General features: G+C 71.4%; 59 protein-coding genes, 1 tRNA gene and 1 pseudogene (1 of these 61 only partly in view). 45 read left to right on the top strand and 16 right to left on the bottom strand.

Annotated elements, in window-relative coordinates:
* Window positions 1-26: the 5' portion of a trans-aconitate 2-methyltransferase gene (locus AB0H75_RS39140; protein ID WP_367804919.1), read on the bottom strand. The gene continues 763 nt to the left of window position 1, outside the view; the window shows 26 of its 789 coding nt (coding positions 1-26); it begins with the start codon at window positions 24-26; its stop codon lies off the left edge, out of view.
* Between the two features lie 108 nt (window positions 27-134).
* Between AB0H75_RS39140 and AB0H75_RS39135 the strand changes: the two genes are divergently transcribed.
* Entirely contained in the window at window positions 135-665 is a 531-nt protein-coding gene (locus tag AB0H75_RS39135; RefSeq protein ID WP_367804917.1) for a CGNR zinc finger domain-containing protein, read from the top strand.
* Window positions 666-996: 331 nt separating this feature from the next.
* On the opposite strand, the pseudogene AB0H75_RS39130 reads toward AB0H75_RS39135, so the two are convergent.
* Window positions 997-1,161, bottom strand: a pseudogene (locus tag AB0H75_RS39130) (ClpX C4-type zinc finger protein); the annotation flags it as partial.
* An 18-nt stretch (window positions 1,162-1,179) separates the two neighbouring features.
* Entirely contained in the window at window positions 1,180-1,539 is a 360-nt protein-coding gene (locus AB0H75_RS39125; RefSeq protein ID WP_367804915.1) for a hypothetical protein, read from the bottom strand.
* A 327-nt stretch (window positions 1,540-1,866) separates the two neighbouring features.
* On the opposite strand from AB0H75_RS39125, the gene AB0H75_RS39120 reads away from it, so the two are divergent.
* The 8 genes from AB0H75_RS39120 (at window position 1,867) to AB0H75_RS39085 (ending at window position 9,069) form a co-directional block, all read left to right on the top strand.
* Entirely contained in the window at window positions 1,867-3,678 is a 1,812-nt protein-coding gene (locus AB0H75_RS39120) for a glycosyltransferase family 2 protein (protein WP_367804913.1), read from the top strand.
* A gap of 94 nt (window positions 3,679-3,772) precedes the next feature.
* Window positions 3,773-4,786, top strand: a complete 1,014-nt coding sequence (locus AB0H75_RS39115) for an energy-coupling factor ABC transporter permease (protein WP_367804911.1) — start codon at window positions 3,773-3,775, stop codon at window positions 4,784-4,786.
* 3 nt (window positions 4,787-4,789) lie between these two features.
* Window positions 4,790-5,557 carry a cobalt ECF transporter T component CbiQ gene (gene cbiQ, locus AB0H75_RS39110; RefSeq protein ID WP_367804908.1) on the top strand — a complete coding sequence of 256 codons (768 nt, stop codon included), beginning with the start codon at window positions 4,790-4,792 and terminating at the stop codon, window positions 5,555-5,557.
* The gene (locus AB0H75_RS39105) at window positions 5,554-6,288 is read left to right on the top strand and encodes an energy-coupling factor ABC transporter ATP-binding protein (protein WP_367804906.1); all 735 of its coding nucleotides are present in this window, start codon (window positions 5,554-5,556) and stop codon (window positions 6,286-6,288) included. Before cbiQ ends, AB0H75_RS39105 begins: the two co-directional genes overlap by 4 nt.
* Window positions 6,289-6,392: 104 nt before the next feature.
* Window positions 6,393-6,731: an anti-sigma factor antagonist gene (locus tag AB0H75_RS39100; protein ID WP_367804903.1), complete on the top strand. Its 339-nt coding sequence runs from the start codon at window positions 6,393-6,395 to the stop codon at window positions 6,729-6,731.
* A gap of 48 nt (window positions 6,732-6,779) precedes the next feature.
* On the top strand, window positions 6,780-7,553 hold the full coding sequence (locus AB0H75_RS39095) for an SDR family NAD(P)-dependent oxidoreductase (protein ID WP_367804901.1): 774 nt from the start codon (window positions 6,780-6,782) through the stop codon (window positions 7,551-7,553).
* Between the two features lie 13 nt (window positions 7,554-7,566).
* The gene (locus AB0H75_RS39090; RefSeq protein ID WP_367804899.1) at window positions 7,567-8,331 is read left to right on the top strand and encodes a crotonase/enoyl-CoA hydratase family protein; all 765 of its coding nucleotides are present in this window, start codon (window positions 7,567-7,569) and stop codon (window positions 8,329-8,331) included.
* A gap of 117 nt (window positions 8,332-8,448) precedes the next feature.
* Window positions 8,449-9,069 (top strand): rhomboid family intramembrane serine protease, encoded by a 621-nt coding sequence (locus AB0H75_RS39085; RefSeq protein ID WP_367804897.1) that lies wholly within the window; start codon window positions 8,449-8,451, stop codon window positions 9,067-9,069.
* Between the two features lie 28 nt (window positions 9,070-9,097).
* Here AB0H75_RS39085 and serC read toward each other — a convergent pair whose 3' ends face one another.
* Both serC and AB0H75_RS39075 read right to left on the bottom strand, forming a co-directional pair.
* Window positions 9,098-10,207 (bottom strand): phosphoserine transaminase, encoded by a 1,110-nt coding sequence (gene serC, locus AB0H75_RS39080; RefSeq protein ID WP_367804895.1) that lies wholly within the window; start codon window positions 10,205-10,207, stop codon window positions 9,098-9,100.
* Window positions 10,208-10,341: 134 nt separating this feature from the next.
* Window positions 10,342-11,448 (bottom strand): citrate synthase 2, encoded by a 1,107-nt coding sequence (locus tag AB0H75_RS39075; RefSeq protein WP_367804893.1) that lies wholly within the window; start codon window positions 11,446-11,448, stop codon window positions 10,342-10,344.
* Between the two features lie 181 nt (window positions 11,449-11,629).
* Between AB0H75_RS39075 and pdxH the strand changes: the two genes are divergently transcribed.
* Both pdxH and AB0H75_RS39065 read left to right on the top strand, forming a co-directional pair.
* Window positions 11,630-12,283 (top strand): pyridoxamine 5'-phosphate oxidase, encoded by a 654-nt coding sequence (gene pdxH, locus AB0H75_RS39070; RefSeq protein WP_367804891.1) that lies wholly within the window; start codon window positions 11,630-11,632, stop codon window positions 12,281-12,283.
* A 10-nt stretch (window positions 12,284-12,293) separates the two neighbouring features.
* The gene (locus AB0H75_RS39065; protein WP_367804889.1) at window positions 12,294-13,550 is read left to right on the top strand and encodes an MFS transporter; all 1,257 of its coding nucleotides are present in this window, start codon (window positions 12,294-12,296) and stop codon (window positions 13,548-13,550) included.
* Here AB0H75_RS39065 and AB0H75_RS39060 read toward each other — a convergent pair.
* Window positions 13,547-14,164 (bottom strand): UdgX family uracil-DNA binding protein, encoded by a 618-nt coding sequence (locus AB0H75_RS39060; RefSeq protein ID WP_367804887.1) that lies wholly within the window; start codon window positions 14,162-14,164, stop codon window positions 13,547-13,549. The genes AB0H75_RS39065 and AB0H75_RS39060 overlap by 4 nt on opposite strands.
* Window positions 14,165-14,269: 105 nt before the next feature.
* Between AB0H75_RS39060 and AB0H75_RS39055 the strand changes: the two genes are divergently transcribed.
* The 3 genes from AB0H75_RS39055 (at window position 14,270) to AB0H75_RS39045 (ending at window position 18,119) form a co-directional block, all read left to right on the top strand.
* The gene (locus AB0H75_RS39055) at window positions 14,270-14,974 is read left to right on the top strand and encodes a metal-dependent transcriptional regulator (RefSeq protein ID WP_367804885.1); all 705 of its coding nucleotides are present in this window, start codon (window positions 14,270-14,272) and stop codon (window positions 14,972-14,974) included.
* A 123-nt stretch (window positions 14,975-15,097) separates the two neighbouring features.
* Window positions 15,098-17,323 carry a SpoIIE family protein phosphatase gene (locus AB0H75_RS39050; RefSeq protein WP_367804883.1) on the top strand — a complete coding sequence of 742 codons (2,226 nt, stop codon included), beginning with the start codon at window positions 15,098-15,100 and terminating at the stop codon, window positions 17,321-17,323.
* Between the two features lie 16 nt (window positions 17,324-17,339).
* Window positions 17,340-18,119 carry an alpha/beta fold hydrolase gene (locus AB0H75_RS39045; RefSeq protein ID WP_367804881.1) on the top strand — a complete coding sequence of 260 codons (780 nt, stop codon included), beginning with the start codon at window positions 17,340-17,342 and terminating at the stop codon, window positions 18,117-18,119.
* On the opposite strand, the gene AB0H75_RS39040 is transcribed toward AB0H75_RS39045, so the two are convergent.
* On the bottom strand, window positions 18,116-18,277 hold the full coding sequence (locus AB0H75_RS39040; RefSeq protein ID WP_367804879.1) for a hypothetical protein: 162 nt from the start codon (window positions 18,275-18,277) through the stop codon (window positions 18,116-18,118). The genes AB0H75_RS39045 and AB0H75_RS39040 overlap by 4 nt on opposite strands.
* A gap of 96 nt (window positions 18,278-18,373) precedes the next feature.
* Entirely contained in the window at window positions 18,374-19,519 is a 1,146-nt protein-coding gene (locus AB0H75_RS39035) for an acyl-CoA dehydrogenase family protein (RefSeq protein ID WP_367804877.1), read from the bottom strand.
* A 184-nt stretch (window positions 19,520-19,703) separates the two neighbouring features.
* Here AB0H75_RS39035 and AB0H75_RS39030 point away from each other — a divergent pair, with 184 nt between their 5' ends.
* A complete protein-coding gene (locus tag AB0H75_RS39030) occupies window positions 19,704-21,086 on the top strand; it encodes a hypothetical protein (protein WP_367804875.1) in 1,383 nt (460 codons plus the stop codon).
* Entirely contained in the window at window positions 21,086-21,877 is a 792-nt protein-coding gene (locus AB0H75_RS39025) for a class F sortase (RefSeq protein ID WP_367804874.1), read from the top strand. The genes AB0H75_RS39030 and AB0H75_RS39025 overlap by 1 nt, the downstream gene beginning before the upstream one ends.
* Before the next feature lie 229 nt (window positions 21,878-22,106).
* Here AB0H75_RS39025 and AB0H75_RS39020 read toward each other — a convergent pair whose 3' ends face one another.
* Window positions 22,107-22,454: a hypothetical protein gene (locus tag AB0H75_RS39020; RefSeq protein WP_367804873.1), complete on the bottom strand. Its 348-nt coding sequence runs from the start codon at window positions 22,452-22,454 to the stop codon at window positions 22,107-22,109.
* Here AB0H75_RS39020 and AB0H75_RS39015 point away from each other — a divergent pair.
* From AB0H75_RS39015 to AB0H75_RS39000, 4 genes are all read left to right on the top strand, one after another.
* Window positions 22,429-22,878 (top strand): hypothetical protein, encoded by a 450-nt coding sequence (locus AB0H75_RS39015; protein WP_367804871.1) that lies wholly within the window; start codon window positions 22,429-22,431, stop codon window positions 22,876-22,878. The genes AB0H75_RS39020 and AB0H75_RS39015 overlap by 26 nt on opposite strands.
* A gap of 6 nt (window positions 22,879-22,884) precedes the next feature.
* Entirely contained in the window at window positions 22,885-23,649 is a 765-nt protein-coding gene (locus tag AB0H75_RS39010) for a class F sortase (protein ID WP_367804869.1), read from the top strand.
* 47 nt (window positions 23,650-23,696) lie between these two features.
* Window positions 23,697-24,350: a hypothetical protein gene (locus AB0H75_RS39005; RefSeq protein ID WP_367804867.1), complete on the top strand. Its 654-nt coding sequence runs from the start codon at window positions 23,697-23,699 to the stop codon at window positions 24,348-24,350.
* 72 nt (window positions 24,351-24,422) lie between these two features.
* Complete coding sequence (locus tag AB0H75_RS39000; protein ID WP_367804865.1) at window positions 24,423-25,568, top strand: acetyl-CoA C-acetyltransferase; 1,146 nt, start codon at window positions 24,423-24,425, stop codon at window positions 25,566-25,568.
* A 129-nt stretch (window positions 25,569-25,697) separates the two neighbouring features.
* On the opposite strand, the gene AB0H75_RS38995 is transcribed toward AB0H75_RS39000, so the two are convergent.
* Both AB0H75_RS38995 and AB0H75_RS38990 read right to left on the bottom strand, forming a co-directional pair.
* Complete coding sequence (locus AB0H75_RS38995) at window positions 25,698-27,176, bottom strand: serine hydrolase domain-containing protein (RefSeq protein WP_367804863.1); 1,479 nt, start codon at window positions 27,174-27,176, stop codon at window positions 25,698-25,700.
* A 70-nt stretch (window positions 27,177-27,246) separates the two neighbouring features.
* On the bottom strand, window positions 27,247-27,717 hold the full coding sequence (locus tag AB0H75_RS38990) for an Lrp/AsnC family transcriptional regulator (protein ID WP_367804861.1): 471 nt from the start codon (window positions 27,715-27,717) through the stop codon (window positions 27,247-27,249).
* Between the two features lie 81 nt (window positions 27,718-27,798).
* On the opposite strand from AB0H75_RS38990, the gene AB0H75_RS38985 reads away from it, so the two are divergent.
* The 5 genes from AB0H75_RS38985 to AB0H75_RS38965 all read left to right on the top strand — a co-directional run bounded on the left by AB0H75_RS38985 (window position 27,799) and on the right by AB0H75_RS38965 (window position 34,331).
* Entirely contained in the window at window positions 27,799-29,061 is a 1,263-nt protein-coding gene (locus tag AB0H75_RS38985) for an APC family permease (RefSeq protein ID WP_367804859.1), read from the top strand.
* A gap of 69 nt (window positions 29,062-29,130) precedes the next feature.
* Entirely contained in the window at window positions 29,131-31,002 is a 1,872-nt protein-coding gene (locus tag AB0H75_RS38980) for an acyl-CoA dehydrogenase family protein (RefSeq protein ID WP_367804857.1), read from the top strand.
* 209 nt (window positions 31,003-31,211) lie between these two features.
* A complete protein-coding gene (locus tag AB0H75_RS38975; protein WP_367804855.1) occupies window positions 31,212-32,483 on the top strand; it encodes an extracellular solute-binding protein in 1,272 nt (423 codons plus the stop codon).
* Between the two features lie 76 nt (window positions 32,484-32,559).
* On the top strand, window positions 32,560-33,444 hold the full coding sequence (locus tag AB0H75_RS38970) for a carbohydrate ABC transporter permease (protein WP_367804853.1): 885 nt from the start codon (window positions 32,560-32,562) through the stop codon (window positions 33,442-33,444).
* On the top strand, window positions 33,444-34,331 hold the full coding sequence (locus AB0H75_RS38965) for a carbohydrate ABC transporter permease (RefSeq protein WP_367805144.1): 888 nt from the start codon (window positions 33,444-33,446) through the stop codon (window positions 34,329-34,331). The genes AB0H75_RS38970 and AB0H75_RS38965 overlap by 1 nt, the downstream gene beginning before the upstream one ends.
* A 37-nt stretch (window positions 34,332-34,368) precedes the next feature.
* On the opposite strand, the gene AB0H75_RS38960 is transcribed toward AB0H75_RS38965, so the two are convergent.
* Window positions 34,369-35,112, bottom strand: coding sequence for a methyltransferase domain-containing protein (locus tag AB0H75_RS38960; RefSeq protein ID WP_367804851.1), 744 nt, complete (start codon window positions 35,110-35,112; stop codon window positions 34,369-34,371).
* 127 nt (window positions 35,113-35,239) lie between these two features.
* On the opposite strand from AB0H75_RS38960, the gene AB0H75_RS38955 reads away from it, so the two are divergent.
* Both AB0H75_RS38955 and AB0H75_RS38950 read left to right on the top strand, forming a co-directional pair.
* Window positions 35,240-35,779 (top strand): RNA polymerase sigma factor, encoded by a 540-nt coding sequence (locus AB0H75_RS38955; RefSeq protein ID WP_367804849.1) that lies wholly within the window; start codon window positions 35,240-35,242, stop codon window positions 35,777-35,779.
* The gene (locus AB0H75_RS38950; RefSeq protein ID WP_367804847.1) at window positions 35,766-36,659 is read left to right on the top strand and encodes a hypothetical protein; all 894 of its coding nucleotides are present in this window, start codon (window positions 35,766-35,768) and stop codon (window positions 36,657-36,659) included. The genes AB0H75_RS38955 and AB0H75_RS38950 overlap by 14 nt, the downstream gene beginning before the upstream one ends.
* Here the strand turns inward: AB0H75_RS38950 and AB0H75_RS38945 are convergent.
* Window positions 36,648-37,670 carry an adenosine deaminase gene (locus AB0H75_RS38945; RefSeq protein WP_367804845.1) on the bottom strand — a complete coding sequence of 341 codons (1,023 nt, stop codon included), beginning with the start codon at window positions 37,668-37,670 and terminating at the stop codon, window positions 36,648-36,650. The two genes, AB0H75_RS38950 and AB0H75_RS38945, sit on opposite strands and share 12 nt — an antisense overlap.
* 142 nt (window positions 37,671-37,812) lie before the next feature.
* On the opposite strand from AB0H75_RS38945, the gene AB0H75_RS38940 reads away from it, so the two are divergent.
* Window positions 37,813-38,418, top strand: coding sequence for a hypothetical protein (locus AB0H75_RS38940; protein ID WP_367804843.1), 606 nt, complete (start codon window positions 37,813-37,815; stop codon window positions 38,416-38,418).
* 53 nt (window positions 38,419-38,471) lie between these two features.
* Window positions 38,472-39,101, top strand: a complete 630-nt coding sequence (locus AB0H75_RS38935; RefSeq protein ID WP_367804841.1) for a hypothetical protein — start codon at window positions 38,472-38,474, stop codon at window positions 39,099-39,101.
* Here AB0H75_RS38935 and AB0H75_RS38930 read toward each other — a convergent pair.
* Complete coding sequence (locus AB0H75_RS38930; protein ID WP_367804839.1) at window positions 39,011-40,222, bottom strand: pyridoxal phosphate-dependent aminotransferase; 1,212 nt, start codon at window positions 40,220-40,222, stop codon at window positions 39,011-39,013. The genes AB0H75_RS38935 and AB0H75_RS38930 overlap by 91 nt on opposite strands.
* 157 nt (window positions 40,223-40,379) lie before the next feature.
* On the opposite strand from AB0H75_RS38930, the gene AB0H75_RS38925 reads away from it, so the two are divergent.
* From AB0H75_RS38925 to rplA, 5 genes are all read left to right on the top strand, one after another.
* Window positions 40,380-40,452: transfer RNA gene (locus tag AB0H75_RS38925), tRNA-Trp, on the top strand.
* A gap of 76 nt (window positions 40,453-40,528) precedes the next feature.
* Window positions 40,529-40,768 (top strand): preprotein translocase subunit SecE, encoded by a 240-nt coding sequence (secE, locus tag AB0H75_RS38920; protein ID WP_367804837.1) that lies wholly within the window; start codon window positions 40,529-40,531, stop codon window positions 40,766-40,768.
* A gap of 71 nt (window positions 40,769-40,839) precedes the next feature.
* On the top strand, window positions 40,840-41,604 hold the full coding sequence (gene nusG, locus AB0H75_RS38915) for a transcription termination/antitermination protein NusG (RefSeq protein WP_367804835.1): 765 nt from the start codon (window positions 40,840-40,842) through the stop codon (window positions 41,602-41,604).
* Between the two features lie 135 nt (window positions 41,605-41,739).
* Window positions 41,740-42,171 (top strand): 50S ribosomal protein L11, encoded by a 432-nt coding sequence (gene rplK / locus AB0H75_RS38910; protein ID WP_020544879.1) that lies wholly within the window; start codon window positions 41,740-41,742, stop codon window positions 42,169-42,171.
* Between the two features lie 68 nt (window positions 42,172-42,239).
* Window positions 42,240-42,959, top strand: coding sequence for a 50S ribosomal protein L1 (gene rplA, locus AB0H75_RS38905; protein WP_367804832.1), 720 nt, complete (start codon window positions 42,240-42,242; stop codon window positions 42,957-42,959).
* A 67-nt stretch (window positions 42,960-43,026) separates the two neighbouring features.
* Here the strand turns inward: rplA and AB0H75_RS38900 are convergent, their stop codons facing one another.
* Complete coding sequence (locus AB0H75_RS38900) at window positions 43,027-43,980, bottom strand: helix-turn-helix transcriptional regulator (RefSeq protein ID WP_367804830.1); 954 nt, start codon at window positions 43,978-43,980, stop codon at window positions 43,027-43,029.
* Between the two features lie 63 nt (window positions 43,981-44,043).
* Here AB0H75_RS38900 and AB0H75_RS38895 point away from each other — a divergent pair, with 63 nt between their 5' ends.
* The 7 genes from AB0H75_RS38895 to AB0H75_RS38865 all read left to right on the top strand — a co-directional run bounded on the left by AB0H75_RS38895 (window position 44,044) and on the right by AB0H75_RS38865 (window position 50,883).
* Window positions 44,044-45,189, top strand: coding sequence for an epoxide hydrolase family protein (locus tag AB0H75_RS38895; protein WP_367804828.1), 1,146 nt, complete (start codon window positions 44,044-44,046; stop codon window positions 45,187-45,189).
* 27 nt (window positions 45,190-45,216) lie between these two features.
* Window positions 45,217-46,059 (top strand): helix-turn-helix domain-containing protein, encoded by an 843-nt coding sequence (locus AB0H75_RS38890; RefSeq protein ID WP_367804826.1) that lies wholly within the window; start codon window positions 45,217-45,219, stop codon window positions 46,057-46,059.
* A gap of 137 nt (window positions 46,060-46,196) precedes the next feature.
* A complete protein-coding gene (locus AB0H75_RS38885; RefSeq protein ID WP_367804824.1) occupies window positions 46,197-46,622 on the top strand; it encodes a VOC family protein in 426 nt (141 codons plus the stop codon).
* Window positions 46,623-46,719: 97 nt separating this feature from the next.
* Window positions 46,720-47,541 carry an LppX_LprAFG lipoprotein gene (locus AB0H75_RS38880; RefSeq protein WP_367804822.1) on the top strand — a complete coding sequence of 274 codons (822 nt, stop codon included), beginning with the start codon at window positions 46,720-46,722 and terminating at the stop codon, window positions 47,539-47,541.
* Between the two features lie 250 nt (window positions 47,542-47,791).
* The gene (gene rplJ / locus AB0H75_RS38875; protein WP_367804820.1) at window positions 47,792-48,316 is read left to right on the top strand and encodes a 50S ribosomal protein L10; all 525 of its coding nucleotides are present in this window, start codon (window positions 47,792-47,794) and stop codon (window positions 48,314-48,316) included.
* A 72-nt stretch (window positions 48,317-48,388) separates the two neighbouring features.
* A complete protein-coding gene (gene rplL, locus AB0H75_RS38870) occupies window positions 48,389-48,784 on the top strand; it encodes a 50S ribosomal protein L7/L12 (RefSeq protein WP_367804818.1) in 396 nt (131 codons plus the stop codon).
* Between the two features lie 149 nt (window positions 48,785-48,933).
* Window positions 48,934-50,883: a glycosyltransferase family 39 protein gene (locus AB0H75_RS38865; RefSeq protein WP_367804816.1), complete on the top strand. Its 1,950-nt coding sequence runs from the start codon at window positions 48,934-48,936 to the stop codon at window positions 50,881-50,883.
* Window positions 50,884-50,887: 4 nt separating this feature from the next.
* Here the strand turns inward: AB0H75_RS38865 and AB0H75_RS38860 are convergent, their stop codons facing one another.
* Complete coding sequence (locus AB0H75_RS38860) at window positions 50,888-51,286, bottom strand: nuclear transport factor 2 family protein (protein ID WP_367804814.1); 399 nt, start codon at window positions 51,284-51,286, stop codon at window positions 50,888-50,890.
* A gap of 89 nt (window positions 51,287-51,375) precedes the next feature.
* Between AB0H75_RS38860 and AB0H75_RS38855 the strand changes: the two genes are divergently transcribed.
* The 4 genes from AB0H75_RS38855 to AB0H75_RS38840 all read left to right on the top strand — a co-directional run bounded on the left by AB0H75_RS38855 (window position 51,376) and on the right by AB0H75_RS38840 (window position 54,192).
* Complete coding sequence (locus AB0H75_RS38855) at window positions 51,376-51,942, top strand: TetR family transcriptional regulator (RefSeq protein ID WP_367804812.1); 567 nt, start codon at window positions 51,376-51,378, stop codon at window positions 51,940-51,942.
* A 64-nt stretch (window positions 51,943-52,006) separates the two neighbouring features.
* Complete coding sequence (locus AB0H75_RS38850; protein WP_367804810.1) at window positions 52,007-53,008, top strand: ABC transporter ATP-binding protein; 1,002 nt, start codon at window positions 52,007-52,009, stop codon at window positions 53,006-53,008.
* A gap of 189 nt (window positions 53,009-53,197) precedes the next feature.
* On the top strand, window positions 53,198-53,698 hold the full coding sequence (locus tag AB0H75_RS38845; protein WP_367804808.1) for a hypothetical protein: 501 nt from the start codon (window positions 53,198-53,200) through the stop codon (window positions 53,696-53,698).
* The gene (locus tag AB0H75_RS38840; protein ID WP_367804806.1) at window positions 53,695-54,192 is read left to right on the top strand and encodes a hypothetical protein; all 498 of its coding nucleotides are present in this window, start codon (window positions 53,695-53,697) and stop codon (window positions 54,190-54,192) included. Before AB0H75_RS38845 ends, AB0H75_RS38840 begins: the two co-directional genes overlap by 4 nt.
* The last annotated feature ends 546 nt before the right edge of the window (window positions 54,193-54,738 follow it).

The following is a 54,738-nucleotide window of genomic DNA, read 5'->3' as shown; positions in this document are numbered from 1 at the left end:
TGCAGTGCGGCATCGTGAGTGAGCACGAACGTCTCCTTGTGACCGTCGTTTAAGATTTTGGCAGTCACAACTTAGAACACGAAGGTGTAACCGGTCAATTGGACTTCAACAGTCACACTGATGGGGTGGTCCGGGTGACGGTGGCGTTGGTGAACGCCCTGACCCCCGGCGAGCGGCGCGGCCGTCCCGAACCCGGCCCCGCCGACGCCGGCGCGGCGGCCACCGAAGCCCTGCGGTCCGTCTACGGGTCGTACCGCGAGGTCACCGCGGCCGACGGCGCCGAGCTGGCCGCGGTCGCCGCCCGCCTCCGGGAGGTCTTCGCCGCCGTCGCCGCCGATGACCTCGACACCGCGGCCACCACGGTCAACGCGCTGCTCGCCGAGTTCCACGCCCGGCCCATGCTCGAACGCCACGACGGCGAGCCCTGGCACCTGCACTTCCACGGCCCGGGCGGCACGGTGGCCGGCGAATGGGCGGCGAGCTGCGCGACGGGCCTGGCCATCGTGCTGGGCAGCGAGTTCGCCGACCGGCTCGGCGTGTGCACGGCGCCGCACTGCGACCGCGTCTACGTGGACGTCTCCCGCAACGGCACCCGCCGGTTCTGCTCCACCGCCTGCCAGAACCGCGTCAAGACGGCCGCCTTCCGCGCCCGTGGCCGGGGCTGACCCCCTGCTCCAGCTCCCCGGTGCGGCCGGGGAGCTGGAGCCCGTTCTCATCCGGCCGCGCGTCTGCCGCGCCGAGCCGGCCTGCCCCCCGATGATGTGACGCCTCTGGCGTCCCATTGGTTCACCGCTCTCACGCCTCGGATCTGAAGCGTTCCCACGCCGACTGGCGGGTCATGCCGAGCGAGGCGCCGATGCGTTCCCAGCTGACGTTCCGGTGACGCAAATGTGCCACCCAGTCGTGCAGATTGTCATCGACCTGGGCCTGTACGGCGGCGATTTTCGGGAGATGTTCGAGTATTTGTTGATCCGACATGGTCTCCCAGGCGGGAAGCCGGGGTTCGGTGGAGGCGGCCAGGCGTTCGCTTTCCAGAATGTCGTTGCAGAGTCGCACGCATTCGTTGCAAATGTGAACGCCGGGACCCGCGATGAGTTTGTCCACTTCCGCACTTGGTTTGTGGCAGAACGAACAGCGGAGTTTGTCCTTCCAGTCAGGCATGCCCTGACAGTACGCCCGTCAGGCAGCGCCTGACAACCCCTCGTGCCGCTCCCGTTCGAACTGGGCCTGCAGGATGGCCTGGCGCTCCTCGGTGATCCTGTGGCAGATCGTCAGGTAGGCGCTCAGCACCCTGGCGTACGCCTCCCGTGCCTGCTCCACCTGCTCCCGCAGGTAGAGGACCCGATCGGCGTCGCCGGCCGGCTCGGCCTCGGCCAGCAGCGCGCGCGCCTCGCCGACGATCTCCTCGGCGCGCATCCTCGTCCGCCGCAGCAGCGCCGAGCACTCCTGCAACTCGGCGAGGCGCGCCGAGGAGACGATGAACTCTGCAGTGTGCACGGCCGCGCCGCCGGTCGTCCGCCTGCGGAGATCCGATCCCATTTCCCTGCCACCTTCCGCTCAAGGTTGCCTAACTGTAGACGCGCGACCCGCGCGCGGGGATCACGTCTTCAGCATGGGAGTACCCCAGTGCACCCGGCGGAGATGTTTCTACCACCGGGAGGGAAAACCTCTTTACGGAGTCCCGTTCGGTAGTGCGTGAATGTGATACTTGACAGCTCTGCCAGTGCTTATTGAAAGAATGCGCCGAATATCCGTTGTCGGCAAAAGCCGTGAAGGAAGAGGTCCGATCAGCCCCCCGAAGCCCGCGCGTTGGTCACATACTGAGGTCGGAAAACGACTGACAGTGAGCACGGAAGTGGTGGGGCGATGCCGGCGACTGGGAACGACGACGCGGTGGACGTCAGTGTCGTCATCCCCGCACACAACTGCCGCGACTACCTGGACAGATGCCTCACATCGGTGCTCGTGCAGCGGGTCAAGAAGGAGATCGTCGTGGTCGACGACGGCTCCACGGACGGCAGCGCCGGCCTGCTCGACCTGTACGCCACCTACCACAAGGACTGCGTACGCGTCATCCACATCCAGGGCAGCGGCGGCGCGGGCCGCCCGCGCAACGTCGGCATCGAGCACGCCACCGGCCGCTACGTGTTCTTCTGCGACGCCGACGACTACCTCGGCCCCGAGGCGCTGGAGCGCATGGTCGCGATGGGCGACCGCAACGGCTCCGACATCGTCCTGGGCAAGATCGTCGGTCACGGCCGCCGCGCCCCGGCGTCGATGTTCCAGCAGAACGCCGATCGCGTCGAGCTCGGCGACAGCACCGTCTACAACAGCCTGAGCTGCTTCAAGCTGTTCCGCAGGGACCTGCTGGAGCGCCACCGCATCCGCTTCGGCGAGGGCATGCTCGTCGGCGAGGACATCCTCTTCACCGTCCACGCCTACTGCCACGCCCAGGTGATCTCCGTGGTCGCCGACTACGACTGCTACCACCTGGTGTCCAGGCCCGACGGCACCAGCATCATGCAGCAGCCCGGCAGCCGCGACCCGATCGCCTGGCTGGCGATGATCCGCGAGCCGATCCGGCTCATGGCCCGGCACATCGCGCCCGGCCCGCTGCGCGACCACCTGCTGCGCCGGCACTTCAGGCTGGACGCCTTCGCCCAGCTCGGCTCGGTCTTCCTGGAGAGCGACGACATCCGGCGCAAGGACATCGCCCGCGAGGTCGCCGCGCTGTGCGAGGAGTGGTACACGCCGGGCGTGCACGAGCGGCTGGGCAGCATCGACCGGCAGCGGGCGGGCGCGCTCGACGACCTCGACCGGCTGGTGCGCCTGGCCCGCATCGAGAGCGCCACCGTACGCCGCCGGCTGACCGGGCTGCGCTGGGAGGGCGACCGCCTGGTGGTGACCGGCGCCGCCCGCCTGGACGGCATCAGCAGGGACGACGGGGTCGCGCTCGTCCTGCGCTCCCGCCACGACCCGTACGCCGAGCTGGTCGTGCCCGCCCAGCGCAAGGGCGGCGAGTTCGCCGCCCGCATCGACGTGTCCGCGCTCGACTCCGGCATCTGGGACCTGCGGGTCGCGGTCGAGCTGGAGGGCGTGGTGCGGCACGGCCGGCTCGGCGCCGAGCGCGAGGGCTGCGTGACGCGCCCGGTGCCCCGGCTGGTCGGCGAGATGGTGGTGCTGCCGTACTTCACCCGCGACAACGGCAACCTGAGCATCGACGTCGGCGGGCACGTGGTGGACGTGCCCGGCGTGGCCCGGCTGCTGCGTACGCGGTGGTCGCTCGGGCACCGGCTGCTGGTGGACGGCGAGGTGACCGTGGCCGGGGCGGTTCCGGCGGCCGGGGCGATCCGGCAGCTCGTCTGGCGCGAGCGGCGCACCGGGCGCGAGCGGGCCGAGCAGGTGACGGCGCTGCCCGGCGGCGCGTTCATGGCCCGGCCCGCGGTCGGGCGGCTCGCGCCCGGCACCTGGGACGCCTACCTGGAGCTCGACCTGGGCGGGCCGCCCGCGCGGTTCAGGATCGAGGCCGAGGCGGAGGCGGTGGCCGCGCCGCGCCGGTGGCGGGGGGCGGCCCTGCTGCGCAGCGTGCGGCCGTACGCGACGTCGGGCAAGGGCCGGCTGAGCACGGTGGTGAAGCGGATGACCGCCCGCAGCCTGGCAAGAAAGATCTTGAAGTAATTGCCATCTATGTGCAGGTGCAAGACGATGACCTAAAGTAGGAACGTTGTTCGTCCTCTTATGGGATGTCATCCCCTGTCCGGGAGGCAAGGTCGTGCACGTACCCGATGGGTTCTTCAATGCGGTGACGTCCGTTTCCGCCGGGGTGGTGGCGGCGGCCGGGGTCGCGGTCTGCCTGCGCGGAGCGCGGCGCGAGCTCGACGACCGCACCGCCCCCATGGCGGGTCTGGTGGCGGCGTTCATCTTCGCCGTGCAGATGCTCAACTTCCCGGTCGCGGCCGGCACCAGCGGGCACCTGCTGGGCGGCGCGCTGGCGGCGATACTCGTCGGCCCCTATACCGGCGTGTTGTGCATGGCCGTGGTCCTCCTCGTGCAGGGCGTTTTCTTCGCCGACGGCGGGCTGACCGCGCTGGGCATCAACATCACGATCATGGGGCTGGTCACCGTCCTCGTCGGATGGGCGGTCTTCCGGCTGGTCAGCGGGCTGGCGCGGGGCAGGGGCGGGGTGACGCTCGCGGCGTTCCTGGCCGCGCTGATCTCCGTGCCGGCCGCGGCGCTGGTGTTCACGCTGCTGTTCTGGATCGGCGGGACCGCGCCGATCGAGGTGTCGGCGGTGGCCGCCGCGATGGGCGGCGTGCACCTGCTCATCGGCATCGGCGAGGGCGCCATCACGGCGGCCACCGTCGGCGCGGTGCTGGCCGTGCGGCCCGACCTGGTCTACGGCGCCCGCGGCCTGGCCAAGCCCCTGGAGCTGCGCGGCGCCGGCGGCGGGAGCACGGCCGTGGGCGCGCCCGAGCCGGTGGCGGGCGAGCCCCGGGGCGGGTACCGGCCGTTCCTGCTCGGCGGCCTCGGGGTGACGCTGGTGCTGGCCGGGCTGGTGTCGTTCGTCGCCTCGCCGGACCCCGACGGCCTGGAGGCGGTGGCCGAGACCCACGGCTTCTCCGGCCGGGCGGCCCACCACTCGTTCGGCAGGTGGGCGCTGGCCGACTACGGTGAGGTCGGCGGGATCCCCGTCGGCATCGCCGGGGTCGTCGGCGTCGGGCTCGTGCTGCTCGTCGCCGGTGCCGTGGCCTATGCCGCCAGGAGACGGAACAAGATCAGGGTGTGACACGTGGGCGCGGGCCATCATCACCAGCTCTACCTGCCGGGCGTGTCCGTCGCGCACCGGCTGCCGCCGCAGTGCAAGCTGCTCGCGGTGCTGGCGTTCGCGATCGTGGTGGTGGCCACGCCGCGCGAGTGGTTCTGGGCGTTCGCCGCCTACGCCGTGCTGCTCGGCGCCGTCGCGGCGGCCGGGCGGGTGCCGGCGTCCCATGTGGCGCGGCGGATGGTGATCGAGGTGCCGTTCGTGCTGTTCGCGGTGCTCATCCCGGTCATCGGGATGGGGGAGCGGGTGAGCGTGCTCGGGCTCTCGCTGAGCCTGGAAGGGCTCTGGGCGGCCTGGAACATCCTGGCCAAGGCCACGCTCGGGGTGGTCGCCTCGATCCTGCTGGCCGCCACCACCGAGCCGCGGGTGATCCTGCTCGGGGCGCAGCGGCTGCGGCTGCCGTCCCTGCTGGTGCAGATCGCCATGTTCATGCTGCGCTACATGGACGTGATCCTCGACGAGATGCGGCGGATGCGGGTGGCGCGGGAGTCGCGGGGGTTCGAGGCCAGGAACGCCCGGCACATCCCGGTGATCGCCCGCTCGGCGGGGGCGCTGTTCATCCGCTCGTACGAGCGGGGCGAGCGGGTGCACCTGGCGATGCTGAGCCGCGGCTACACCGGCCAGATGCCGATAATGGCAGACATGTCGGCATCGGCAGCCCAATGGGGCACCGCTCTCGCCCTGCCCGCCGCGGCGCTCGCGGTGCTGGGCCTCTCGGCTTTGGGACTCACGTGAACTCTCTGGAAGTCAGGCAGCTCGCCTACGCCTACCCCGACGGCACGCAGGCGCTGTTCGGCGTGGACCTGTCGATCGCCCGCGGCGAGCGGGTGGCCCTGCTCGGCCCCAACGGCGCCGGCAAGACCACGCTGGTCATGCACCTCAACGGCATCCTCACCGCCGGGCACGGCACCGTCACCGTGGCGGGCACGCCGGTCGGCAAGGACACCCTCAAGGAGGTCAGGCAGCGCGTCGGGCTGGTCTTCCAGGACCCCGACGACCAGCTCTTCATGCCCACCGTCCGCGACGACGTGGCCTTCGGCCCGGCCAACGCCGGCCTGCGCGGCGCGGAGCTGGACCGGGTGGTCGAGGACGCGCTGGCCCGCGTGGGCATGCTGGAGGCCGCCGACCGGCCGCCGCACCACCTGTCCTTCGGCCAGCGGCGCCGGGTGGCGGTGGCGACCGTGCTGGCCATGCGGCCGGAGATCCTGGTGCTCGACGAGCCCTCGTCCAACCTCGACCCGGCCGCCAGGCGGGAGCTGGCCGAGATCCTGCGCTCGCTCGACGTGACCGTGCTCATGGTCACGCACGACCTGCCGTACGCGCTGGAGCTGTGCGAGCGCTCGCTCATCCTGTCCGGCGGGGTGATCGCCGCCGACGGCCCCACGCGGGAGCTGCTGGCCGACGCGGACCTGCTGGCCAGGCATCGCCTGGAGCTCCCGTACGGGTTCGCCATCCCGGCCGTGTGACCAGAACCGTCCTGGTTTGCTGGCTTATGCCCAACTTTTCGTGATCTGTGTGTGCCCGGTAATGGGGCATGTCGAAGTACAGTGGCTCATCGAGGAGGGGCCAAATGAAGCTGCGGCTTGCGCGACATGCCCTGGGAGACGCCGTGGTGGTGGCCGTTGAGGGAGAGCTCGACCTGTTCACCGCGCCGTTCCTCCGGGACGAGGTGCGCGACGCCATCAAGCAGGACGGCGCGAAGCTCGTGCTCGACCTGCAGCAGCTCTCGTTCATGGACTCCAGTGGCCTGTCGGTGCTGATCGAGGCATGGCGGCTGGCCACCGGCGAGGGCGGCGGCGTGTCGCTGGCCGCGCCGCAGGCGCCGGTGGCGCGTATCCTGCGCACGACGGGGCTGGACCGGCGGATCAAGGTGTACTCCGACGTGGACAGCGCCGTAGGGGGAATTTAACCACCCCCAAGTAGAACTTCATTCGGTTCTCGGGTTAGGGTCCGGGATATGGACGTGAACGGATCCTCAGCAATCATCTCCGGCGGCGCCAGCGGCCTCGGCGAGGCGACCGCCCGCGAGCTGGCCCGCGCCGGCGCCACCGTGGTCGTGGCCGACCTCAACGAAGAGCGCGGCAAGAGCGTCGCCGACGAGATCGGCGGCGTCTTCGTCAAGACCGACGTGTCGGACGAGGAGCAGGTGCAGGCGGCCGTGGACGCCGCCGTGGCCACCGGCAAGCCGCTGCGCGTGGTGGTCAACAGCGCCGGCATCGGCTGGGCGGAGCGCACGGTCAACCGCGAGGGCAACCCGCACAGCCCCGCCACCTACCGCAAGGTCATCGAGGTCAACCTGATCGGCACGTTCAACCTCATGCGCCTGGCCGCGGCCGCCATCGCCAAGACCGAGCCGGCCGACGCCGACGGGCAGCGCGGCGTGGTCATCAACACCGCGTCCGTCGCGGCGCTGGAGGGCCAGACCGGGCAGCTCGCCTACTCGGCCTCCAAGGGCGGCATCGTGGGCATGACCGTGCCGGCGGCCCGCGACCTGTCGGCCATCGGCGTGCGGGTCAACACGATCTGCCCCGGCATCATCGACACCCCGATCTACGGCTTCTCGCCCAACTCCGAGGAGTTCAAGGCCAAGCTCGTCGCGCCGGTGGTCTTCCCCAAGCGCATGGGCCGGCCCGACGAGTTCGCGCACCTGGTGCGCTCGCTCGTCGAGAACGACTACATCAACGCCGAGGTCATCCGCTTCGACGGCGGCATCCGCTTCCAGCCCAAGTAACCCGGGGGTCTGCGTGTCTGACGAAGTGCTCGTCGAGGAGTCCGGGAACGTCGCGATCATCACGATCAACCGCCCCAAAGCCCGCAACGCCGTCAACGGCGCGGTGGCCCGCGGGATCGCGGAGGCGCTGGACGGCCTGGACGCCCGCCCCGAGATCTCCGCCTACGTCCTGACCGGCGCGGGCGGCACGTTCTGCGCCGGCATGGACCTCAAGGGTTTCCTGTCCGGCGACTTCCCGGTGGTCGAGGGGCGCGGCTTCGGCGGCCTCACCGAGTCCCCGCCGAAGAAGCCGCTGGTGGCGGCCGTCGAGGGCTACGCGCTGGCCGGCGGCTTCGAGATGGCCCTGGCCTGCGACCTCATCGTGGCCTCCGCGGAGTCCACCTTCGGGCTGCCGGAGCCCAAGCGCGGGCTCGTGGCGGGCGCGGGCGGCATCATGCGGCTGCCGCGGCGGATCCCGTACCACGTGGCCATGGAGATCGCGCTGACCGGCGACCACTACCCGGCCGCGCGCCTGTACGAGCTGGGCCTGGTCAACCGGATCACCGAGCCGGGCCAGGCCCTGGAGGGCGCGCTGGAGCTGGCCCGCAAGGTCGCCGCCAACGCGCCGCTCGCCCTCGCCGCGACCAAGAAGGTGATCATCGAGTCGCAGGACTGGCCGCTGGAGGAGATGTTCAAGAAGCAAGGAGCGATCATCAACCCGGTGTTCGGCTCCAAGGACGCCATGGAGGGCGCCGCCGCGTTCGCGGAGAAGCGCGCGCCCCAGTGGAAGGGCGAGTAACGCCGCCCCGTCACCGTCCCCTCCCGCGCCCGACCGGGACGGGAGGGGACTTTCAGCCCATGCATGGCTCTTCCTGCATACGGTAAAAAGAGAGCAGCCGAGCCACTGGGAGAGCGCATGGGCGACTATTCGGGTTCCAGATTCGACTCCGCCAGGCGTGGCGCCGGAGCCCTGCTCTCAGGAGCGCTCAGCGCGTTCATCATCGTGGCCGCCATGCTCGCGATCATGTGGGTCGTCGAGGGCGTGGACTTCTTCCTCAACGGCACGCTCGACCGCGAGTTCGGGATCGTCGGCTGGGAGCCCGAGGGGCTGGTGGGCATCCTCTTCGCGCCGTTCCTGCACGGCGGCTTCGGCCACCTCATGGCCAACTCGCTGCCGCTGCTCGTGCTGGGCTTCCTGGCCGGGCTGCGCGACGTGCGCAAGTTCCTCTGGGCCACCCTGATCATCATCGTGGTCGGCGGCCTCGGCACCTGGCTGCTCAGCCCCATGGTCATCACGGTCGGCGCGAGCGGGCTGATCTTCGGCTACTTCGGCTACATCCTGGCCAGGGGCGTCTTCGACCGCCGCCTGCTCGACCTCGCCATCGCCGTCGGCGTGGGCATCGCCTACTGGGGGATCCTGGCCGGCCTGCTGCCCAACCAGCCGGGCATCTCGTGGCAGGGGCACCTGTGCGGGCTCGTCGCCGGCGTGCTGGCCGGCTGGCTGCTGCGCCGCAGGAAGGCGATCCCCGCCTCCTGAGAAGGGAGGCGGGGACGCGGGCGGCCGGCTAGAGCCGCTCGACCACGTAGTCGATGCAGGTGGTCAGCGCCTCGATGTCGGCCGGGTCGATGGCCGGGAACATCGCGACGCGGAGCTGGTTGCGGCCCAGCTTGCGGTAGGGCTCGGTGTCGACGATGCCGTTGGCGCGCAGCACCTTGGCCACCGCCGCGGCGTCGACGTCGTCGTTGAAGTCGATCGTGCCGACCACCTGCGAGCGGAACTCGGGGGCGGCGAACGGCGTGGCGTAGGAGGACTTCTCGGCCCACGTGTAGAGGCGCGTGCTGGAGTCGGCGGTGCGGGCGGTGGTCCAGGCCAGGCCGCCGTTGCCGTTCATCCAGTCGAGCTGGTCGGCCAGCAGGAACAGCGTGGCCACGGCCGGGGTGTTGTAGGTCTGGTCCTTGCCGGAGTTGTCGATGGCGACCGGCAGGCTGAAGAACTCGGGGATGTAGCGGCCGGAGGCGGCGATCTCCTCGACCCGGGCCAGCGCGCGCGGCGACATGAGCGCGATCCACAACCCGCCGTCGGAGGCGAAGCTCTTCTGCGGGGCGAAGTAGTAGACGTCGCTCTGGGCGATGTCGACGGGCAGGCCGCCGGCGCCGGAGGTGGCGTCGACCAGCACGAGGGCGTCGTCGCCGCCGACCCGCTGGATCGGCATGGCCACGCCGGTGGAGGTCTCGTTGTGGGTGAGCGCGTAGACGTCGACGCCCTCCTCGGCCACCGCGGTGGGGTGGGTGCCGACCTCGGCCTTGATGACGCTCGGCTCGGCCAGCCACGGCGCCTTCTTGGTGACCGCGGCGAACTTCGAGGAGAACTCGCCGAAGGACAGGTGCTGTGACTTCTCGCGCACGAGCCCGAACGCGGCGATGTCCCAGAACGCGGTGGTGCCGCCGTTGCCCAGCACGACCTGGTAGCCCTCGGGCAGCGAGAACAGGTCGGCGAGGCCGGAGCGGACGCGGCCGACCAGGCTCTTGACCGGCTTCTGGCGGTGCGAGGTGCCCATGTACTGGGCCCCGGAGGCGGCGAGCGCGGCCAGCTGCTCGGTGCGAACCTTCGAGGGCCCGCAGCCGAAGCGGCCGTCGGCGGGCTTGATGTCAGCGGGAATCACGATGTCAGCCACGTCAAGGAGCCTACCGACCGGCGCGGGGTGGACTCGCACGGGGTCCGGATCGTGAGACCGCGATCTTAAGGGCCGATCACGACGGACGGCTGCCGCGCGGGTGCGAGCCACGCGGCAGCCGTCCGGCGCGAGGGTCAGAGCTTGCCGACGACCTCGTCGGCACCGGGCACGTCGCTCAGCGGGCGCGAGGACGGGCCGACGTAGTTGGCGCTGGGGCGGACCAGCCTGCCCGTGCGCTTCTGCTCCAGGATGTGCGCCGCCCAGCCGGCCGTGCGGGCGCAGGTGAACATCGAGGTGAACATGTGCGAGGGGACCTCGGCGAAGTCGAGGACCACGGCCGCCCAGTACTCGACGTTGGTCGCCAGCACCCGGTCGGGCTTGCGGGCGTGCAGCTCCTCCAGCGCGGCCTGCTCCAGCGCCGCCGCGACCTCGTAGCGGGGGGCGCCGAGCTCCTTGGCGGTGCGGCGCAGCACGCGGGCACGCGGGTCCTCGGCGCGGTAGACGCGGTGGCCGAAGCCCATGAGCCTGTTGCCCTTGTCGAGCTCGCTCTGGACGTACTTCTTGGCGTCGCCGAGCTGCTCGACGCCCTCGATCATGTGCAGCACCCGGGCCGGGGCGCCGCCGTGCAGCGGGCCGGACATGGCGCCGACGGCGCCGGAGAGCGCGGCGGCCACGTCGGCGCCGGTGGAGGCGATGACGCGGGCGGTGAACGTGGAGGCGTTCATGCCGTGCTCGGCGGCGGAGGTCCAGTAGGCGTCGATGGCCCTGACGTGCTTGGGATCGGGCTCACCGCGCCAGCGGATCATGAACCGCTCGACGATGGTCCTGGCCTCGTCGACCTTGCTCTGCGGCACCATCGGCAGGCCGAGCCCGCGGGCGGACTGCGCCACGAACGACAGGGCCATCACCGAGGCGCGGGCGAGCTGGTCGCGGGCCTCCTCGTCGCTGATGTCGAGCAGGGGCTTGAAGCCATAGGCCGGAGCCAGCATGGCCAGGGCGCTCTGCACGTCTACGCGGATGTCACCGGAGTGGACAGGGATGGGGTACGGCTCCGCCGGGGGCAGGCCCGGCTGGAACGTGTTGTCGACCAGCAGGCCCCAAACGTGCCCGAACGGGACACGGCCGACCAGCTCTTCGATGTCGACGCCCCGGTATCGAAGGGCGCCCCCTTCTTTGTCCGGTTCCGCGATCTCGGTCTCGAAAGCTACGACGCCTTCGAGCCCGGGTTTGAAGTCGGACATACTCGGCCGCCTCCCTTTCTGCCATGTTCCGGCAATGCAAAGCCTTGATGTCGAGATACCGGCGGGTCAATTTAACCCCCTCCCAGGTCGTGCTCGGTCTCCGGACCCACCGTAGAGGCGAAGCCGCTGGTCGGGAGCGGTGTATGGGATCTACCACACGAGCGCGCAAGAATACCGTCTCGTGGATGCCACCCCGCGCCCGCCCACGTTGGCGGGACTTCGACGCACGTACGAGGGCGAGCCGCTGCTCGAATCCGACCTCGCGTCCGACCCGATCGAGCAGTTCACCGCCTGGTTCCAGGAGGCCGCAGCGGCCGGGATCCCGGAACCCAACGCCATGATCCTGGCCACGGCCTCGGCCGGCGGCCGGCCCAGCGCCCGGACCGTCCTGCTCAAGGGCTACGACGAGCGCGGCTTCGTCTTCTACACCAACTACGAGTCCCGCAAGGGCCGCGACCTGGCCGAGAACGCCCGCGCGTCCCTGCTGTTCCCCTGGCACGCCATGCGCCGCCAGATCCGCGTGGACGGCACCGTGAGCCGCATCTCCCACGAGGAGTCAGCCGAGTACTTCAACTCCCGCCCGTACGGCTCCCGCATCGGGGCCTGGGCGTCGCGGCAGTCGGCCGTGGTGCGCTCCCGGGAGGAGCTGGACGCGCGCTACGAGAAGCTTGCGGCGCGCTGGCCGGACGATCCGCCGGTGCCCGACTTCTGGGGCGGGTTCCGGGTCCACCCGGTCGAGATGGAGTTCTGGCAGGGGCAGCTCGACCGGATGCACGACCGGTTGCGTTACCGGCGCACCCCACCCGGCTGGGTTCTGGAAAGACTTGCACCCTAATGTTCATGAAGTGGCATTCGGGGACCTGATCAAGCGTCATCTCGTGGACACCCGCCCGCTGGGCGTGCCCGCCTACCGGCGGATCTGGCTCGGCCAGGCCGTCTCGCACATCGGGGTCGGGGTGACCGTCACGGCGGTCGGCAAGCAGGTCTACGAGATCACCGGGTCCTCGTTCTGGGTCGGCCTGCTCGGCCTGGCCAACCTGATCCCGCTCGTCGTCTTCGGGCTGTGGGGCGGGGCGGTGGCCGACGCCGTGGACCGGCGCAGGCTGCTGATCGCCGGCTCCTTCGTGGCCTGGGCGGCGACGTTGCTCATCCTCGCCCAGGCGCTGGCCGGCCTGGACAACGTCTACCTGATCTTCGCCGCGGTCGCGGTGAACTCCACCGGGTTCGCCCTCACCGGGCCGACCCGGGGCGCGATCATCCCCCGCATCCTGGAGCCGGAGCTGGTGCCCGCCGCCAACGCGCTCAACTCGCTGGTCTACAGCATCGGCGCGGTGATCGGGCCGATGGTCGGCGGGGTGCTGCTGGCCGGCGGCGGGTACGCGATCGCGTACGCGGTGGACGCCCTGCTGTTCACCGGCAGCCTCTACGCGGCGCTCAGGCTGCCCGCGCTGCCCCCGCTGGGCGAGGTGACCCGGCCCGGGGCGCGGGCGGTGCTGGAGGGGCTCGGCTTCATCATGCGCAGCCCGGTGCTGCTCATGTCGTTCGTCGTGGACATCATCGCCATGGTCTTCGCCCTGCCCCGCGCGCTCTTCCCCGAGGCGGCGCACCTGTGGTTCGGCGGCTCGGACCTGGCGCTCGGCTGGATGATGTCGTCGATGGCCATCGGGTCCGTCGTCGGCGCGCTGTTCTCCGGATGGGTCGGGCGGATCAGGCGGCAGGGGGTCGCGCTGGTGGTCGTCATCGCCGTGTGGGGGCTGGCCGTCGCGGCGGCGGGGCTGACCCAGCACCTGTGGCTGGTGGTGACGTTCATGGCCGTCGGCGGGGTGGCCGACGTCATCTCGTCGGTGTGGCGGCAGTCGATCCTGCAGCTCTACGCGCCCGACGAGATGCGGGGGCGCATGCAGGGCGCGTTCATGGTGGTCGTGGCCGGCGGGCCGCGCCTGGGCGACCTGCGGGCCGGGGCGACCGCCACGGCCTTCGGGCTGACCGGCGCGTGGGTGGGCGGCGGCTTGGCCTGCGCCGCCGCGGTCCTCGTCGTCGGGCTGTCCGTGGCGGGCTTCCGCAACTACCGCGCGGGCACGACCGCTGGGCGGCCGGTCTAAGCCGTTCCCGCCGCCACCTTGAGGTCGGCGAGGAAGCCCGCGTACGCGGCGTCCCGGTCCGGCGCGCGCAGCACCGCGGACGGGTGGATGGTCGCCACCGCCAGCCGGTCGCCGAGCGGCACCGGCTCGCCCCGCTGCCGCGTCACCTTGAACGCCGGCCCCAGCAGCGCCCGCGCCGCCGTCGCGCCCAGCACCACGACCACCCGCGGCTCCACCGCGGCCAGCTCGGCCTCCAGCCACGGCAGGCAGGCGGTGATCTGGCCGGCGGTCGGTTTCTGGTGGACGCGCCGCTTGCCGCGCGGCACCCAGGAGAAGTGCTTGACGGCGTTGGTGACGTACACGTCCTCGCGCTCGATGCCGGCCTCGGCCAGCCCCTTGTCCAGGATCCGCCCGGCCGGCCCGACGAACGGGTGCCCCTGGCGGTCCTCCTGATCCCCCGGCTGCTCGCCCACCAGCATGTACGCCGCCCGCCCCGGCCCCTCGCCGAACACCGTCCGCGTGGCGTTACGGTAAAGATCGCACCCCTCGCAGCAGGCCGCGGCGGCCCGCAGCGACTCCAGGTCGAGGCGGTCGGGAAGGAAGTGGGCCGCGCTGTTGTTGCCGTCCTTAACCATCGTCGGTCGTTCTCCCAATAGGGTTCCCTGCGTGACCCATGTGCCCGAGGCGGCCGGGCTCAGTCCCCGCCACGACCGGCGTAACATGCAGTTGGGAGGACTGTCTTGACCGCACACGGCCTGATCGACACGACGGAGATGTACCTCCGCACGATTTACGAGCTCGAAGAAGAGGGCATCGTCCCGCTGCGCGCCCGCATCGCCGAGCGCCTGCAGCAGAGCGGCCCCACGGTGAGCCAGACCGTGGCGCGCATGGAGCGCGACGGCCTCGTCCGCGTCGAGGGCGACCGGCACCTGTCCATGACCGAGCTGGGCCGCCAGCTCGCCACCCGCGTGATGCGCAAGCACCGCCTCGCCGAGTGCCTGCTGACCCAGGTCATCGGCCTGCCGTGGGAAGAGGTGCACATCGAGGCGTGCCGCTGGGAGCACGTCATGTCGGAGTCCGTCGAGGCCCGGCTGGTGACCCTGCTCGACAACCCCACGGTCTGCCCGCACGGCAACCCGATCCCGGGCCTGGCCGAGCTGGGCGCCAGAGAGCCGGCCGATCCCGAGTCCGACGTCCTCACCTCGATGAGCGACATCGCGAGCGCGGTCGGCGTGCCCGTGGTCGTGCGGCGAATTAGCGAACAAGTGCAAAGTGATCCCGCTGTGATGCTTAAACTCAAGCAAGTTGGGATACAACCCGGACGCGAGGTCACGCTCGCGGCGAGCGACGACGGTGTGCGGGTGACAGGTGACGGTGACGCGAACGACACTCTCGCGGAGCTTCCGCGCGATGTTGCCGCGCACGTTTTTGTCTCCAAGCGCTGACGTGCGCGCAGCGGCTTGGTTGAATCCCTCCTGGGAGGCCCTCCACTCTCCCCAGACCAAGACTGTTGCAGGAGCGCTCGTGGTCCGCTGTGCATGCTCGCCACCCCGAGGAGTGGTCTTCGGATGAAGCGTTGGGGGGATCTGTCACAAGACGCGGCTGATCACCTTGCTGCCGGGTCCGTGCTGGACCACGCAGAGATGGCGGTGATCGTCACCGACCGTTTCAGTAACCTCCTCTACTGGAATCCCTTCGCGGAGAAGCTCTTCGGCAGCCCGGGGAGGGCGCCGTCGCGCGAGACGTCCGTCCTGTCCCTCGGGATCATGGAGAAGGACCACCCGCAGGCGATCGAGCTGGCCAAGCACGTGCTCAAGGGCGGCGTGTGGGAGGGCACGTTCGACGTCAAGCGCGGTGACGGCACGATCGTCTACGTCCGCGCCCAGGCGGTGCCGCTGCGCCACGACTCCGGCGCGATCACCGGCATCGTGATCACCGCCCGCGAGGCCCTGCGCAGCAACGAGCGCGAGAAGGACCGCTTCGGGCTGCTGGAGCGCATCGGCGAGCGGCTGGCCGGCTCGCTCTACGTCGAGGAGACGCTCAAGCGCGTCGCCGAGATGCTCGTCCCGCAGTTCGCCGACCACTGCTTCATCGAGCTGATGGAGGGCGACCGCCTCGTCCGCCGCGTCTCGCAGCACGTGCAGGGCTGGACACCACCGTCGGGCACCTGGAAGCCGGTGGGCGCGGAGATCCGCTACCCCTCCGGCCACTACGCGGACACGGCGCTGCGCCGCCAGGAGACCATCCTCGTCGAGAACTTCGCCACCAGCAGCTACCCCGCCCCCAGCGAGAGCGGCGCCCGGCTGTGCGGCGAGGTCGGCATGACCTCGGCCATCGTCGCCCCGCTCCTGGTGCGCGGCGAGACGCTGGGCCTGATGTACCTCGGCCTGTCCAACCTCACCGACCGCCGCAGCCCCCACTACGACGCCTTCGACCGTGACTTCGTCGGCGCCATCGCCACCCGGGTCGCGGTCGCGATCGACAACGCGCTGCTGTTCGAGGAAGAGCGCCACACCGCCGAGTCGTTCCAGAAATACCTGCTGCCGAGGGTGCTGCCCCAGCCGCTCGACGGCCTGCAGATCGCGGTGCGCTACTACCCGGCGGCTCCGCTGGCCTCCCACGGGCAGGGCATCCAGACCCAGGTCGGCGGCGACTGGTACGACGTGATCCCGCTGTCGGCCGGCCGGGTCGGCATCGTGATCGGCGACGTCGAGGGCCGCGGCGCCAAGGCGGCGGCCGTCATGGGCCAGCTCCGGGCCGCCCTGCGGGCCTTCGCCCAGGACGACAAGTCGCCGGCCGACATCCTGGCCAGGCTCGACGAGTGGACCCGCATCATCGCCGTGCCCGAGAAGGACGACAACGGCGCCGACGTCAGCATCCCGCCCATCGTGACCTGCCAATACCTCGTCTACGACGCCTGGTCGCGGCAGCTCTCCTTCGCCAACGCCGGGCACGCCCCGCCGCTGCTGCTGGTCGACGGCCAGTGCGTGGAGATGGACATCGAGGAGGTCGGCCAGCCGCTCGGCGTCCGCGCCAAGGGCCTGCACGCCGACCTGGTCTACAAGGAGGAGACCCGCACCCTCCCGCCGGGCGCGACGCTGCTCCTCTACACCGACGGCCTGGTCGACCGGCGCCCCGGCCGCGACGGGCGGCTGCCGAGCGAGGCCGAGACGCTGGGCGTGCTCTGCGAGAAGCTGGCCAAGATGGCCGACGCCGACGCCGAGCGCATCGCCGACGCCGCCACGGTCGCGGTGCCCGGCGAGATCGACGACGACATGGCGATCCTGGTCGTCCGCGCCAGCGACGATGACCTCGACGTCGAGGAGCGCACCTTCCCCGCCCAGCCGATCATGGTCGGCGAGGCGCGGCGCATGGCCTCCGAGGCCTTCGCCGGCTGGAACGTACCCGAGGAGCGGGCCGAGCTGGCCTGCCTGCTGGTCTCCGAGGTCGTCACCAACGTCGTGCTGCACGCCTCCACCGCCAGCGTGCCGCGCCGGGAGCTGACCGTGGAGGGGCCGCCGCTGCCGTTCGAGGAGTCCTGGGACCTGCCGGGCTTCGACGACGAGGTGGCCGGCGACAAGGAGTTCACGCTCCGGCTGCGCAGGGGCGAGGAGTCGGTCTGGGTCGAGGTGTTCGACCAGGACCTGCGCCTGCCGCGCATCCGCAGCGCGGGCGAGAACGACGAGGGCGGGCGCGGCCTTTACCTGGTCGACCAGCTTGCCCGGCGTTGGGGATCGCGTCCCACCAAGGAAGGCAAAGCCGTCTGGTTCGAGATTCCCACGCGCGGCAGGTGAGTGCTCTACTGGCGGGATGGACCTGGCCTTCGAACGGCGGGGCACCGGCGCGCCGCTGATCCTCATCCACGGCATCGGGCACCACTGGCAGGCCTGGCTGCCGGTCATCGACCGGCTGGCCGCCGCGCACACGGTGATCGCCGTCGATCTGCCCGGTTTCGGGCGCTCGCCGGAGCTGCCGCCGGGCATCCCGTACACCGCCGAGTCGCTGGCGGACGCGATCGAGTCGTTCTGCGCGCTGCTCGGCGTGCGCGAGCCGGCGGTCGCGGGCAACTCGCTCGGCGGCTACCTCGCGCTCGAACTGGCCGCGCGCGGCGTGGTCCGCTCGGCCGTGGCGCTGTCGCCCGTCGGTTTCTGGTCCCGTCCCGAGTTCGGCTACGCCAGGGCCGTGCTGCGCGCGCTGCGTGCCACCGCCCGCGCCCTGCCGCCCGAGGGGGCCGCCTGCCTGGCGGGAAGCTCCGCCCTGCGTGGCCTGTCGGCCGGGCTGCTGGTCGCCCATCCGTCCAGGCTGGAGCCCACCGCGCTGGCCGCCGCCGTCCAGGCGCTGGGGGCCGCGCCCGGCTTCGAGGAGACGCTGGTGTCGTTCGACGGCATGATGCCGCCCGCGCCGCCCAAGTCGCCGATCACCATCGCGTGGGGCGAGCACGACCGGCTGCTGGTGCGCAGGCAGGCCATCCGGGCCGCCCGCTGGTCGGGGCAGCGCGTCAAGCTGCTGAAGGGCTGCGGGCACATCCCGATGAGCGACGATCCCGAGCTGGTGGCGCGGGTGGTCCTCGAAGCGGTCGGGCCGGGCTAGATCTTCGTCTGGCCCCAGATCATCAGCATGGCCAGAATGAACACGATCATCACGCCGGCGTAGCCCACCGGCCCGAGGCGGAACGCCCGGCGCACGCGGTTCAGCAACCAGGCGAACAGCACCGCCAGGAAGACCAGGAGAATCAGGCCGCCGTCCATGGTGTCCAGTATGCGACGCCGGGCCCTGCGGCGCGCGGCCCCGCCGGAAACGCCGAAGACCCGGAACGCCGGAAGCCGGACACTGGAAGCCGAACGCTAGAAGCCGAACGACCTGCCGATGATCTCCTTCATGATCTCGGTGGTGCCGCCGTAGATCGTCTGGACCCGGCTGTCCAGCCAGGCCCTGGCGACCGGGTACTCCATCATGTAGCCGTAGCCGCCGTGGAGCTGGAGGCAGCGGTCGATGACCTTGTTCTGCAGCTCGGTCGTCCACCATTTGGCCTTGGCCGCGTCCACCGCCGTGAGCCGCCCGGCGTTGAGCGCGAGGACGCACTTGTCCACGTAGTGGCGGGCGATGTCGGTCTCGGTGGCCAGCTCGGCCAGCACGAACCGGGTGTTCTGGAACGAGCCGAGGTTGCGGCCGAAGGCCTGGCGGGTCCTGCAGTACTCGATGGTCCGCTCCAGCACCGCCTCGGCCGCGGCCACCGCCGCCACCGCGATCGACAGCCGCTCCTGCGGGAGGTTGTGCATGAGCTGGAAGAAGCCCTCGCCGTCGTTCGGGCCGAGGCGGTTGGCGACGGGCACCCGGACGTTGTCGAAGAACAGCTCGGCGGTGTCCTGGGCCTTCATGCCGACCTTGTCCAGGTTGCGCCCCCGGGTGAAGCCGTCCATGCCGCGCTCCACGACGATCAGCGTGGTGCCCCTGGCGCCGGCCTCCGGGTCGGTCTTGGCGACCACGACCACCAGGTCGGCGTTGATGCCGTTGGTGATGAAGGTCTTCTGCCCGTTGACGACGTAGTGGTCGCCCTCGCGCAGGGCCGTGGTGCGGATGCCCTGGAGGTCGCTGCCGGCGCCCGGCTCGCTCATCGCGATCGCGGTGATCAGCTCGCCGCCGACGAAGCCGGGCAGCCAGCGCTGCTTCTGCTCGTCGTTCGTCAGGTCCACGACGTACGGGGCCATGACGTCGTTGTGCAGCGAGAACCCGAGCCCGGACGCGCCGTGCCCGATGATCTCCTCGACGATCACCGCGTTGTAGCGGAAGTCCTTGACGCCCGCGCCCCCGTACTCCTCGGGCACCGAGAACCCGAACATCCCCAGCTCCCCGGCCTTCTTCCAGACCTCGCGCGGGACGATGCCGTCCTTCTCCCACCGCGCGTGGTGCGGCACCACCTCGCGGGCCAGGAACTCGCGCACCGTCTCCCGGAAGAGCTGGTGTTCCTCGTCGAAGAGATCCCTCTCCATCTGCCACCTCCCGAACAGAATTCTGTTGCCGGACACGGCTTCATCACAAGTAACGGAAGATGCGGCATTCCATGTGTGTTGTCGGTCATTGCGACTCTAAGATCTACCCTCGGTCTATTTGTGGTGATCGGAGTCTCCCGTGAGTCGGTTGCGCAGGGCGTTGCTCGCCGCATCGGTCGGTTCCGTGGCGGCGTTGGGTGTCGTGGTGTTGCCGAACCTGCCCGCGTCGGCGGCACCGGCGGAGCTCGAAGTCGAGTACATCTGTACGCCGACCGACACGAGCAGCATCGTCAGGCACCCTCCGGTGCGGCTGGTCACCAACCTCACCTTCGAGACCGATCTCACCGTCGGCGGCCCGCTCAAGTACTCGTGGAAGCTGGCGTACACCGGTGACGGCAGCCGGCTGCAGTCGCCCGGCTACTTCGGCCCGGGCGGGCAGGTCCACGCCGTCGGCAACCTGGAGCTCAAGAGCGACTGGGTCGGCGTCCTGCAGCCCAAGGGCAGCGCCGCGCCGGAGAAGGCGCTGCGCCCCGACTCCCCTCTCGGCCTGCCCCCGATGCTGAACAGCCCCGGCATGATCGACAAGGCCGGGACCATCAGGATCACGCCGAAGGACATCGACCTCGACTTCACCCCGCCGGACGACAGCGTGGTCATCAACGACGGTGACGACGCCGACAACCCGAGCGACATGCAGATCGTCTACAGCGGCACCTGGGTCTCGGACGACGACCGCCCCTCCTCCGAGCACCACGTGCACAACGACCTGCACCGGACCACCGAGCTGGGCGCCTCCGCCGAGCTGACCTTCATCGGCACGAGCGTGAAGTACATCGGCCCCACGGACAAGAGCTCGGGACCGGTCGACATCTACATCGACGGCGCCAAGCGCGCGACGGTCGATCCTTCGCGCGACGCCGGCGACGACCCGGTCAACGACGACCTGGAGGGCGGCCAGACGCTCTGGGAGTCGCCCACGCTGACCTACGGCGCGCACGTCGTCAGGATCGAGAACGCCTCGACCAAGCCGGCCTGGCTGGACGCGTTCGAGGTCTCGACCGCCACCAACAAGGTGCCGACCGGCTTCCACAGCGCGAAGTGCTCGCCGGCCAGCAAGCCCGGGACGATCGTGGTGACCGTCGGGCAGCCCGGCACGCCTCCCACCTCGCCGACCAGCACCAGCACGCACACGCCGACGACCACGACCACGCTCACGCCGACGAGCACGAGCACGCCGACGAACACGAGCACGAACACGAACTCGCCGAACCCCACCTCGCAGTACACCCACCCGCCGATCGTGGTCGTCGGGCCCGGCGGTACGTCCACCGCCACCCCGACCGCCACCACCACGACATCCGCCAGGCCCACGGTGACGAAGTACGTGAGACCGCAGGTGGTCAAGACGCCGAAGGGCGGAGTGGACACCGGTGAGGCGCCGGATCCGCCGATGGACTCAGGGGCGTACACGCTGATCGGAGGCGGCTCCGCGATGATCATGGGCAGCGCCGCGGGCGGCCTGGTGTTGTGGCGTCGCCGCGCCGCGCACGCCGGAGGTGTGAAGTGATGACCGAGCAGCAGCAGAAGCAGCGGACGACTCTCAACAAGGCGATGCCCGGCCTGCTGATCGCGGGCTCGCTGGCCGGGGTGGGCGCCGTCATGGTGGGCCTGCTCTCGCTGGCGCCCTCGGTGGACGACGGCACCGGCGGGGGCCTCGCGGCCGCGGGCGTGCCGTCCACCGTGCAGATCGAGAACGCGGGCGCGTTCGTCCTGCCGCCGACCGTCGGCCCCGGCGGCGCGAGCGGCCTGACGCCGGCCCGCATCGACGCGCCGCCGCCGGTGGCCGCCGTGCCCACGGTCGCGCCGATCCCGGCGGCCAAGACCACCACGGCCAAGGCCAAGGCGAGGCCGTCGCGCATCAAGATCCCGAAGATCAAGGTGAACGCGCCGGTCGGCCAGGTCACGGTGGACATCAAGGGCAACCTGGGCACGCCATCGCTGAGCAAGCCGAACCAGACCGGCTGGTACCGCTTCTCGCCGCTCCCCGGCGAGAACGGCCCGACGATCATCAACGGCCACGTCAGCACCCGCAAGGGCCCGGCGGTCTTCGCCCGGCTGTCGGAGCTGGCGAAGGGCGACAACATCTACGTCTACCGCTCGGACGGCAAGATCGCCCGGTACACGGTGAGCGGGATCGAGCAGGTCAGCAAGGCGACGTTCCCGACGAAGCGGGTGTACGGCAACACCGAGGGCGCGCAGCTCCGGCTGATCACCTGCGGTGGCGTGTACAGCAAGGGCGCGCACAGCTACAAGGACAACATCGTCGTGTACGCCACGCTCTCGAAGAAGAAGGTCTGAGGGGCGGTCATGACCGATTTCATGGTTTACGGGAAGTTGACAGGTAGAGTTCGTAAGATCTCGACCTAACCGAGATTTTGCCGTACTGCGCTGAAATGGAGATGGAAGTGCTGACGTCCAAGGCGCGGCGCCGCCTCGCCCTCAAGACATCTGCTATGGCCGTCCTAGGCGCAGGTATTTTCGGCGGTCTGCCGGTGGTGGCGGCCCTGGCCGCCCCGGTCCCCGTGGCCTACACGTGTACGGGAGTGCCGACGACCGGTGCCACGGTGACCCCCACCTCGACGGTCACCTTCACCATGGAGCTGCGGACCCCGGCCACCCGGCCCACCCCCAGCTCCACGGTGACCCTCGTATGGGACGTCTCCCAGCCGGCGACCAGCCCCTTGCCGGCGATCGCCTCGATCAGCCCGAGCAGCACCGTGGTCGCCCACGGCACGGTCAGCCCGGCGGGGACGCCGCTGCCCTCCCTTCCGGTCGTCGCGACGGGTAGCGTCGCGCCGGCGACGGCCCTCACCTCCGGCGCGCCCATGCCGATCCCGACGATGACCCTGGTGGTCACGCCGACGGCGAGCGGCACGGCCACCTTCAAGGGCGCGGGCTTCGCCGTGCAGGTCAACAGCTCCGTCTGGTACAACTGCCAGCCGCAGGCGTCCGGCGGCGGCCCCGCCGCGACCCTCGTGGTCGGCACCGGCACTCCCTCCTCCACGGCCACGAGCACCAGCACCGGCACCCCCACCACCACAACGTCCAACACGCCGACGAGCACGACCACCTCCTCCACTCCCAGGCCGACCAGGACTCACACCGAGGTCGTCACCGTCACCCCGTCCGACTCGCCCACCAAGCGCAGCTCCCGGACCCCCAAGGCGGGGGCCGACACGGGAGGGGGCGGCCTGGCCGGGCCGGACGGGCGGACGTTCATCCTGACCGGGACGGCGCTGGTCGCGGCGGCCGCGATCGGCGGGCTGTTCCTGCGCCGGCGCAACGCCGCCAGGAGCTGAGCCCAGGTGTCCGGTTACTACCCGTACGGTGGCGGGCCGCAGGTGCCGCCCCCGCCCCAGGACAAGGGCGGGACGGCGCTCAGGGCGGTGCTGATCGTGGCCGCCATCGCCGGGGTCGTGACGGTCGTGGCCGGGCTGCTGATCGTGCTGCGCTCGCCCGACGAGTACGGCCTGGCCTCCGGCAGCCGCGACAGCCTGGCCCTGCCCGCCCAGCCGCGCGCCAGCGGCGAGCCGGAGCAGGCGCTGTTCCAGGCCGCGCCCGACGTGCCGCCGCCGCTGCCGCAGATCACCCCGGCTCCGCCGATGTTGCCGTCCACCCCGGTCCAGATCGTGATCAAGCGACTGGGGATCAAGGCTCCGATCAGGTCGGTCGGCCTGGCCAAGGACGGCTCGATCGAGGTGCCGCCCGCGGACGACCCCAACCTGGTGGGCTGGTACCGGAACATGTCCACGCCGGGCGAGGCGGGCCCGGCCGTGCTGCTCGGGCACAAGGACACCAGGACGCGCGGCGCGGTGTTCAGCAGCCTGTACAAGATCAAGAACGGTGACACGATCGAGGTCAAGCGCCAGGACAGGACCACGGCGGTCTTCACCGTCGGCGGCGTCGAGCAGGCGAGCAAGAAGACGTTCCCCACCCAGCGGGTCTACGGGCCGCAGGACAACGCCCAGCTTCACCTGATCACCTGCGGCGGGGCCTACAATCACTCGACCGGGCACTACACCGACAACATCATCGTCTACGCGACGATGACGAGCTCCTATCGAAGCTGACCGCGAAGAGCGGCTCACTGGTAAGCGCGGAGGCGGGCATGGGCTGGATGGCGAGGCGGAGACTGCGTACTGGCCCGACGGCGGTGCTGCCGGTCAAGGTCCAGCCGGCCGAGCTGCTGCGCGTCGTCCGGCTGGCCGATCCCGAGGCGCGGCCGGACGGCGACGACGTCGTGGCCACCGACGTGCGGGTCTGCGCGCCGGTCGAGGCGGAGGCCGAGCTCACGGGCGGCCTGCTGGAGACGTCGTGGGCGGTCCGGGTGGTCGGTGAGGGGCCGCTGCCGCTGGACTTCTTCGACCGGTTCCTGGCCGAGGGCATCGCCTACCGGTTCAAGGGGCTCGCGGTGTGCCGCGGCGAGGTGAGCGACCCGGCCGAGGAGGAGAACACCGGGCCCGCGGTCGTCGTCCCGGTGCGCCCGTCCGCCGAGGAGCTGGCCCCGCTGCTGGAGCCGCAGGAGGACGACGAGTTCACCTTCACGGCCGGCGAGGTGCGGGCGGTGCTGGTGCCGCAGAAGGGCCTGCCGCCCGCGGTGGGCGAGCTGCTGCCGTTCGCGACCGAGCTGACCGCGATCGAGCTGCGCGGCGACGAGCAGGCCAAGCTGGGCGCGCTGGCGCTGGAGCTGGCCGACAAGCTGAACGGCCTGGTCGTGGACCGGTGGCGGTTCCGCGTGGACGCCCCGGAGGACCTTCTCCCTCCGGAGTGAGAGGCCACAGAACGTCGTTCTGTTGTACGCTGCACCTAGTAACCGAATAATGCTCGGTTCCCAGGAGGCACTGTGGCAGAGGCGTACATCGTCGGGGCGGTCCGCACCCCGGTCGGCAAGAAGAAGGGCGGCCTGTCCACCGTCCACCCCACTGACCTGGCCGCGCACACGCTGAAGGCGCTCATCGAGCGCACCGGCGTCGACCCCGTCGCGGTCGAGGACGTCATCCTGGGGTGCGTCATGCAGTTCGGGCCCCAGAGCATGGACATCGCCCGCAACGCCTGGCTGTCGGCGGGCCTGCCGGAGACCACGGCCGGGGTCACCATCGACCGCCAGTGCGGCTCCTCGCAGCAGTCGATCCACTTCGCGGCCCAGGGCGTCATGTCCGGCACCCAGGACCTCGTGGTGGCCGGCGGCGTCGAGTCGATGAGCGTCGTGCCGATGGGCTCGTCCATCAAGGCCGCCCTGGACCTGGGGATGCCCTTCCCGTTCGGCGAGAAGTGGGTCGAGCGGTACGGCAAGCAGGAGATCTCGCAGTTCCGCGGCGCGGAGCTGATGTGCGAGAAGTGGGGCTACACCCGCGAGGTCCTGGAGCAGTACGCCCTGGAGTCGCACCAGCGCGCCGCCAAGGCCATCGCCAACGGCTACTTCAAGGACCAGATCGCCCCGATCAACGGTGTCGAGGACGACGAGGGCCCCCGGGGGGACACCACCCTGGAGAAGATGGCCGGCCTGAAGACCCTGAAGGAGGGCGGCCAGATCACCGCCGCCACCTCCTCGCAGATCTCCGACGGCTCTGGCGCGGTGCTCATCGCCTCCGAGCAGGCCGTCAGGGACCACGGGCTGACCCCGCGGGCCCGCATCCACCAGCTCGCGCTCATGGGCGACGACCCGGTCTACATGCTGACCGCGCCGATCCCCGCCACGCGACGGGCGCTGAAGAAGGCCGGCATGTCGATCGACGAGATCGACGTCGTGGAGATCAACGAGGCGTTCGCGCCGGTGCCGCTGGCCTGGATGCACGAGCTCGGCGCCGACCCCGCCAAGGTCAACCCCAACGGCGGCGCCATCGCCCTCGGCCACCCGCTGGGCGGCACGGGCGCGATCCTGATGACCAAGCTCCTGCACGAGCTGGAGCGCACGGGCGGCAGGTACGGGCTGCAGACGATGTGCGAGGGCGGCGGCCAGGCCAACGTCACGATCATCGAGCGGCTCTAGCCAGAAAGGTGGAGCGCCGCCTCCAGGCGTAACGGGGGAGGCGGCGCTCCGGACTACCCATCCAGGTAGTTGCTCTGATGGCCCCCTGCCCATGACGGTACGGGCGGCCCGCGATCAGGCGCAATCCATTTATGCCAGGCCGCTCACGTCCGCGTGGTCGCGGATCGCCGGGTCCGCCGTCCCGGGATCGCGCCGGCTCACCGCGAGAAGGCGGGCGACCGTTGCGGCGGCTCCCGCGAGGGCCGCCACCAGCAGCGTGATCGACAGCGGCGCGGCGAAGTAGGTGAGCTGCGCCCAGGTCACGGTGCGGCCGTTCATCAGGAACGAGGTCCAGTCGGGATAGGTGGCCAGGACCACGGCGGGCAGCAGGGCCGGCAGCAGCCGGAGCGCGACCCGCCACCGGGGCGCGCCGGAGCGGCGGGCGGCCCAGCGGCGGGCGCGGAGCGTGCCCAGCAGGCCCAGCCCGGCCGCGAGGAGCGCGATCGCGGCCAGGACCCCCTCGTAGAGCCGCCGCTCGCCGCCCAGCGGCTCGGGGGTGCGGCCCTCGCTCAGCGCCGTCAGCCCGAGCATGATCGTGTACGTGTCGTCCTGGAGGGCCGCGCTGTTGGTCATCACCGCGAAGCCGTAGCCGGTACGCGGGGAGATGGCCTCCACCGCCGTGTACGTGAACAGGTTCCCGGAGTGCACGAGCTGCCCGGTCTCCTCCACGCCCCACCCCATCGCGTACGGGTGGACGGCGCTGGGCGTGTGCATGGTCTCCAGGCTCTGCTTCTTGACCAGCGGGCGGCCGTCCCCGGTCTGGGCGACGAGCCACTTGCCCATGTCGGCGGCCGTGGTGATGACGCCGCCCGAGCCGCTGCCGTTGAGGAAGGAGGGCAGCTCGGGACGCGGCAGCCAGAGCCCGTAGACGGAGTTGTAGCCGTCGGCGGGGCGGACCACCTGGTCGCTGACCGCGCTGGACTTCATGCCGAGCGGCCCGAAGACGTGGTCGCGCAGGTAGGCGCCGAAGTCCTGGCCGCCGGCCACCTCCACCAGCCGGGCGGCCAGGTCATAGTTGACGTTGCAGTACTCCCAGCGGGTCCCGGGGTCGGCCCGCAGCCGGGCGCCGGACAGGCGGGCGGTGTAGCCGGCCAGTGTGGTCTCCTCCTCCAGGGCGTTGATGTCGGCCGTGGTGTCGGACAGGCCGGAGGTCTGGTCGAGGAGCTGGCGCACGGTGACGCGGGAGGCGCGCGGGTCGGCCATCCGGAAGCCGGGGAGCTGGGCGGCCACCGGCTCGTCCAGCCGGATCCGGCCGCGCTCGACGAGCGTCATGACCGCCGCCGCGGTGAACGACTTGCTCACCGAGGCCACCCGCATCGGCGTGTCCGCGGTGATCGGCCGGCCCTCGGAGTCGGTGCCGTACCCGGCCGCGTGCACGACCTCGCCGTCGTGGGTCACGACCACGGAGGCGCCGGGCAGGCCGGTGGCGGCCAGGGCGTCGCGCAGGTACGCGTCCACGGCCGCCGGGGTCAGGGCGGTGGCGGGCGCCCCGGTGGCGGACGCCGCGGCCGGGAGGGCGGGGGCCGACAGAGTGGCGGCGGTCAGGAGGCCGGCGAGGAGGGATCTCATGACCGGAAACCTAGGGACGGACGGCCGCCTTCCGGACCGGCCGTCCGTCCAGTGCCACCCCTGACGAAAGTCAGGTCTCGCCCGGCGACGGCAGCCGGGCCGGCGCGGCGTCGTGGAGCTGCTGGAAGATCACCGACGTGCGGAAGCCGACGATCTCCTTGCGCTTGCTCAGCTTGTCGAGCAGGAACGCGTGCAGGTGGTCCAGGTCCTGCACGGCCACGTGCAGCAGGAAGTCGTCCCCGCCCGCCAGCACGAACACGCTGAGCACCTCGGGCATCTCCCCGGCCGACGCCTTGAACGCGTTGATCACCGCCCGGCTGAGCGGCCGGACCTGGACCGAGACCATGGCCTGCGTGCCGCGGTTGAGCGCGGCCGGGTCGATCTCGGCGTGGTAGCCGCGGATCACGCCGCGGCGGGTGAGCGAGCGGACACGTTCGAGGCAGGTCGAGGGGGCGATGCCGAGCCTGCGGGCCAGCTCGCGGTTGGACTGCCGCGCATCCGTTTGGAGTTGCCGCACGATCGCCGAATCAAGTTCGTCCATGACCGGCATGTTGGCATGACCTCCGGCCGATCGTTCGATCGGCTGCCCGTGCTGTCGTTCATATGGGCTAATTTCGGGCGCATGACGCAACGGGCGCTTGGCCGCATGACGGTGGGACAGGGCACGGCGCTGCTGGTGGGAGCGGTGCTGGGCCCCGGCATGCTGGTGCTGCCGCACCTGGCCGCCGCCGCGGCGGGCCCCGCCTCCGTGCTGGCCTGGGCGGGGTTGCTCGCGCTCAGCGTCCCCGTCGCGCTGACCTTCGCCGCGCTCGGCGCCCGGCATCCGGACGGCGGGGGAGTGGCGAGCTTCGTCGGGCTCGCCTTCGGCCCGCGCGCCGCCGCCGTGACCGGCTGGTGGTTCTTCTTCGCGGTGCCCGTCGGCACGGTGGCCGGCGCGATCGGCGGCGCCCGGTACGTCGAGGCGTGCTTCGGCGTGGACGCCACCCTCGCCGCCTGGCTCATCCTGCTGGCCGCCTTCGCCGCCAACGCCGCGGGCCTGCGCACCTCGGGACGGCTTCAGATCGGCCTGGTGGTGCTGCTGGTCGCGCTGCTGGTCACCGCCGTGATCAGCGCGGCCCCGCACGCGAGCGCGGCCAACTTCACCCCCTTCGCCCCGCACGGCGTGGCGGGCGTGGCGAGCGCGGCCGGGGTGCTCATGTTCGCCTTCGTCGGATGGGAGGCGGCCAGCCACCTGTCGGCCGAGTTCGCCGACCGCCGCAGCGGCCTGCTCCGGGCGACCGTCGTGACGCTCGCCGTGATCGCCGTGCTCTATCTCGGGGTGTCGCTGACCTCGATCGGCGTGCTGGGCGCGGGCATGACCGGCGTGCCGCTGACGGGGATGCTGGAGCTGGGGCTCGGTGGCGCCGCCCGGCCGGTGACCGGGGTGGTGGCGGTGCTGCTGACGTTCGGGGCGATCAACACCTACCTCGCCGGGACCGCGCGGCTCGGCGCGGCCCTGGCCAGGGACGGGGCGCTGCCCCGCTGGTTCGCGGCGGGCGGCGGGCCGGGGCGGACCCCGTACCGGAGCCTGGGGCTGGTGGCGGTGCTGACCGTGCCGGTGCTGGTGTGCGGGGTGGAGCTGGACGTGCTCATGCGGGCGACCTCGGCGTGCCTGGCCGCCGTCACGGCCGCGGGGGTGGTGGCGGCGGTGCGCATGTTGCCCGCGGGCCGGCACCGGAGGCTGGCCGTGGCGGGCGCCGTGCTGTCCGTCGGCGCGCTCGCGTTCTGCGGCGCGTACCTGCTGGTTCCCGCGGCGCTCGGGGCGGCGGCGGTCGCGGTGCCGGCGGCAAGCTTGCGCCGCTCCCGCGCAATGCTCTCTCGCCGACCTTACAAAAAGGGCATATAAACGGCGCAGAGCGCCGTCAGGCGGGCATCACCTCATCGTCACCAGGACGGCGCGACGTCGGGAGGCGCGATGACGCAGCACGCCAGGTACGAGGAGTCCAGGGCGGTCGGCGAGCAGGCACGCGAGAAGGAGTGGGCCAGGCCGAGCTTCGGCAAGCAGCTCTTCCTCGGCGACTTCCGGCTGGACCTGGTCCATCCGGCGCCCGCGCTGCCCGAGGAGGCCACCAAGCGCGGCGAGGAGTTCGTCCGGGCGGTCCGCCGCTACCTGGACGCGCACGTCGATCCCGCGCTCATCGAGCGGACCGGGCGGATCCCGGACGAGGTGGTGCGCGGCCTGGCCGGGCTGGGCGCGTTCGGCATCACGATCGGCGAGGAGTACGGCGGCCTCGGCCTGCCCTACCTGTACTACTGCCGGGCCCTGATGCTGGTCGGCTCGTACTGCCCGGCGCTGTCCACACTGCTGTCGGCGCACCAGTCGATCGGCGTGCCGCAGCCGCTGAAGCTGTTCGGCACCGAGGAGCAGAAGCGCGAGTTCCTGCCGCGCTGCGCCCGGGGCGAGATCTCGGCGTTCCTGCTGACCGAGCCGGACGTGGGCTCCGACCCGGCCCGCCTGGCCACCACCGCGGTGCGCGACGGCGACGACTACGTGCTGGACGGCGTCAAGCTGTGGACGACCAACGGCGTCGTCGCCGACCTGCTCGTGGTCATGGCCAGGACCGGCAAGAAGATCAGCGCGTTCGTGGTCGAGGGCGACTCGCCGGGCATCACGGTCAAGCGGCGCAACGCGTTCATGGGCCTGCGCGGCATCGAGAACGGCGTCACCGAGTTCTCCCAGGTCAGGGTGCCCGCCAGGAACCTGATCGGGCGCGAGGGCGAGGGCCTGAAGATCGCGCTCACCACGCTCAACACCGGTCGCCTGTCGCTGCCCGCCACCTGCGCCGGCGGCGCCAAGTGGGCGACCAGGATCGCCCGCGAGTGGGGCAATGCCCGCGTGCAGTGGGGCCACGCGATCGGCCGGCACGAGGCCGTGGCCACGAAGATCGCCTTCATCGCGGCCACCGCGTACGCGCTGGAGGCCGTCATGGAGCTCAACAGCCGCCTGGCCGACGACAAGCGCAACGACATCAGGATCGAGGCCGCCCTCGGCAAGCTCTACGCCTCGGAGATGGGCTACCGGGTCATGGACGAGCTGGTCCAGATCAGGGGCGGCCGCGGCTACGAGACCGCCGAGTCGCTGGCCGCCCGCGGCGAGCGCGGCGTGCCCGCCGAGCAGATGTTGCGTGACGCGCGCATCAACCGCATCTTCGAGGGCTCGACCGAGATCATGCACCTGGCCATCACCCGGGAGGCCGTGGACGCGCACCTGACGGTCGCCGGCGAGCTGATCGACCCGGACGCCTCCCGCCAGGAGCGCGCCCGCGCGCTGCGGCGGGCCGGCCGCTTCTACGCCGGCTGGCTGCCGACGCTGGTCGCCGGCACGGGCACCCTGCCCGGCGGGTACGCCGCCTTCGGCCCGCTCGCCACCCACCTGCGCTTCGTGGAGCGGACCAGCAGGAAGCTGGCCCGGTCCGTTTTCTACGGCATGTCCCGCTGGCAGGGCGGCCTGGAGCACCGCCAGGCGTTCCTCGGCCGGGTCGTGGACATCGGGGCCGAGCTGTTCGCCATGACCGCCACCTGCGTCAAGGCGGCGGGGGACGCGGCCGATCTCGGGCGGCGGCCGTACGAGCTGGCCGACACCTTCTGCCACCAGGCCAGGCGCCGCGTGGACACGCTCTTCGAACGGCTCTGGGACAACACCGACGCCCGCGACGCCCGCCTGGCCGGCTACGTGCTGGAGGGCCGCTACGCGTTCGTCGAGGAAGGGGTGCTGGACCCGTCCATCGACGGGCCGTGGATCGGCACGCCCGAGGGCGGCGAGAACGTCCGGCGGAAGATCGTCTGACTTCCGGTCTAGACCGGTCGCGACCTTCTCCTGCCCTGACCGTTGCCGAACCGCAACAGGCCGGTATAGACCGGATGGGGAACGCGGGCTTACTCTGGCGCAAACGCAGCGAAGCTTCCGCTTCCGCGTGCCCATCCCCCAGGGCGGGTCCGGCCACTGGTACGGACCAGCGTCACCCGTCCGACGAGAAGGCGGTATCTCCAGTGAACATGAAGCTTGCGGGCGGCGCCGCTCTCGGCCTCGCCACGCTGCTGGTCCTGGCCGGTTGCGGCGGCGGCTCCGGCGGCTCCGGCAACGGCGGCGGCGGCGACCAGGCCGCGTCCGGCGGCCAGGTCACGCTCAAGATGGTCGCCGCCGACTACGGCGACGGGCCGGGCAAGCCGAACTCGGGCGAGACGTTCTGGAAGGGCGTCGTGGACGAGTTCCAGGCCGCGAACCCGAACATCAAGGTCGAGGTCCAGGTCATCAACTGGAACGACATCGACAAGCAGGTCGCCACCATGGTCCAGAACGGCCAGGTGCCCGACATCCTGCAGACCGGCGACTACTCCGGCTTCGTCAAGGACGGCCTGCTCTACAAGGCCGACGAGGTCCTGTCGCCCAACGTCTCCGGCGACCTGCTGCAGAAGTTCGCCGACTTCGGCAAGGTGGACGGCACCGCGTACGGCATCCCGTTCGTCTCCTCCGCCCGCGCCCTGTTCTACAACAAGGACCTGTTCAGCAAGGCCGGCATCAGCGAGCCGCCCAAGACCTGGGACGAGGTCAAGGCCGCGGCCGAGAAGCTGAAGGCGGCCGGCGTGACCCAGCCGTTCGGCCTGCCGCTCGGCCAGGAGGAGGCCCAGGCCGAGTCGTTCCTGTGGATGCTCGGCAACGGCGGCGGCTACAAGGACGCCTCCGGCAAGTGGGCGATCAACTCCCCGCAGAACATCGAGACCTTCACCTACCTCAAGGGCCTGGTGGACGCCGGCCTGACCACCCCCAACCCCGGCACCAAGGACCGCAAGACGGTCTGGGAGGACTTCGGCGCCGGCAAGGTCGGCATGGTCAACGGCGGCCCGATGTCGATCCCGATCTTCGACGCGGCCGGCCTGAAGAACTACGGCGTCGTGCCCATCGCCGGCAAGACCGGCCCGCTCGACACCACGCTCGGCGTCATGGACTGGATCATGGCGTTCAACAAGAACGGCCACGCCGCCGAGATCAAGAAGTTCTTCGACTTCTTCTACACCGGCAACGCCGCGCAGAAGATCTCCGACACCTACAAGCTGCTGCCCGTCACCAACAGCGGCATCCAGAAGCTGTCCGGCGACGAGAAGCTCAAGCCGTTCCTGGACGCGCTGCCCAACGCCAGCTTCTACCCGTTCCAGGACCCGAAGTGGGCCGAGGTGAACCCGGCGATCAAGCAGACCATCGGCGGTGCCGTCAAGGAGGACCCGGCCAAGGTCCTCGGCGAGCTGCAGAAGGTCGCCGAGGCGGGCTGATCACGGCCGGCCCGGCTCCCGCCCCGGGAGCCGGGCCGACGTCATGACGGCCGACTTTCATGATGGAAGGTCTTGCATGAGAAGGTTGCGCGCCCTCGAACCCCTCGCCTGGGTCGGGCCGGCCGTGCTGCTCATCGCGGTGGTCGTGCTCTGGCCCGTGATCGAGATGATCAGGTCGTCGTTCCTCAAGATCAGCCGGTTCGGCGTGGTCCAGGGCGGCAACGGGCTGGCGAACTACGACAAGCTCATCAGCGAGAAGGACTTCGCGGACATCATGGTCCGCAGCGTGATCTGGGTGGTCGCGGTCGTCGCGCTCACCGTGCTGATCTCGCTGGCCCTCGCGCAGCTGTTCAACCAGCGCTTCCCGCTGCGCAAGCTGGCCCGCTGGGCGCTGATCGCGCCCTGGGCGGCGTCGGTGCTGATGACGGCGATCATCTTCAAGTGGATGCTCGACCCCGAGGTCGGCGTGATCAACCAGATCCGGCTCAAGCTCGGGCTGATCGACGCCCTGGGCGGCGCGGCGGCCGACCAGCTCGGCGACGCCTCCACGGCCATGCCGTGGCTGGTGTTCGTGGCCGTGTTCGTGTCGGTGCCGTTCACCACGTACGCGCTGCTCGCCGGCCTGGCCACCATCCCCGGCGACGTCTACGAGGCGGCCAGGATGGACGGCGCCGGGCGGCTGCGCACGTACTGGTCGATCACGCTGCCGCTGCTGCGCCCCGCGCTCACCGTGGCGGCGCTGATCAACGTGATGAACGTCTTCAACAGCTTCCCGATCATCTGGGCGATGACCCACGGGCAGCCCGGCTACTCCACGGCCACCTCGACGATCCTCATGTTCATCCTCAAGAGCTCCGACATCGGCGAGTCGGCCGCCATGTCCGTGGTCAACTTCGGCATGGTCATCGTGCTGACCGTGATCTTCCTGCGGGTGTCGCGGTGGAACAAGGAGGTGGCGTGATGGCCGTCGAGACCGCGCCCCGGCGCACCAGCCCGCACTCGCACGTCCGGCCCCGCGGCACCGCCACGCGCGGCCTGCCGAGGCTGAAGACCGTGCTCGTCGCGGCCGCCGCCTACGTCATCGCGCTGATCTTCCTGTTCCCGTACGTGGTGATGCTGCTCACCTCGCTGCGTGCCCAGGACTCGCTGCGGGACGTGGCGTTCTGGCCCGACGAGTGGGTGTGGTCCAACCTCGCGAACTTCTGGAGCAGCGGGCTGGCCGGCAACCTCTGGGTCACCATCAAGGTGGCCGCCGGCTCCACGATCCTGGTGCTCCTGGTGGCGCTGCCGGCCGCCTACTACTCGGCCCGGCACCGCTTCAGGGGGCGCACCGCGTTCCTGATCCTGGTGCTGATCACCCAGATGTTCCAGCCCACGGCCATGCTGGTCGGCATCTACCGCGAGTTCTACCAGTTCGGGCTGGTGGACTCGATCTGGTCGCTGATCCTGGTCAACGGCGGGTTCAACCTGGCGTTCGCGGTGTGGATCCTCAACGCCTACTTCGCCTCCATCCCGCGCGAGCTGGAGGAGGCGGCCTTCATCGACGGCAACGGGCGCTTCGGCGCGCTGTTCCGCATCACGCTGCCGCTGGCCATGCCAGGGGTCATCACCGCGCTGATCTTCACGTTCATCGCGGCGTGGAACGAGTTCGTGGTCGCGCTCACGCTGACCACGACGCCCGAGAAGCAGCCGCTCACCGTGGCGCTGAACTCCTTCATCGGGCAGTACCAGGTGGACTGGCAGAACCTGTTCGCCGGGTCGGTGATCGCCACGATCCCGGTGATCATCCTGTTCGCGCTGATCGAGCGCAAGGTCGTCGGCGGCCTCACCGCCGGGTCGATCAAGTGAGCCCGCCGGGGGCGGCCCACCGGCCGCCCCCGCGTGCCTACTTCTGCTCCTGGGGGACGCGCGCGACGCAGAAGACGGTCTGGCCGAACGGCGGCCGGACGAACCGCTCGATGAGCCGGGTCAGCGGCACCACCGTACGGTCGTAGATCTTGACCAGGCGCGGGTCCGGGTAGCCGACGCCGCCCCGGCGCACCGCCGCCCACCAGGCGATGCCGCCCAGGAAGTTGATCGGCTTGAGCGTCTGGATCTCCAGGCCCGCCCGCGTGACCGTGGCGGCCAGCGTCTTCGGCGTGTAGCGCTGGACGTGGCCGACCTTGCGGTCGAAGTCTCCGTAGAGCTGCATGTAGCCCGGCACCCAGATGATGATCCGGCCGCCCGGCAGCGTGACCCGGGCCAGCGAGCGCAGCGCCTCGGCGTCGTCCTCGATGTGCTCCAGGACGTTCATCATGACGACCGTGTCGACCTTGTCCTCCAGCGGGATGTCCGTCGGCAGGCCGAACTGCAGGACCTGGATGTCGTCGCGGCCGGCGAAGCGCTTCTCCAGCTGCTCGACGCAGTAGGGGTCGAAGTCGCTGACGACGAGCCGGTCGAGCCGGGGCAGGAACTGCTCGGCGAAGTGGCCGAGCCCCGAACCGATCTCCAGCATCGAGCGGCCCACGTGCGGGGCGACCATGTCGAACTCGTACTGCCGATAGTTCTTGGCCTCGTCCCCACCGAGGTGGTTCTCCAGGGCCTCGTCACCGGCCGCCGGTTGCACTACACGGTCATACCCAGAAGACATAGTCCCGTTCCTTCTAGGGGGGCACACGGACTGCCCGAGTCTAATGCCCCGATCGGCGGCAGGGCTCACGCAGTCCGCCGGACGCTCTTCCCTGCCGGGCCTGGTTTGCGGTGGAATCTGACTCGCCATGGACGACGACGAGGCGATCGCGCGCTCGCTCGACGGTGACCTAGCGGCCTACGAGGTGCTGGTCGCCCGCTACAGCGCGCTCGCCCACCGTACCGCGTACATGCTCGGCGCGGGGAACGAAGCCGAGGACGTCGTGCAGGAGGCGTTCGTCAAGGCGTTCCGGCACCTGCCGGGCTTCCGGCGAGGGGCGCCGTTCCGGCCCTGGCTGCTGCGCATCGTGGCCAACGAGACGCACAACCTGACCCGGTCCCGGGGGCGGCGCGCCGAGCTGGCGCTCCGGCTGGGGGCCGAGGCCGACGAGCGCGCGCCGGACGACCCCGAGGGCGCCGCCGTGGCCACCGACCGGCGGGGCCGGCTGCTGGCGGCCGTCCGGAGGCTGCCCGAGAGGGAACGCCAGGCCGTGGTGTGCCGGTACTTCTTACAGCTCACGGAGGCGGAGACGGCCCAGGTGCTCGACTGCCCGGTGGGCACCGTCAAGTCCAGCACCCACCGGGGGCTGGCGCGGCTGCGGGAGGAGGTGGGAAATGAGCTCGCATGAGCAGCAGGACGGGCCCCTGGGCGATCTGGAGGCCGAGCTGCTGGCGCTGGGCGACCTGCTCGACGTGCCCGCCCCGCCCCCGGCCGACACCGTCGCCGCCGCCGTCCGCGCCCGCCTCACCCAGCCACCCACCGAGTCACCCGACCCGGCGGGCGCGCCCGACGCGGGTGCGCCCGACGCGGGTGCGCCCGACGCGGCGGGGGAGGGTCGCCACCCGGTGCCCGATCCGGCGCACGGGCCGGACTCCCTCCGTCACCGGCCTCCCGCGCGCCGGCCCGCGGGCCGGCCCGCGCGGCGGCGGGTGCGGTGGCGGGTGGCGGTGGCCGTGGTCCTGGCGGCCGTCGCCGTCACGGCCGCCACCCCGCAGGGCCGGGCCGCCGTCGCGAGGATCCTGCGCTTCGCCGGCATCGAGCTGGAGATCACCGGCACCCCGCCCCGGCCCGTCACCACCACCGCCCCGCTGCCCGGCGAGCGCGCCGTCGCGCCGTCGGAGCTGCCGGGCCTGGCCCGGTTCGAGGTACGCACGCCGGCCCGCCTCGGCCCGCCGAGCGCGGCGTCGGTGTCCGACGGCGGCCGGGTGGTGTCGATGTTCTGGCCCGGCGGCGTCCGGCTCGACCAGTTCGACGGCGAGATGGAGCCGTACTTCTTCAAGCAGCTCGGCCCGCCCTTCCCCGAGTACGTCGATTCCGTCGGCGGCGTCGAGGGATGGTGGATCGGCGGCGAGCACCCGCTCGGCTACCTCCGCAGGACGGACGGCACCGCCGTGCCGCTGCGCCAGGCGGCCCCCACCCTCATCTGGAGCAGCCGCGGCGTCAACCTGCGCCTGGAGGGCGTGCGCACGGCGCGGGAGGCCGTCGCGGTCGCCGCCTCACTCCGGTGAGCCGGTGAGCCAGTCGTCGATGTCCTCGAGCAGCTCCTTGCGTACCGGCTCGGGGGCCGCCGAGCTGCGTACCGACTGCCGGGCCAGCTCGGCCACCTCCTTGTCGGTGAACCCGTAGACCTCCCTGGCCAGCTCGTACTGGCGCAGCAGCCGGGTGCCGAACAGCAGCGGGTCGTCGGCCCCCAGCGCGATCGGCACCCCCGCGTCGAACAGCCGCCGCAGCGGCACGTCGCCGGGCTGCTCGACGACGCCGAGCCCGACGTTCGAGGTGGGGCACACCTCGCAGCAGATCTGCCGGTCGGCCAGGCGCCGCATCAGCCACTCGTCCTCGGCCGCCCGCACGCCGTGCCCCACCCGGTCGGCCCCCAGGTCGTCCACGCACTGCGCGACGCTGCGCGAGCCCATCAGCTCGCCGCCGTGCGGCACCGACAGCAGCCCGGCCCGCTTGGCGATCCTGAAGGCCCGCTCGAAGTCGCGGGCCTGGCCCCGGCGCTCGTCGTTGGACAGCCCGAACCCGACCACCCCCTGGCCGGCGTACTGCGTGGCCAGGCGGGCCAGCGTGTTGGCGTCGAGAGGGTGCCTGGTGCGGTTGGCCGCCACGATCACCGCGATGCCGACGCCGGCGTGGTCGGCGGCCTGCCGCACGGCGTCCAGCACCAGCTCCAGCGTGGCCGTCAGGCCGCCGAACCGCTGGGCGTAGCCGGACGGGTCCACCTGGATCTCCAGCCACCGCGAGCCGGCCGCCGCCTCGTCCTCGGCCGTCTCGCGCAGCAGCCGGTAGACGTGCTCGGGCCTGGTGAGCACGGACCTGGCGATGTCGTACAGGCGCTGGAACCTGAACCAGCCGCGCTCGTCGGTGGCGCGCAGCCTGGGCGGCCAGTCCTGCTCCAGCGCGTCGGGCAGGTGCAGCCCCTGCTCCCTGGCCAGCTCGATCAGCGTGGCATGCCGCATGGAGCCGGTGAAGTGCAGGTGGAGATGGGCTTTCGGAAGCGTGACCAGGGGTTTCGGCATCTACCCATCTTGCCACCGGGCCCGGTGGCGGGCTCGCGGGACGGCGCCGATCGCGCCGGTGCGGCCGGTCGCGCCGAAGGACGGCGGGAAAGGGCGGCGGGAAAGAGCGGTAGGGGCGGGCCTCGTGGGGGATCATCGAGGCGTGATTCCCGAGGGGCACACGGGTGGGCAGGGGTGGCGGGCGGCGCTCGCGCTGCTGGCGTTCGCGGTGACGGCCGTGGCCGTCTACGGCCTGTTCGCGTCGGGGTTCGGGCGCCTTCCGCCGCCGGGCGCGCGGCCGGCGACGCCCTCCGCCGCCCTGGCCCCCGACTCCCCGGCCCCGGCCGGTGCCGCCGCCGGGGCCCCCGCGCGGGAGAGGCCCGCGCTCGCCGTGGTCACGGCCGGGTTCTGGCTCACGTACCTGCCGCCGGGCCTGCGGCGCAGCGGCGGGGGGACGATCGGCGCCGACCCGGACGCGACGGGCGGCTGGGCGCGGTTCGGCACGCCGGGCAGGTACGTCGAGGCGTGGGTCGAGCACGGCGCCGTGGCCGCCGACTGGCCGCGCTACCGTTCCCACGTGCGCGTGCTCGACGCGCGCGCGGTCACCGTGCACGGCCGGCCCGCCGTGGCCGGCCGGGACCCGCGCGGCGGCCGGGTGCTCGCCTGGCTGGAGCGGGCCGGGACCGGCGCCCGGATCAGGGTCAGCGAGTCGCTGGGTAAAGAACTCCTCGCAGTTGCCGCCTCGGCCAGGGCTCCTGTAGGAGACTAGGACCCTTTCCCGGTCCCTTCCGGGTGTCCACACACGTCATGCATGGGGAGTCGATGCGGCGTCTGGCGGCGGTGATCCTCGTGCTCGCGCTCTCCGGCTGCGCCGGAGGGGAGACCGGCGAGGTGGCCCTGCGCGCCCGCACGCCCGCGGCCTCCTCGACGGCCTCCCCGATGGCCTCCCCGTCGCCAGGAGCGGCCGCGAGCCGGGCGTCGTCGCTGTCGTGCGAGGGCTCCGGGGTGGCGCTGCCCGCCGTGCCCGACGGGCTCCTGCGGGCCGGCACGTTCGCCCGGCTGCCCGCGCTCGCCCGCCCGCTCGACGTCCGCGGCCTGATCTGGAGCAGCAACGACGAGCGCCTGTACGTCGGCGTGGTGTGCGGCCCCCGCACCGCCGAGGAGTTCGCCACGCTGGTGCCCGAGGCGCGGCTGACGGCGTACGAGGGCCGGCCCGCCCTGCGCTGGACCACCCGCATCGGCGTGCGCAACCTCATGTGGCTGGAGAGCCCGGGCGTCGCGGTCTACGTCGGGGCGACGCCGGGCCTCACCGCCCAGATGCGGAGCGTGGCCGACGGGATCGGCCACGGGCCCGCGCTCGGTCAGGCGCGGGCCTCCGACAGCAGCTTGCCCAGTCGGCTGACGCCCTCGGCCAGGTCGTCGTCGCCCAGCGCGTACGACAGCCGGAAGTAACCAGGCGTCCCGAACGCCTCGCCGGGCACCACCGCCACCTCGGCCTCCTCCAGGATCAGCTCGGCCAGCTCGCCGGAGGTCGCCGGCCGCCGCCCCCGCAGCTCCTTGCCGATCAGCTCCTTGACCGACGGGTACGCGTAGAACGCCCCCTTCGGCTCGGGGCAGAACACGCCCGGGATGTCGTTGAGCATCCGCACCATCGTCTGGCGCCGCCGGTCGAAGGCCGCGCGCATCTCGGCCACCGCCGACAGGTCGCCGGAGACCGCCGCCAGCGCCGCCATCTGCGCGACGTTGGAGACGTTGGAGGTGGCGTGGGACTGCAGGTTGGTGGCGGCCTTGACCACGTCGGCGGGGCCGATCAGCCAGCCCACGCGCCAGCCGGTCATCGCGTAGGTCTTGGCCACGCCGTTGAGGATCACGACCCGGTCGCCCAGCTCGGGGACGGCCGTGGCGATGCTGGTGAACTCGGCGTCGCCGTACACCAGGTGCTCGTAGATCTCGTCGGTGATCACCCATAGGCCGTGCTCGGCGGCCCAGCGGCCGATCGCCACCGTCTGCTCGCGCGAGTAGACCGCGCCCGTGGGGTTGGACGGCGAGACGAACAGCAGCGCCTTCGTCCGCCCGGTGCGCGCGGCCTCCAGCTGCTCGACGCTCGCGAGGTAGCCGGTGGACTCGTCGGTCACGACGTCGACCTGCACGCCGCCGGCCAGCTTGACGGCCTCGGGGTAGGTCGTCCAGTAGGGCGCCACGACGAGGACCTCGTCGCCCGGGTCGAGCAGGGTGGCGAACGCCTCGTAGACGGCCTGCTTGCCGCCGTTGGTGACCAGCACCTGCGAGGGCTCGACCGCGTAGCCGGAGTCGCGCCGCGTCTTGGCGGCGATGGCCTGCTTGAGCTCGGGCAGGCCGCCCGCCGGGGTGTACTTGTGGAAGCGCGGGTCGCGGGCCGCCTCGATCGCCGCCTCGACGATGTAGCCGGGCGTCGGGAAGTCGGGCTCGCCCGCGCCGAAGCCGATGACCGGGCGCCCGGCGGCCTTCATGGCCTTCGCCTTGGCGTCCACGGCCAGCGTGGCGGACTCGGATATGGCGGAGATTCGCGCGGAGACGCGGCGTCGGCTGGACATGGCCCCATCGTCGCATGCCGTTCTGACCTGGGCACTCGGGTTTCGGTTCGACGTACCAGGCATTCCCCCGTATGCTTCAGCTCGGTCCTTCCGCCGCATGTCGGCGAGCGGTTCGGTCCAGGCAGTGATTCAATCAGGGTAGTCTGGTTGATGGCATAGGGCACTGGCGCAATTGGTAGCGCACCGGTCTCCAAAACCGGCGGTTGGGGGTTCGAGTCCCTCGTGCCCTGCGAGTGCGGTCCGCGCATGATAGGCGTGTAAGCGCGCCGCAAAACTGCGTTGGATACGACGAATCAGGTGAGGACTGTGGCGATCGACACGCGCGGCGAGACCGCAGACAAGCCCAGTGGCGAGAAGAAGACGCGCACTTCACCTGCCCTCTTCTATCGGCAGGTCGTCAACGAGCTTCGCAAGGTCATCTGGCCGACACGCAAGGACCTCATCACTTACACCACGGTCGTTCTGGTATTCGTTCTGATCATGGTTGCCATCGTCTACGGGCTCGACAGCGCCTTGGGATGGCTTGTGCTGAAGCTCTTCGGCTAAGCCTGATCCAGACGTCGCCGGTGCCGACTGACGGAGTCGCCCTTCGATTCGACGAAAGAGGAAGAGTCACCGTGTCCGAGTCTTCATTTCCGGCGGACGAGTCTCGCGACGAGTGGGACGACGAGCTGGAAGAGGCCACTGAGGAAGCCGCCGACGCGGCGCCCGAGGAGGCCGAGGTCGCGGAGAGCGACGAGGCGGCCGAGGCCGAGGCTTCCGCCGCCGACGACGCTTCGGATCTTCCCGACGTCGATCCCGTCGAGGAGTTCAAGCAGTCGCTGCGCGGCCAGCCCGGCGAGTGGTACGTCATCCACTCCTACGCCGGCTACGAGAACCGCGTGAAGTCCAACATCGAGAGCCGCAACGTCTCGCTCAACATGGAGGACTACATCTACCAGGTCGAGGTGCCGACGCACACCGTCCAGGAGTTCAAGAGCGGCAAGAAGGTGCCGGTCAAGGAGCGCGTGCTGCCCGGCTACGTCCTGGTGCGCATGGAGCTGACCGACGAGTCCTGGGCCGCGGTGCGCAACACCCCGGGCGTCACCGGCTTCGTCGGCCTGTCCAACAAGCCGAGCCCGCTCAGCCTCGACGAGGTCGCCAAGCTGCTGGCGCCCGAGCCGACCGAGGAGACCAAGAAGGCGACCGCCAAGACCTCCACCGGCCCCACGGTGGAGTTCGAGATCGGCGAGTCCGTCACGGTCATGGACGGCCCGTTCGCCACCCTGCCGGCCTCGGTGAGCGAGATCAGCCCCGAGTCGCAGAAGCTCAAGGTGCTCGTCTCGATCTTCGGCCGGGAGACCCCCGTGGAGCTCTCGTTCAACCAGGTCTCCAAGATCTGATTCTCGAAGATCTCAGACGATCACATACACTTAGACGTTCGGACTGGCCGCCTGCCGTGTCGGGCGGCCTCCGACATGTCAGGGCCGCATCCGCCGCCCGGCACGCATCACGATCCAGGACCCGGAGAAGGACACATGCCTCCGAAGAAGAAAATCGCCGCGTTGGTGAAGGTCCAGCTCCCCGCTGGCCAGGCCACCCCGGCGCCGCCCGTGGGTACCGCCCTCGGTCCCCACGGCGTCAACATCATGGACTTCGTCAAGCAGTACAACGCCGCGACGGAGGCCCAGCGGGGCAACATCATCCCCGTTGAGATCACCATTTTCGAGGACCGCAGCTTCACCTTCGTCACGAAGACGCCGCCGGCCCCCGAGCTGATCAAGAAGGCCCTCGGCCTCGACAAGGGCAGCGCGGTCCCGCACCGCGACAAGGTCGGCAAGCTCAGCCGCGAGCAGCTGCGCAGCATCGCCGAGACCAAGATGCCCGACCTCAACGCCAACGACATCGAGGCGGCCGAGAAGATCATCGCCGGCACCGCCCGGTCGATGGGCATCACGATCGCCGAGTAACACCCTTCTTCATCCCACGCGTGGGAGGGCCGGAGAACGCCGGCCCGAATACCACTAGGAGTAACGACATGAAGCGCAGCAAAGCGCACAAGGACGCGGCGGCCAAGGTCGACCGCGACAAGCTCTACTCGCCGGTCGAGGCCGCCAAGCTCGCCAAGGAGACGTCGACCACCAAGTTCGACGCCACCGTCGAGGTCGCGCTGCGGCTGGGCGTCGACCCCCGCAAGGCCGACCAGATCGTGCGCGGCACGGTCAACCTTCCGCACGGCACCGGCAAGACCGCCCGGGTCCTGGTCTTCGCGACCGGTGACCGTGCCGAGTCGGCCCGCGAGGCGGGCGCCGACATCGTCGGCGCCGACGAGCTGATCGACGAGATCTCCAAGGGCAACCGGCTCAACGAGTTCGACGCCGTGGTGGCCACGCCCGACATGATGGGCAAGGTCGGCCGCCTGGGCCGCGTCCTCGGCCCGCGCGGTCTCATGCCCAACCCGAAGACCGGCACCGTGACGCCCGACGTCGCCAAGGCCGTCTCCGACATCAAGGGCGGCAAGATCGAGTTCCGCACCGACCGGCAGGCCAACCTGCACTTCATCATCGGCAAGACGTCGTTCGGCGAGCGCCAGCTCCTGGAGAACTACGCCGCCGCCCTGGACGAGGTGCTGCGTCTCAAGCCGTCGGCGGCCAAGGGCCGCTACCTGAAGAAGGTCACCTTCTCCACGACGATGGGCCCGGGCGTCCCGGTCGACCCCAACGTCACCCGCGGCATCACGGCCGACCTGGCCGAGTAGGTCCTTCCGAGGAGCCCCGCCCGTCTTCCCGGGCGGGGCTTCTTCGTCTTCCGGGCCCTGACGGCCCTCACGGCGGGGCCGCGCCGGTCAGGCGGGCGGCCAGGGCGCGGACGCGCCCGACCAGCTCGGGCGGCTCGTGCACCACGAAGTCGATGTCCATGAGCGCGACCCAGACGGCCAGCTCGTCCAGGTGGTTGGCGCCGCTGGACAGCGCGCAGGACCGCTCGTCGATGGGCTCGATCGTGCCCGCCGTGGCCGGCATGAGCCCGGCGACCACCTCCGCCGGGGCGTGCACCGTGAAGCGCGCCTGGTAGCGGTAGGGCGAGCTGGAGATCGACCGGGACACGTAGGCCGCCGCGTCGTCCTCGGGCGGCTCGCGGGGGGCGAACCGCGGCCCGTTCGGCGTGCGCAGGCTCAGGCGATCGATGCGGTAGGTGCGCCAGGCGGCCCGGCCGGTGTCCCAGCCCAGCAGGTACCAGTGCCGCCCGGAGTGCACGAGCCGGTAGGGCTCGGCGGCGCGGACGCTGTCCTGCCCGTCGTGCGCGCGGTAGTCGAAGCGCAGGGTCTCGCGGTCGCGGCAGGCGGCGGCGATCGCGGCCAGGGCCGCCGGGTCCACCACCGAGCCCGCCCGCCCCATCGGCACGGTCATCGAGCGCAGCGCGTGCACGCGGTGCCGCAGCCGGGACGGCAGCACCCGCTCCAGCTTGGCCAGCGCCCGCAGCGAGGTCTCCTCGATCCCCGACACCGAGCCGCCCGCGGCCGTCCGCAGCCCCACCGCGACCGCCACGGCCTCGTCGTCGTCCAGCAGCAGCGGCGGCACCTGGGTGCCCGGGCCGAGCCGGTAGCCGGGCGTGCCCGCGACGGCGTGCACCGGGTAGCCCAGCTCGCGCAGCCGCCCGACGTCGCGGCGGACGGTCCGCGTGGACACGCCGAGCCGCTCCGCCAGCTCCGTGCCCGGCCAGTCGCGGTGGGTCTGGAGCAACGACAGCAGTCTGAGCAGGCGGGCCGAGGTCTCCAACATGTTCTTCAGAATGCCGCACGGCTAGGACCGGAGCTGTCCTAGCTCGTCCCTAGCGTGCTCCTCATGACGTCCACCACGGAGATCCGTCCGTTCCGCATCGACATCCCGCAGGCCGCCCTCGACGACCTGCACGACCGGCTGGAGCGCACCCTCTGGCCCGACGAGCTGCCCGGGGTGGGCTGGTCGTACGGCATCCCGGTCTGGTACGCGCGGCGGCTGGCCGAGTACTGGCGCACCACCTACGACTGGCGGGCCCACGAGGCGGCGCTCAACGCGTACCCGCAGTTCACCACCGAGATCGACGGCCAGAACATCCATCTCCTGCACGTGCGTTCCCCCGAGCCGGACGCGTTGCCGCTGGTCCTCACCCACGGCTGGCCCGGCTCGATCGCCGAGTTCATGAAGGTCATCGGCCCGCTGTCCGATCCCCGCGCCCACGGCGGCGACCCCGCCGACGCCTTCCACCTCGTCATCCCGTCCCTGCCCGGCTTCGGGTTCTCCGGCCCCACCCGCGAGACCGGCTGGGACCTGCGCCGGATCGCCCGCGCGTGGGCCGAGCTGATGAGCCGCCTCGGCTACGAGCGTTACGGCGCCCAGGGCGGCGACAGCGGCTCGGTCGTCTCCCCGGAGCTGGGCCGCGTCGCCCCCGGCCAGGTGGTCGGCGTGCACGTCAACGGCGCGCTCGGCTTCCCGTCCTTCGACCCGGACGAGGCGGCGGGCCTCAGCGAGAGCGAGCGGGCCCGGCTGCGGCTCTACACCGACGACGACCGCTCCGGCTACGCGGTCATCCAGGCCACCCGGCCGCAGACCGTCGCCTTCGGCCTGCACGACTCTCCCGCCGCCCAGCTCGCCTGGATCGCGGAGAAGTTCAAGGAGTGGACCGACCCCGCGCACGAGCTGCCCGAGGACGCGGTCGATCTGGACCAGCTCCTCACCGACGTGACGATCTACTGGCTGACCCGCACCGCCGCCTCCTCCGCCCGGCTCTACAAGGAGGGCTCGGCGCAGTGGGGGGCGCCGGTGGAGCGCTCGGAGGTGCCGCACGGGGTCGCGGTCTTCCCCGGCGACCCCGGGGTCCGCCGGATCGCCGAGCGCGAGCACAACGTCGTCCACTGGTCGGAGTTCGACAGGGGCGGCCACTTCGCCGCGATGGAGGCCCCCGATCTGCTGGTCGACGACGTCCGGGCGTTCTTCCGCAAGCTCCGCTGACCCCGGCGGGCACCGTAGGGTGGCAGGGTGCCCGACGCCCGGCCGCCTCACGCCCGGCTGCCCGCCGCTCTGGCGCCGTTCGTGGTGACGCTGGCCGGTTACGAGCTGGGCGGCGGCGCGGCCGGCGTGCACCGCGGGCTGCCCTCGTCCACGGTGTCGATCACGATCCCCGAGGCCGACTCACTGGAGATCGGCTGGATCGGCGGCCCCGGCCCGCGCGAGCGGCTGCGGGCGGTCGTGGCCGGGCTCCACCTGGGCGCGGCCGAGCTGCGGCAGCAGAGGTCCACGTGCGGCGTGTGGCTGACGCTCAGCCCCTCGGGCGCCCGCGCGCTGCTGGGGCTGCCCGCCTCGGCGCTGGCCGGGAGCGTCGCCGATCTCGCCGAGGCCGTCCCGGCGCTGGCGGACCTGCCGGAGCGCCTGGCGGCCCGCCGGTCCTGGCCCGAGCGCCGCGCCCTCGTCGAGCGCGCGCTGCTCGCCGGCCTGGCCCGGCACGGCGAGCGCGCCGCCCGCCACGACCTGCGGGCCACGCTCGCGGCCCTGTCCGGGACCGCCCGGGTGCAGGAGGCCGCCCGGCGGCTGGGCTGCTCGCGGCGGCACCTGAGCGGTACGGTCCGCGGCGAGCTCGGGGTGACGCCGAAGGAATACCAGCGGCTGGTGCGCTTCGAGCGCGCCCGGGGCCGGCTCGTGGCCGCCGCCCGCGAAGGGGTCGGCCTGGCGGCGGTGGCGGCCGCGTCGGGCTTCGCCGACCAGGCGCACCTCACCCGGGAGTGGCGGGCGATGGCCGGATGCACGCCCACCGAGTGGCTGCGCGCCGAGGGACCGGCACCGCACGCCCGTCCGGCCGGCGAACGGCCCCCGGGAGGCGAGTGACGGCCGTCAGGGCGATCCCCCCGGGATCGGGGTGATGGCCGGCAGGGCGAGTCCCGGGATCGGGGTGACGGTCGGTGGGGCGGTTTCGTTCCCAAATGTGCAAGACCCCGACGCCGGCCCGGCCCCACGATGGGCGCATGACGCAGGACATCCGCCTTCTTCCCCGTCTCATCGTGCCCGACCCGGACCGCGCGTCGGAGTTCTACCAGGCCGCCCTCGGCGCCGAGCAGGTCTTCCGCGCGTCGCTGAACGACGACGGGCGCCCCAGCGTCGTCGATCACCGCCTCGGCGGCTCGTTCTTCCGGCTCTCGCCGGCCGTGCCGTCGTGGGGCTGGCTCGCGCCGGACGAGACCGGCGGCCCCGGGGTGCTCATCGAGATCGAGGTCGACGATCCGGACGCGACCGGCGAGCGCATGATCGCCCACGGCGCCGAGCTGGTCGTGCCGATCGAGAACCGGCCCTACGGCAAGCGCTCGGGCCGCGTCCGCGACCCGTTCGGCCATCTGTGGATCATCACCGGCGAGGTACGGGAGGACCGCCGGCGAAGGACTCTGCGGATGTGAAGGAAGCGTGCAGGGACTGTGGGGGATAACCCTGGGTTTTCCCTTAATTATGCGGGGAAGCCGCTATCACCCGGGTCCGCAAACGTAGGGTCAAGACATGCTGAAGCGCACGATAAGTCTCGCCGCGGCCGGAGCCGCGCTCGTCGTGGCCGCGGTTGCCGGTTGTGGCACGAACGCCCAACCCATCCAGGTCAATCTGGCGGCCTCAGAGGTGCTGGCGCAGGCGGCGCAGAAGACCGCCGAGGTCAACAGCTACACCGTAGACGCCGTGCTCAACGCCACGCACACCCAGGAGGGTGACGGCCGGGCGCAGGGCCGCATGCTCTATCAGAGCAAGCCCGAGCTGGCCGTGGACCTCACCCTGGACACCGTGGACATGGGCGGCCGCGGCCTGCCGGGCGGCGCCCGCGCCGTGCTGCAGGGCGACACCGTCTACGTCAAGGTCGAGGCGCTGAACAAGATGCTGGGCGCCACCAAGCCGTGGATCAAGGTCTCGCTGGACCAGGTGGGCGACCGCACGCAGGTCGACCAGTACCTGGCCCAGATCCAGCAGTTCGACCTGGCCAGCGTCACCAAGCTCGTCACCGCCTCCAAGGACGTGAAGTCGGCCGGCAACGAGACCGTCAACGGCGACGACACCACCCACTACGCCGGCACCTTCCCGGTGGACGCGGCCGTGCAGCTGCTGCCCGCCGACGAGCAGGCGTCGGCGCGGACGAACCTGTCCGAGCTGAAGAACGTCAAGTTCGACATCTGGGTGGCCTCCGACGAGCTGCCGCGCAAGCTCACGCTGAAGGGTCAGGAGCAGGGCGCCACGCTCGACGCGACGCTGTTCTTCAAGGACTTCAACAAGCCCGTGACCATTCAGGCCCCGCCCGCCGACCAGGTCGGCGAGCTGCCCAAGGGCACGACCAACTAGGAGCATCCCGAGAACGATTTGGAAACTCGGCGGCCAGGACGTACTCTGGTCGTTGCCGAAGACCGCCGGTCGTCGTCAGGTGCTCACATCCTGACGACCGAAGGATCCACGTCACGTGGACGGCCCGCGCAGGTGTGATGCGAGTTTCCCCGCATGGCCGTCCATGCGCGTGAGCCCCGTGTGCGCCCTGCGCCCGGGGCCGTTCTCGTTTCCGAGGGCCTTCGCCGGCGGCACATCTGGAAGGAGGCCCATGGCGAGGGCGGATAAGGCGAGCGGTGTCGCCGAGCTCAAGAGCGAGTTCGAGGGCAGCACTGCCGCCGTTCTGACCGAGTACCGCGGTCTCACCGTCGCGCAGCTCAAGGACCTGCGCAAGTCTCTCGGTGAGAATGCGAAGTTCGCCGTGGCGAAGAACACCCTGACCAAGATCGCCGCCAACCAGGCCGGCGTGACGGGTCTCGACGACCTGCTGGTCGGCCCCACCGCCGTCGCCTTCGTCAAGGGCGACGTCGTCGAGGCGGCCAAGGGTCTGCGTGACTTCGCCAAGGCCAATCCCCTTCTGGTGATCAAGGGCGGCGTGCTCGAGGGCAAGACGCTCGACGCCACCGAGATCACCAAGCTCGCCGACCTCGAGTCCCGCGAGGTCCTCCTCGCGAAGCTTGCCGGTGCGATCAAGGCGAAGCAGAGCGCCGCTGCCGCGATGTTCGCCGCGCTGCCCACGCAGATGGCTCAGCTGGCCGACGCCCTCCGCGCGAAGCGCGAAGAGGCGGGCGAGTAACACGGGGGTTGCCGCACCCACCGCGGTCCCGTTCCTAGTTTTCAGCAAGTCCTAAACGTAAGGAAACGCATCATGGCGAAGCTCAGCAACGACGAGCTCATCGACGCTTTCAAGGAGATGACCCTCCTTGAGCTCTCCGAGTTCGTGAAGCAGTTCGAGGAGATCTTCGACGTCAAGGCCGCCGCCCCCGTCGCGGTCGCCGCCGCCCCCGCCGCCGGTGGTGCCGGCGCCGAGGCCCCGGCCGCCGAGGAGCAGGACGAGTTCGACGTCATCCTCGAGGCCGCCGGCGACAAGAAGATCCAGGTCATCAAGGAGATCCGCGCCCTCACGTCCCTGGGCCTCAAGGAGGCCAAGGACCTGGTGGACGGCGCTCCGAAGCCGGTCTTCGACGGCAAGGTCAACAAGGAGCAGGCGGAGAAGGCCAAGGCCGCCCTTGAGGGCGCCGGCGCCACCGTCACCGTCAAGTAAGACGGTCTGGCTCCACAGAGCTCTGTAAAAGGGGCGGAGGACATCCTGGTGCCGGGTGTCCGCCGCCCCTTTTCGCGTGCCCGGGGCGTTCAGGAGATTCTCATCCTCGTCTCAGGGCGGACCCAATCCCCGTGCCTAGCGTGCGGGGCGTGAAAGACAAGTCTCGCTGGGCGCTCGCCGTCCTGCTCGCGGGCGCGGGCGTGCTCTACGTGTGGGGCCTCGGCGCCTCGGGCTGGGCCAACCCGTACTACTCGGCCGCCGTGCAGGCGGGCAGCCAGAGCTGGAAGGCGTTCTTCTTCGGCTCCTCCGACGCGGCGAACGCGATCACCGTGGACAAGACGCCCGCGTCGTTGTGGCCGATGGTGCTCAGCGTGCGGCTGTTCGGGCTGAACGCGTGGGCCATCCTCGTGCCGCAGGCGCTGATGGGGGTCGCGACGGTGGCCCTGGTGTACGCCGGCGCGCGCCGGCTGCTCACGCCGTGGGCCGGGCTGCTGGCCGGGGCCGTCATGGCGCTGACGCCGGTGGCGGTGCTGATGTTCCGCTTCAATAACCCCGACGCGCTGCTGGTGCTGCTGCTGACCGCGGCCGGGTACTGCGTGGTGCGGGCCCAGGAGCGCGGCGCCACCCGGTGGCTGGTGCTGGCGGGGGCGGCGCTCGGGCTCGCGTTCCTGGCGAAGATGTTGCAGGCGTTCCTCGTGCTGCCGGGGTTCGCGCTGGTGTACCTGGTGACCGCGCCGGTGGCGCTCCGGCGGCGGGTGGGGCAGCTCCTGCTCGCCGGGGCCGCGATGGTGGCCGCGGCCGGGTGGTGGCTGCTGGCGGTGGCGCTGGTGCCCGCCTCGGAGCGGCCGTACATCGGCGGGTCGCAGGGCAACAGCGTGCTGGAGCTGGCGCTCGGCTACAACGGCCTCGGCCGGCTCAACGGCGGCGACTACGGCGGGCTGGGCAACCTCGACCAGCAGGCCGGCTGGCTGCGCATGTTCGACACCGAGGCGGGCGGGCAGATCTCGTGGCTGCTGCCGGCGGCGCTGGCGCTGCTCGCCGCGGCGACCTGGCACACCCGGCGGGCGGCGCGGACCGACGCGGTGCGGGCCGCGTTCTGGGTGTGGGGGAGCTGGCTGGTGGTCACGGGGCTGGTGTTCAGCCTCATGCGGGGGATCTTCCACGCGTACTACACGGTGGCGCTGGCTCCGGCGATCGCGGTGCTGGTGGGCATGGGCGCCGTGCTGCTGTGGCGGCGGGGGGCGCGCCGGGTGCTCGCGGTGGTGGTGGCGGGGACGGCCGTGTGGTCGTACGTGCTGCTGTCGCGCGGCACCGGCTGGACCGCCTGGCTCGGCATCGCCGTGCTGGTGGCGGGGCTGGGGGCCGCGACGGCGATGACGCTGACCCGCCGCGCGCTCGCGGTGGTCGCCGTCGCGGCGGTGGTGTGCCTGGCGGGGCCGGCCGCGTACGCGGTGGAGACCGCCGCCACCCCGCACACCGGGGCGATCCCGACGGCCGGGCCGTCCACCGGGGGCGGGTTCGGCCGTCCCGGGGGAGGCGGCGGGTTCCGGCCCGGCGGCGGGGGTTTCCAGCCGCCGGGCGGCAACGCGCAGCCGCCCGGCGGCGGATGGCCCGCCCGGCAGGGCGGCCCCCGCGACGGTGGGGGACGCGACGGTGGGGGACGCGACGGTGGGGGACGCGACGGTTTCGGGCGGGGCGGGGGCGCGGGCGGCCTGCTGGGCGCCGCGACGCCCAGCGCCGAGCTGACGGCGCTGCTGAGGAGCGGCGCCTCGGGCCACACCTGGGTGGCGGCCACCGTCGGCTCCAACAACGCGGCCGGCTACCAGCTCGCCACCGGCCTGCCCGTGATGGCGGTAGGCGGCTTCAACGGCACCGACCCCGCGCCGACGCTGGAGCAGTTCCAGCGCTACGTCGCCGGCAAGAGGATCCACTACTTCCTCGGCACCGGGATGGGCGGCTTCGGCGGCCGCGCCACGGGCAACGGGGGCGGCTCGGGCGGCAGTGACGACGCGGCGCGGATCGCCGCCTGGGTGCAGGAGACGTTCACGGCCACCACCGTCGGCGGCGTCACCGTCTTCGACCTCACCGGGAGCGGCTGAGACCTCAGGCGCCCGCGGCGGCGGCGCGGACCTCGGCGACGGCGCCGGTGTCCATGTAGTCCCTGGTGTGGACGATCTCGCCGTTCCTGATCCGGAGCACCAGCAGGCCGGGGACCGCGATCGAGCGCTCCCCGGCCCGCACGCGCGTGACCTGCTCCACGATCACCACCTCCGGGTCCCGCGTGTGGTGCAGCGCCACCCGCCGCACCTCCTCGGCCTGGAACGGCGAGGCCCCCCACATGGCCCGGTAGCCGGCCCGCACCGCCTCCCGCCCGGCGAGCGGCGCGAGCCCGCCGAACGGGAACTCGTGCCGCCCGTCCTCCGCGTAGAGCCCGGCCAGCTCGTCGGGTGACTTGTGCAGCATCGCGGCGTGGTAGCCGGTGACGATCTCCTCGACGGACATGGATCATCTCACCTTTCGCTCAACGTTCGTTGACTCAACGAGCGTAGAGTGAAAAGGGGAGGACGGTCAACGCGTGTAGAGTCGGCCGGGTGAGCGATCGTCTGCCTCCCCGGGCCGAGCGGCGGCGCAGGACCGAGGAGCGCATCCTCGGCGCGGCCCGCGCGCTCTTCGCCGAGCTGGGCTTCGAGCGCACCACCATCAGAGCGGTCGCCCGCGCCGCCGAGGTCGATCCCGCCCTGGTCATGCAGTACTTCGGCAGCAAGCAGGAGCTGTTCAGGCTCGCCGCCCGCGTCGCCCCGCCCCCGGCGGCCGGCCTGGACGCCGACGAGCTGGTCGGCCACCTCCTCGGCACCCTGGACACCAAGATCGGCGCGCTGTCCCAGGGCTCGCTGGCCATGATGCGCTCGATGCTCACCCACCCCGAGGCCGCCGCCGCGGCCCGTGAGGTGCTGGGCCGGCAGATCGACAGCCTGGCCGCCTCGATCCCCGGCGACGACGCCCGCCTGCGGGCCGCGCTGATGACCGTGGTCATGCTGGGCGTCACGGTCGGGCACCAGCTGCTGGAGCTGGAGGAGCTGCGTACGGCCCCGCAGGAGGAGATCGCGCGGCTGCTCCGGCCGAGCCTGCGCGCGCTTACTGGACAAGAGGTCTCATAGCCGCTTCCCAAGCCGCCCGGGCCCCGTTACGGTGAGGCCATCGTTCGCGACTGGGAGGTGGCCGGTGGGCGTCGAGGTCGTCGTGGAAGGGCTCACCAAGTCGTTCGGCCGCCAGGTGATCTGGGAGGACGTCTCCCTCACGCTGCCGGCCGGGCAGATCTCCGTGCTGCTGGGCCCGTCCGGCACCGGCAAGTCGGTCTTCCTCAAGACGCTGGTCGGCCTGCTGCGCCCCGACCGCGGCCACATCTGGATCGACGGCCACGACCTGGCCAACTGCTCCGAGAGCAAGCTCTACGAGCTGCGCCGTCTGTTCGGCGTGCTCTTCCAGGACGGCGCGCTGTTCGGCTCGCTCAACCTCTACGACAACATCGCCTTCCCGCTGCGCGAGCACACCAGGAAGAGCGAGGCCCAGATCCGCGACGTCGTCATGGCGAAGATCGAGCTGGTCGGCCTGGTCGGGGCCGAGACCAAGCTGCCGGGCGAGATCTCGGGCGGCATGCGCAAGCGGGCCGGGCTGGCCAGGGCGCTGGTGCTGGACCCGGAGATCATCCTGTTCGACGAGCCGGACTCCGGCCTCGACCCGGTGCGCACGGCGCTGCTCAACCAGCTCATCGTGGACCTCAACACCGAGGTCGAGGCCACGTTCCTGATCGTGACGCACGACATCAACACCGCCCGCACGGTCCCCGACAGCATCGGCATGCTCTTCCGGCGCGAGCTGGTGATGTTCGGGCCGCGCGAGATGCTGCTGTCCAGCGACGAGCCGGTGGTGCGGCAGTTCCTCAACGCCCGCAGGCACGGCCCCATCGGCATGTCGGAGGAGAAGGACCTGTCCGAGCTGGAGGCCGAGGCCCAGCTGGGGCACGACCCCGGCCTGCTGCCGCCGATCCCGCCGCAGCTCATGCCGACCGGCGGCCGGATCCGCCGCACCCAGCAGCCGCCCGGCGCGTGGCTGGCGGCCAACGGCGTGATCCCGCCGCAGGGCTCGTTCGTGGACGAGCGGGGCCGCAACTGGCTGGAGGAGTACCCGCGTCTGGTCAACGCCCGGCTGCACGGCGTCCAGTAGTTCCCGGGTCCGGCTTTCCCGGTCCGGCCGGCGGTCTCGTGCCCTCAGCGGCCTTCTCAGGGCCGTCTGGGGGGCATTTTACGGCGATCCTCAGCCTTGTCCCGGTTTCTACATCGGCTCGGTCGTTCCGGGGACCCGGGCGGCGGGCGCCGCGTTATGATCCGGCGACCGAGGAGGGGGTGAGCGGACGTGGCGGTACTGGCGGCCCGGCCGGCCCGCATCGTGATCGTGGTGCTCGGCGCGATGCTGGCGGCGCTCGTGGCCACGGGCGCCTGGATCGCCGCCGAGGCGCGCGAGGAGCAGGGCAGGGCGGGCGACAGGGAGGCCGTGCTGGCGGCGGCCGGCGCGCACGCGCGGAACCTCGTCTCCCTGGACTACCGCACCGTCGAGGCCGATCTGCGGCGCATCCTCGACACCAGCACCGGCGCGGCCAGGGCCGAGTACGTCGCCGCCGCCGCCCGGCTGAAGTCCACCACCGTCCGCGACAAAGTCGTCCAGACCGGCGTGCTGCGCGCCACCGGCCTGGTCTCGCTGACCGGCACCAAGGCCAGGGCGCTGGCCGTGGCCGACGTGGAGATCCACTGGGACGGCTCGGGCAGCCCGTCCCAGGAGCGGTACTACCGCTGGTCGATGGAGCTGGACAAGGTCGGCGGCGTCTGGCTGGTGTCGAAGGCGGTGCAGGTGGTGTGAGGACGTTCGTGATCGGGCTGCTGGGCGTGCTGGTGGCCGTGGCGGCGGTGCTGGTGCCGACCATGTGGTTCAACCTGCGCGACCTGCGGGAGGCCGACGCGGCGGGGAGCGCGGCCATGGCCGCCGCCCGGCGGGCCGCGCCCGAGCTGCTCTCCTACGACTACCGCACGGTGGAGAAGGACCTGGCGCGGGCCGGCTCCCACACCACCGGCGAGCTGACCCGCTACTACAAGGAGCTGAGCACGAGCCTGGCGGCGCGGGCCAGGGCCGAGAAGATCGTCCAGACCGCCTCGGTGGCGGGGGCGGCGGTCGAGCGGGCCAGGCCCGACAGGGTGGAGATTCTGCTCTTCGTGAACACTGGTACGGTCAAGGAGGTCCCCGGCAAGAGCGGGCCGCAGCAGCAGGTGGCGCAGAGCCGGGCCAGGCTCGTGATGGTCCGCGAGGGCGATCGCTGGCTGGCCGCCGATCTGTCCACGCTCCTCGGGGCCGCCTGAGGCGCGAGCGGTCGGCCGGGCCGTGAGAGGCCGGACCGATCGGAGCCGGGCAGGGCCCGTGACCTGGCCTGGAGCTCCCGGGCGCGGCGCTTCGTTCAATTGTTACCAAAAATCTGGTTTAGCGAAGCCGCCGACAGGGGTAACCCTGTCACAGCTACACCGGTTGTCGGCATGGGTTCGGCCCCCGGTGTGACGGAGCGTTAACCGCCCCCGTTCGCGGGTATCGTCTTGGGCCGTGGCGGAGGCGCTCGGTCACGCAGGGGAGAAAACCCAGCGTCCGGGCCCCGAAGCGGCGAAAAGTCGGGCTCACGGGCTTGACGTTTCCGTCCGGACGGGCGATGCTGCGACCAACGTGGAGCATGCAGCGAGAGCGAAGTGGACAGGCGTGTGCCGATCGGCTACACTGCCCCTTTGCGCTGCCCTTTGACGACCCGCGATGCTTGCTCACGTTGCGAGGTTGTCTGGCGTGCGTGTAGTCAGTCCGCCGCGAGCCCTCGGAAGGACATCTGTTGGCAGCCTCGCGCAACGCCTCCGCCGTACCCGCTG

Source organism: Nonomuraea sp. NPDC050783 (assembly GCF_040802095.1).
In the GTDB taxonomy this organism is placed as follows: Bacteria; Actinomycetota; Actinomycetes; order Streptosporangiales; family Streptosporangiaceae; genus Nonomuraea.
This window is presented reverse-complemented; position numbering and strand designations above follow the sequence as displayed.

Bases quoted from the DNA above. Each gene is read 5' to 3' on its own strand.
- AB0H75_RS39125 (WP_367804915.1), bottom strand. From the start codon at position 1,539: ATGGGATCGGATCTCCGCAGGCGGACGACCGGCGGCGCGGCCGTGCAC.
- AB0H75_RS39120 (WP_367804913.1), top strand. From the start codon at position 1,867: ATGCCGGCGACTGGGAACGACGACGCGGTGGACGTCAGTGTCGTCATC.
- AB0H75_RS39100 (WP_367804903.1), top strand. From the start codon at position 6,393: ATGAAGCTGCGGCTTGCGCGACATGCCCTGGGAGACGCCGTGGTGGTG.
- AB0H75_RS39095 (WP_367804901.1), top strand. From the start codon at position 6,780: ATGGACGTGAACGGATCCTCAGCAATCATCTCCGGCGGCGCCAGCGGC.
- AB0H75_RS39085 (WP_367804897.1), top strand. From the start codon at position 8,449: ATGGGCGACTATTCGGGTTCCAGATTCGACTCCGCCAGGCGTGGCGCC.
- AB0H75_RS39075 (WP_367804893.1), bottom strand. From the start codon at position 11,448: ATGTCCGACTTCAAACCCGGGCTCGAAGGCGTCGTAGCTTTCGAGACC.
- AB0H75_RS39060 (WP_367804887.1), bottom strand. From the start codon at position 14,164: ATGGTTAAGGACGGCAACAACAGCGCGGCCCACTTCCTTCCCGACCGC.
- AB0H75_RS39050 (WP_367804883.1), top strand. From the start codon at position 15,098: ATGAAGCGTTGGGGGGATCTGTCACAAGACGCGGCTGATCACCTTGCT.
- AB0H75_RS39045 (WP_367804881.1), top strand. From the start codon at position 17,340: ATGGACCTGGCCTTCGAACGGCGGGGCACCGGCGCGCCGCTGATCCTC.
- AB0H75_RS39040 (WP_367804879.1), bottom strand. From the start codon at position 18,277: ATGGACGGCGGCCTGATTCTCCTGGTCTTCCTGGCGGTGCTGTTCGCC.
- AB0H75_RS39035 (WP_367804877.1), bottom strand. From the start codon at position 19,519: ATGGAGAGGGATCTCTTCGACGAGGAACACCAGCTCTTCCGGGAGACG.
- AB0H75_RS39025 (WP_367804874.1), top strand. From the start codon at position 21,086: ATGACCGAGCAGCAGCAGAAGCAGCGGACGACTCTCAACAAGGCGATG.
- AB0H75_RS39005 (WP_367804867.1), top strand. From the start codon at position 23,697: ATGGCGAGGCGGAGACTGCGTACTGGCCCGACGGCGGTGCTGCCGGTC.
- AB0H75_RS38995 (WP_367804863.1), bottom strand. From the start codon at position 27,176: ATGAGATCCCTCCTCGCCGGCCTCCTGACCGCCGCCACTCTGTCGGCC.
- AB0H75_RS38990 (WP_367804861.1), bottom strand. From the start codon at position 27,717: ATGGACGAACTTGATTCGGCGATCGTGCGGCAACTCCAAACGGATGCG.
- AB0H75_RS38985 (WP_367804859.1), top strand. From the start codon at position 27,799: ATGACGCAACGGGCGCTTGGCCGCATGACGGTGGGACAGGGCACGGCG.
- AB0H75_RS38980 (WP_367804857.1), top strand. From the start codon at position 29,131: ATGACGCAGCACGCCAGGTACGAGGAGTCCAGGGCGGTCGGCGAGCAG.
- AB0H75_RS38975 (WP_367804855.1), top strand. From the start codon at position 31,212: ATGAAGCTTGCGGGCGGCGCCGCTCTCGGCCTCGCCACGCTGCTGGTC.
- AB0H75_RS38970 (WP_367804853.1), top strand. From the start codon at position 32,560: ATGAGAAGGTTGCGCGCCCTCGAACCCCTCGCCTGGGTCGGGCCGGCC.
- AB0H75_RS38965 (WP_367805144.1), top strand. From the start codon at position 33,444: ATGGCCGTCGAGACCGCGCCCCGGCGCACCAGCCCGCACTCGCACGTC.
- AB0H75_RS38960 (WP_367804851.1), bottom strand. From the start codon at position 35,112: ATGTCTTCTGGGTATGACCGTGTAGTGCAACCGGCGGCCGGTGACGAG.
- AB0H75_RS38955 (WP_367804849.1), top strand. From the start codon at position 35,240: ATGGACGACGACGAGGCGATCGCGCGCTCGCTCGACGGTGACCTAGCG.
- AB0H75_RS38950 (WP_367804847.1), top strand. From the start codon at position 35,766: ATGAGCTCGCATGAGCAGCAGGACGGGCCCCTGGGCGATCTGGAGGCC.
- AB0H75_RS38945 (WP_367804845.1), bottom strand. From the start codon at position 37,670: ATGCCGAAACCCCTGGTCACGCTTCCGAAAGCCCATCTCCACCTGCAC.
- AB0H75_RS38935 (WP_367804841.1), top strand. From the start codon at position 38,472: ATGCGGCGTCTGGCGGCGGTGATCCTCGTGCTCGCGCTCTCCGGCTGC.
- AB0H75_RS38930 (WP_367804839.1), bottom strand. From the start codon at position 40,222: ATGTCCAGCCGACGCCGCGTCTCCGCGCGAATCTCCGCCATATCCGAG.
- rplK (WP_020544879.1), top strand. From the start codon at position 41,740: ATGCCTCCGAAGAAGAAAATCGCCGCGTTGGTGAAGGTCCAGCTCCCC.
- rplA (WP_367804832.1), top strand. From the start codon at position 42,240: ATGAAGCGCAGCAAAGCGCACAAGGACGCGGCGGCCAAGGTCGACCGC.
- AB0H75_RS38900 (WP_367804830.1), bottom strand. From the start codon at position 43,980: ATGTTGGAGACCTCGGCCCGCCTGCTCAGACTGCTGTCGTTGCTCCAG.
- AB0H75_RS38895 (WP_367804828.1), top strand. From the start codon at position 44,044: ATGACGTCCACCACGGAGATCCGTCCGTTCCGCATCGACATCCCGCAG.
- AB0H75_RS38885 (WP_367804824.1), top strand. From the start codon at position 46,197: ATGACGCAGGACATCCGCCTTCTTCCCCGTCTCATCGTGCCCGACCCG.
- AB0H75_RS38880 (WP_367804822.1), top strand. From the start codon at position 46,720: ATGCTGAAGCGCACGATAAGTCTCGCCGCGGCCGGAGCCGCGCTCGTC.
- rplJ (WP_367804820.1), top strand. From the start codon at position 47,792: ATGGCGAGGGCGGATAAGGCGAGCGGTGTCGCCGAGCTCAAGAGCGAG.
- rplL (WP_367804818.1), top strand. From the start codon at position 48,389: ATGGCGAAGCTCAGCAACGACGAGCTCATCGACGCTTTCAAGGAGATG.
- AB0H75_RS38860 (WP_367804814.1), bottom strand. From the start codon at position 51,286: ATGTCCGTCGAGGAGATCGTCACCGGCTACCACGCCGCGATGCTGCAC.